The 57,411-nt window shown below is 75.5% G+C and carries 49 protein-coding genes and 1 tRNA gene (2 of these 50 cut by a window edge); 30 read left to right on the top strand and 20 right to left on the bottom strand.

All coding sequences use genetic code 11. The features are described from left to right. A protein-coding gene (locus ACI793_RS05140; RefSeq protein WP_456605295.1) for an FhaA domain-containing protein crosses the window boundary here: on the bottom strand, positions 1–735 show its 5' portion. Its footprint begins 78 nt before the window's first position; only the first 735 of its 813 coding nucleotides appear in the window; its start codon is at positions 733–735; its stop codon lies off the left edge, out of view. Positions 736–908: 173 nt separating this feature from the next. Between ACI793_RS05140 and ACI793_RS05135 the strand changes: the two genes are divergently transcribed. Then, positions 909–991, top strand: a tRNA-Leu gene (locus ACI793_RS05135). An 81-nt stretch (positions 992–1,072) separates the two neighbouring features. On the opposite strand, the gene ACI793_RS05130 is transcribed toward ACI793_RS05135, so the two are convergent. The 3 genes from ACI793_RS05130 to ACI793_RS05120 all read right to left on the bottom strand — a co-directional run bounded on the left by ACI793_RS05130 (position 1,073) and on the right by ACI793_RS05120 (position 4,902). Beyond that, positions 1,073–3,067 (bottom strand): acetoacetate--CoA ligase, encoded by a 1,995-nt coding sequence (locus tag ACI793_RS05130; protein ID WP_456605294.1) that lies wholly within the window; start codon positions 3,065–3,067, stop codon positions 1,073–1,075. A 96-nt stretch (positions 3,068–3,163) separates the two neighbouring features. Then, the gene (locus ACI793_RS05125; protein ID WP_456605293.1) at positions 3,164–3,646 is read right to left on the bottom strand and encodes a DUF1707 SHOCT-like domain-containing protein; all 483 of its coding nucleotides are present in this window, start codon (positions 3,644–3,646) and stop codon (positions 3,164–3,166) included. Between the two features lie 92 nt (positions 3,647–3,738). Beyond that, a complete protein-coding gene (locus ACI793_RS05120) occupies positions 3,739–4,902 on the bottom strand; it encodes an acyl-CoA dehydrogenase family protein (protein ID WP_456605292.1) in 1,164 nt (387 codons plus the stop codon). Between the two features lie 75 nt (positions 4,903–4,977). Between ACI793_RS05120 and ACI793_RS05115 the strand changes: the two genes are divergently transcribed. Beyond that, positions 4,978–5,436, top strand: coding sequence for a GNAT family N-acetyltransferase (locus ACI793_RS05115; protein ID WP_456605291.1), 459 nt, complete (start codon positions 4,978–4,980; stop codon positions 5,434–5,436). Positions 5,437–5,512: 76 nt separating this feature from the next. Here ACI793_RS05115 and ACI793_RS05110 read toward each other — a convergent pair whose 3' ends face one another. Together ACI793_RS05110 and ACI793_RS05105 are read right to left on the bottom strand one after the other, a co-directional pair. Beyond that, positions 5,513–6,715 (bottom strand): cytochrome P450, encoded by a 1,203-nt coding sequence (locus ACI793_RS05110; protein WP_456605290.1) that lies wholly within the window; start codon positions 6,713–6,715, stop codon positions 5,513–5,515. Further along, the gene (locus tag ACI793_RS05105) at positions 6,712–8,541 is read right to left on the bottom strand and encodes a flavin-containing monooxygenase (RefSeq protein ID WP_456605289.1); all 1,830 of its coding nucleotides are present in this window, start codon (positions 8,539–8,541) and stop codon (positions 6,712–6,714) included. Before ACI793_RS05105 ends, ACI793_RS05110 begins: the two co-directional genes overlap by 4 nt. A gap of 564 nt (positions 8,542–9,105) precedes the next feature. Between ACI793_RS05105 and ACI793_RS05100 the strand changes: the two genes are divergently transcribed. From ACI793_RS05100 to nhaA, 9 genes are all read left to right on the top strand, one after another. Further along, entirely contained in the window at positions 9,106–9,486 is a 381-nt protein-coding gene (locus tag ACI793_RS05100; RefSeq protein ID WP_456605288.1) for an RNA polymerase sigma factor, read from the top strand. Further along, positions 9,483–10,565 carry a hypothetical protein gene (locus tag ACI793_RS05095; protein ID WP_456605287.1) on the top strand — a complete coding sequence of 361 codons (1,083 nt, stop codon included), beginning with the start codon at positions 9,483–9,485 and terminating at the stop codon, positions 10,563–10,565. The genes ACI793_RS05100 and ACI793_RS05095 overlap by 4 nt, the downstream gene beginning before the upstream one ends. A gap of 28 nt (positions 10,566–10,593) precedes the next feature. Further along, positions 10,594–11,508, top strand: coding sequence for an aldose 1-epimerase family protein (locus tag ACI793_RS05090; protein WP_456605286.1), 915 nt, complete (start codon positions 10,594–10,596; stop codon positions 11,506–11,508). A 1-nt stretch (position 11,509) separates the two neighbouring features. Beyond that, positions 11,510–12,235 carry an MOSC domain-containing protein gene (locus ACI793_RS05085; protein WP_456605285.1) on the top strand — a complete coding sequence of 242 codons (726 nt, stop codon included), beginning with the start codon at positions 11,510–11,512 and terminating at the stop codon, positions 12,233–12,235. 5 nt (positions 12,236–12,240) lie between these two features. After that, entirely contained in the window at positions 12,241–12,456 is a 216-nt protein-coding gene (locus ACI793_RS05080) for an RNA-binding S4 domain-containing protein (RefSeq protein WP_456605284.1), read from the top strand. Positions 12,457–12,539: 83 nt separating this feature from the next. After that, on the top strand, positions 12,540–13,970 hold the full coding sequence (locus tag ACI793_RS05075; protein WP_456605283.1) for an RNB domain-containing ribonuclease: 1,431 nt from the start codon (positions 12,540–12,542) through the stop codon (positions 13,968–13,970). Then, on the top strand, positions 13,967–15,175 hold the full coding sequence (locus tag ACI793_RS05070; protein WP_456605282.1) for a pyridoxal phosphate-dependent aminotransferase: 1,209 nt from the start codon (positions 13,967–13,969) through the stop codon (positions 15,173–15,175). Before ACI793_RS05075 ends, ACI793_RS05070 begins: the two co-directional genes overlap by 4 nt. After that, entirely contained in the window at positions 15,172–15,951 is a 780-nt protein-coding gene (locus tag ACI793_RS05065; protein ID WP_456605281.1) for a nitrilase-related carbon-nitrogen hydrolase, read from the top strand. Before ACI793_RS05070 ends, ACI793_RS05065 begins: the two co-directional genes overlap by 4 nt. Before the next feature lie 69 nt (positions 15,952–16,020). Further along, positions 16,021–18,657 carry a Na+/H+ antiporter NhaA gene (gene nhaA, locus ACI793_RS05060; protein WP_456605280.1) on the top strand — a complete coding sequence of 879 codons (2,637 nt, stop codon included), beginning with the start codon at positions 16,021–16,023 and terminating at the stop codon, positions 18,655–18,657. A gap of 13 nt (positions 18,658–18,670) precedes the next feature. On the opposite strand, the gene ACI793_RS05055 is transcribed toward nhaA, so the two are convergent. Next, on the bottom strand, positions 18,671–19,480 hold the full coding sequence (locus tag ACI793_RS05055) for a DUF2382 domain-containing protein (protein ID WP_456605279.1): 810 nt from the start codon (positions 19,478–19,480) through the stop codon (positions 18,671–18,673). A 145-nt stretch (positions 19,481–19,625) separates the two neighbouring features. Here ACI793_RS05055 and ACI793_RS05050 point away from each other — a divergent pair, with 145 nt between their 5' ends. Further along, positions 19,626–21,170 (top strand): CYTH and CHAD domain-containing protein, encoded by a 1,545-nt coding sequence (locus ACI793_RS05050; protein ID WP_456605278.1) that lies wholly within the window; start codon positions 19,626–19,628, stop codon positions 21,168–21,170. 37 nt (positions 21,171–21,207) lie between these two features. Here ACI793_RS05050 and ACI793_RS05045 read toward each other — a convergent pair whose 3' ends face one another. Continuing rightward, positions 21,208–21,783: a TetR/AcrR family transcriptional regulator gene (locus ACI793_RS05045; RefSeq protein ID WP_456605277.1), complete on the bottom strand. Its 576-nt coding sequence runs from the start codon at positions 21,781–21,783 to the stop codon at positions 21,208–21,210. Between the two features lie 80 nt (positions 21,784–21,863). Between ACI793_RS05045 and ACI793_RS05040 the strand changes: the two genes are divergently transcribed. The 3 genes from ACI793_RS05040 (at position 21,864) to ACI793_RS05030 (ending at position 23,131) form a co-directional block, all read left to right on the top strand. Further along, the gene (locus ACI793_RS05040) at positions 21,864–22,319 is read left to right on the top strand and encodes an SRPBCC family protein (protein ID WP_456605276.1); all 456 of its coding nucleotides are present in this window, start codon (positions 21,864–21,866) and stop codon (positions 22,317–22,319) included. A 137-nt stretch (positions 22,320–22,456) separates the two neighbouring features. After that, on the top strand, positions 22,457–22,729 hold the full coding sequence (locus tag ACI793_RS05035; protein ID WP_456605275.1) for a GlsB/YeaQ/YmgE family stress response membrane protein: 273 nt from the start codon (positions 22,457–22,459) through the stop codon (positions 22,727–22,729). 135 nt (positions 22,730–22,864) lie between these two features. Next, positions 22,865–23,131, top strand: coding sequence for a GlsB/YeaQ/YmgE family stress response membrane protein (locus tag ACI793_RS05030; RefSeq protein WP_456605274.1), 267 nt, complete (start codon positions 22,865–22,867; stop codon positions 23,129–23,131). Between the two features lie 27 nt (positions 23,132–23,158). Here ACI793_RS05030 and ACI793_RS05025 read toward each other — a convergent pair whose 3' ends face one another. Next, entirely contained in the window at positions 23,159–23,797 is a 639-nt protein-coding gene (locus ACI793_RS05025) for an MBL fold metallo-hydrolase (protein WP_311343205.1), read from the bottom strand. Between ACI793_RS05025 and ACI793_RS05020 the strand changes: the two genes are divergently transcribed. Continuing rightward, complete coding sequence (locus ACI793_RS05020; RefSeq protein ID WP_456605273.1) at positions 23,796–24,131, top strand: hypothetical protein; 336 nt, start codon at positions 23,796–23,798, stop codon at positions 24,129–24,131. The two genes, ACI793_RS05025 and ACI793_RS05020, sit on opposite strands and share 2 nt — an antisense overlap. A 9-nt stretch (positions 24,132–24,140) precedes the next feature. On the opposite strand, the gene ACI793_RS05015 is transcribed toward ACI793_RS05020, so the two are convergent. Continuing rightward, the gene (locus ACI793_RS05015; RefSeq protein ID WP_456605272.1) at positions 24,141–26,708 is read right to left on the bottom strand and encodes a LuxR C-terminal-related transcriptional regulator; all 2,568 of its coding nucleotides are present in this window, start codon (positions 26,706–26,708) and stop codon (positions 24,141–24,143) included. Beyond that, a complete protein-coding gene (locus tag ACI793_RS05010) occupies positions 26,705–28,774 on the bottom strand; it encodes an Hsp70 family protein (RefSeq protein ID WP_456605271.1) in 2,070 nt (689 codons plus the stop codon). Before ACI793_RS05010 ends, ACI793_RS05015 begins: the two co-directional genes overlap by 4 nt. Before the next feature lie 280 nt (positions 28,775–29,054). Here ACI793_RS05010 and ACI793_RS05005 point away from each other — a divergent pair, with 280 nt between their 5' ends. The 3 genes from ACI793_RS05005 (at position 29,055) to ACI793_RS04995 (ending at position 33,994) form a co-directional block, all read left to right on the top strand. Then, complete coding sequence (locus ACI793_RS05005) at positions 29,055–30,497, top strand: IniB N-terminal domain-containing protein (protein ID WP_456605270.1); 1,443 nt, start codon at positions 29,055–29,057, stop codon at positions 30,495–30,497. Between the two features lie 108 nt (positions 30,498–30,605). After that, positions 30,606–32,495, top strand: a complete 1,890-nt coding sequence (locus tag ACI793_RS05000) for a dynamin family protein (RefSeq protein ID WP_456605269.1) — start codon at positions 30,606–30,608, stop codon at positions 32,493–32,495. Further along, positions 32,492–33,994: a dynamin family protein gene (locus tag ACI793_RS04995; RefSeq protein ID WP_456605268.1), complete on the top strand. Its 1,503-nt coding sequence runs from the start codon at positions 32,492–32,494 to the stop codon at positions 33,992–33,994. The genes ACI793_RS05000 and ACI793_RS04995 overlap by 4 nt, the downstream gene beginning before the upstream one ends. Here the strand turns inward: ACI793_RS04995 and ACI793_RS04990 are convergent. Beyond that, positions 33,959–34,456: a hypothetical protein gene (locus ACI793_RS04990; protein WP_456605267.1), complete on the bottom strand. Its 498-nt coding sequence runs from the start codon at positions 34,454–34,456 to the stop codon at positions 33,959–33,961. The genes ACI793_RS04995 and ACI793_RS04990 overlap by 36 nt on opposite strands. Positions 34,457–34,701: 245 nt before the next feature. Further along, positions 34,702–35,496, bottom strand: coding sequence for an enoyl-CoA hydratase-related protein (locus ACI793_RS04985; RefSeq protein ID WP_456605266.1), 795 nt, complete (start codon positions 35,494–35,496; stop codon positions 34,702–34,704). A gap of 322 nt (positions 35,497–35,818) precedes the next feature. On the opposite strand from ACI793_RS04985, the gene ACI793_RS04980 reads away from it, so the two are divergent. Both ACI793_RS04980 and ACI793_RS04975 read left to right on the top strand, forming a co-directional pair. After that, on the top strand, positions 35,819–37,537 hold the full coding sequence (locus ACI793_RS04980) for a protein kinase domain-containing protein (RefSeq protein WP_456605265.1): 1,719 nt from the start codon (positions 35,819–35,821) through the stop codon (positions 37,535–37,537). A 67-nt stretch (positions 37,538–37,604) separates the two neighbouring features. Next, entirely contained in the window at positions 37,605–39,170 is a 1,566-nt protein-coding gene (locus tag ACI793_RS04975; protein ID WP_456605264.1) for a protein kinase domain-containing protein, read from the top strand. A gap of 33 nt (positions 39,171–39,203) precedes the next feature. Here ACI793_RS04975 and ACI793_RS04970 read toward each other — a convergent pair whose 3' ends face one another. Continuing rightward, a complete protein-coding gene (locus ACI793_RS04970; protein WP_456605263.1) occupies positions 39,204–39,917 on the bottom strand; it encodes a hypothetical protein in 714 nt (237 codons plus the stop codon). A 117-nt stretch (positions 39,918–40,034) separates the two neighbouring features. Between ACI793_RS04970 and ACI793_RS04965 the strand changes: the two genes are divergently transcribed. The 6 genes from ACI793_RS04965 to ACI793_RS04940 all read left to right on the top strand — a co-directional run bounded on the left by ACI793_RS04965 (position 40,035) and on the right by ACI793_RS04940 (position 47,248). Next, positions 40,035–41,318, top strand: a complete 1,284-nt coding sequence (locus ACI793_RS04965) for a competence/damage-inducible protein A (protein ID WP_456605262.1) — start codon at positions 40,035–40,037, stop codon at positions 41,316–41,318. Positions 41,319–41,361: 43 nt separating this feature from the next. Further along, positions 41,362–41,751 (top strand): SRPBCC family protein, encoded by a 390-nt coding sequence (locus ACI793_RS04960; RefSeq protein ID WP_456605261.1) that lies wholly within the window; start codon positions 41,362–41,364, stop codon positions 41,749–41,751. 63 nt (positions 41,752–41,814) lie between these two features. Continuing rightward, the gene (locus ACI793_RS04955) at positions 41,815–43,446 is read left to right on the top strand and encodes an acyl-CoA dehydrogenase family protein (RefSeq protein WP_456605260.1); all 1,632 of its coding nucleotides are present in this window, start codon (positions 41,815–41,817) and stop codon (positions 43,444–43,446) included. Between the two features lie 125 nt (positions 43,447–43,571). Then, positions 43,572–45,680, top strand: a complete 2,109-nt coding sequence (locus ACI793_RS04950) for a putative bifunctional diguanylate cyclase/phosphodiesterase (protein ID WP_456605259.1) — start codon at positions 43,572–43,574, stop codon at positions 45,678–45,680. 113 nt (positions 45,681–45,793) lie between these two features. Further along, a complete protein-coding gene (locus tag ACI793_RS04945; RefSeq protein ID WP_456605258.1) occupies positions 45,794–46,525 on the top strand; it encodes an NYN domain-containing protein in 732 nt (243 codons plus the stop codon). A gap of 84 nt (positions 46,526–46,609) precedes the next feature. Further along, the gene (locus ACI793_RS04940; protein ID WP_456605257.1) at positions 46,610–47,248 is read left to right on the top strand and encodes a PilZ domain-containing protein; all 639 of its coding nucleotides are present in this window, start codon (positions 46,610–46,612) and stop codon (positions 47,246–47,248) included. 4 nt (positions 47,249–47,252) lie between these two features. On the opposite strand, the gene ACI793_RS04935 is transcribed toward ACI793_RS04940, so the two are convergent. Then, entirely contained in the window at positions 47,253–47,768 is a 516-nt protein-coding gene (locus ACI793_RS04935) for an ATP-binding protein (protein ID WP_456605256.1), read from the bottom strand. Positions 47,769–47,890: 122 nt separating this feature from the next. Here ACI793_RS04935 and ACI793_RS04930 point away from each other — a divergent pair, with 122 nt between their 5' ends. Then, positions 47,891–48,598 carry a GAF and ANTAR domain-containing protein gene (locus tag ACI793_RS04930; protein WP_456605255.1) on the top strand — a complete coding sequence of 236 codons (708 nt, stop codon included), beginning with the start codon at positions 47,891–47,893 and terminating at the stop codon, positions 48,596–48,598. On the opposite strand, the gene ACI793_RS04925 is transcribed toward ACI793_RS04930, so the two are convergent. Both ACI793_RS04925 and ACI793_RS04920 read right to left on the bottom strand, forming a co-directional pair. Continuing rightward, complete coding sequence (locus ACI793_RS04925; protein ID WP_456605254.1) at positions 48,595–49,554, bottom strand: nucleoside hydrolase; 960 nt, start codon at positions 49,552–49,554, stop codon at positions 48,595–48,597. The genes ACI793_RS04930 and ACI793_RS04925 overlap by 4 nt on opposite strands. Before the next feature lie 30 nt (positions 49,555–49,584). Next, positions 49,585–50,976, bottom strand: a complete 1,392-nt coding sequence (locus ACI793_RS04920) for an APC family permease (RefSeq protein ID WP_456605253.1) — start codon at positions 50,974–50,976, stop codon at positions 49,585–49,587. Positions 50,977–51,313: 337 nt separating this feature from the next. Here ACI793_RS04920 and ACI793_RS04915 point away from each other — a divergent pair, with 337 nt between their 5' ends. Both ACI793_RS04915 and ACI793_RS04910 read left to right on the top strand, forming a co-directional pair. After that, complete coding sequence (locus tag ACI793_RS04915) at positions 51,314–52,282, top strand: hypothetical protein (RefSeq protein WP_456605252.1); 969 nt, start codon at positions 51,314–51,316, stop codon at positions 52,280–52,282. Positions 52,283–52,926: 644 nt separating this feature from the next. Further along, the gene (locus ACI793_RS04910) at positions 52,927–55,500 is read left to right on the top strand and encodes a SpoIIE family protein phosphatase (RefSeq protein WP_456605251.1); all 2,574 of its coding nucleotides are present in this window, start codon (positions 52,927–52,929) and stop codon (positions 55,498–55,500) included. A 4-nt stretch (positions 55,501–55,504) separates the two neighbouring features. Here ACI793_RS04910 and ACI793_RS04905 read toward each other — a convergent pair whose 3' ends face one another. From ACI793_RS04905 to ACI793_RS04895, 3 genes are all read right to left on the bottom strand, one after another. Continuing rightward, entirely contained in the window at positions 55,505–55,933 is a 429-nt protein-coding gene (locus ACI793_RS04905) for an ATP-binding protein (protein ID WP_456605250.1), read from the bottom strand. A gap of 101 nt (positions 55,934–56,034) precedes the next feature. Then, a complete protein-coding gene (locus ACI793_RS04900) occupies positions 56,035–56,625 on the bottom strand; it encodes a thiamine phosphate synthase (protein WP_456605249.1) in 591 nt (196 codons plus the stop codon). Further along, positions 56,622–57,411: the 3' portion of a thiazole synthase gene (locus tag ACI793_RS04895; RefSeq protein ID WP_456605248.1), read on the bottom strand. It continues 38 nt past the right edge of the window; only the last 790 of its 828 coding nucleotides appear in the window; the start codon falls outside the window, past its right edge — the gene reads right to left on this strand; its stop codon occupies positions 56,622–56,624. The genes ACI793_RS04900 and ACI793_RS04895 overlap by 4 nt, the downstream gene beginning before the upstream one ends.

Raw genomic sequence — 57,411 nt, 5'->3', positions numbered from 1 at the left:
GATCCGCCGGCCGTTGACCAGGGTGCCGTTGGTCGATCCGAGATCCTCCGCGGTGGCGACGCCGCCGTCGAGGACGACGTCGACGTGCTTGCGGCTCACGCCGGTGTCGGGGAGCCGGATGTCGGCCTCGGTGCCGCGGCCGATCACGTTGCGCCCGGCGGACAGCTCGTGCCGGGTACCGGGGCCGTCGACGACCAGGGCGTGCGTGACCGTCGAGCGGCCGCCCGGGCGCAGCGGCGGGGGCCCGACCTTGCCGGTGTCGCCGGCGTGCCCGCGCAGGGGCGGCAGCGGGGGCAGCGGCGGGTGACCGTTGACCGGCGCGGCACCGGCGGAGGCGAGGTCGGCCCGGGAACCCGGCGCCGCCGGGTCGGCGACCTCGGAGGACACCTCGAACACCCCGGTGGGGAGGTCGCTGTCGAGCTCGAGGTGCACGCGGACGGCGTCGAAGATCGAATAGCCCTCGTCGTCGATGTGCTCGGACACCATGTCGGCGAGCTCACCGGCGAGCTGGTCGGACCACTGGCCCAGGTGCTCGTAGTCGGTGTCCCCGAGGCGGACCACGTAGACGTTGGGGGCGAGGATGCGGCCCTCGCCCATGACGGAGCGCTGCTCGTCGGCCTCGCGGGTCAGGGCCTTGGCGATCTCGGCCGGGTGGACCTTGCCCTTGAAGAGGCGGGCGAACGCCAGGCCGACCATGCCCTCGAGGCGCCGCTCGAAGCGCTGGAGCACACCCACGGTCGCTCCCTCGCGCTCGGCCGGACATTCCTGTGCTTCTCGCGATCGTAGCCGGGCGGCGCAGCGTGGTCCGGCCAACGCGCGCCGCCGGGCACGTTTGTGCCGGTGGCGGGAGGGCGATCGCACCCCTGGCCCGGTCCGCGGCCCCGGGCTGCTAGTGTCGTCGCTCGCCAGGGCAAGTGGCGGAATGGCAGACGCGCACGGTTCAGGTCCGTGTGTCCGAAAGGACGTGGGGGTTCAACTCCCCCCTTGCCCACCCAGCACGCGAAGGGCTCCCCGATCCGGGGAGCCCTTCGTCGTTCCCGGCAGCGGTGACCGGCGCGGGGACCGGTCGGGCTCAGCGGTCGGCGCGCTGCCGGCGTTCGGCGAGGTCGGCGAACCAGGTGACCGCGGCCGGGTCGTCGACGGCGCCCAGGTTGCACGCCCGCTCCACCGCGACGCCCTGGAAGATCCGCTTGATCGGGACCTCGAGCTTCTTGCCGGTGGTGGTGTGCGGGATCGCCGGCACCTCGAGCACCTCGTCGGGGACGTGCCGGGGTGAGGCCTGGGTCCGCACGGCCGCGCGGATGCGGTCCACGAGCTCCTCGTCCAGCACGGCGCCGTCGGCGAGGCGCAGGAACAGCGGCAGCCAGTAGCCACCGTCGGGCTGCTCGACGCCGAGCACCAGCGCCTCGGCCACCTCCGGCAGCGCCTCCACCGCCTGGTAGATGTCCGAGCTGCCCATCCGCACGCCGTGCCGGTTGAGCGTGGAGTCCGAGCGGCCGTGGATGACGCAGCTGCCGCGGCTGGTGACGGTCAGCCAGTCGCCGTGCCGCCACACGCCGGGATAGGTGTCGAAGTAGGCGTCGTGGTACCGCCGGCCGTCCTCGTCGCCCCAGATCCGCAGCGGCATGGAGGGCATCGGCGACAGGATGACCAGCTCGCCGACCTCGTCGACCAGGGGGCGGCCCTCGGCGTCCCAGGACTCGACGTGGCAGCCGAGCTGGCGGCCGGACATCTCGCCCAGGTACACCGGCAGCCAGGACGAGCCGCCCACCAGCGTCGCGGCGAAGTCGGTGCCTCCGCTGAACACCCGCAGCACGAAGTCGGGCCCCAGCTCGTCGTAGACCCAGCGGAACGAGCCCGCCGGCAGGGGGGAGCCGGTGACGCCCAGGCTGCGCAGCGCGGACAGGTCGTGGTCGCGCGCCGGGTGCAGGCCGGCCTTCTCGCACGCCTGCAGGTAGCCGGGGCTGACCCCCAGGCTGGTCAGCCGGTGCTCCTCGGCCAGCTGCCACAGCCGGTCCACCGACGGGTACATCGGGTTGCCGTCGTACAGCACCGCCGTGCCCCCGCCCAGCAGGCCGCTGACCATCCCGTTCCACATGATCCAGGTGGTGGACGTGTAGGACATGCCGCGGTCACCGGGCTGCGGATCGCTCTGCAGCCGCTGCGACGACGCCATGAGCAGGATCCCGCCGTGCCCGTGCACCAGGCCCTTGGGCAGGCCGGTCGTGCCGGAGGAGTAGACGACCCAGAGGGGGTGGTCGAACGGCAGCTGGACCGGCGCGGCCTCGCCCGGCTCGGCCAGCAGGTCCGCCCAGGGGGTGCCCGTGCCGCTCTGCTCCACGCCGGGCACCGGCACGTGCACGACGTCGCGCAGGGTGGGGAGCGCGGCGGCCAGCTCGCCCACCAGCTCGCGGCGGTCGTGGGTGCGGCCACCGAAGCGGTAGCCGTCGACGGCGATCAGCAGCACCGGCTCGAGCTGGGCGAACCGGTCGATAGCGCTCTGCAGGCCGATCTCCGGCCCGCAGGCCGACCACACCGCGCCGATGCTGGCCGCGGCGAGGAAGGCCACGACGGCCTGCGGCACGTTGGGCAGGTAGCCGACCACCCGCTCCCCCTCGCGGACGCCCATCCGCCGCATCGCGGTCGCCACCGCGCCGACCTGCCGCGTGAGCTCGTCCCAGGTCACCTCGGAGGTGGTGCCGTCCTCGGCCACCGCCACCAGCGCGGTCTCCCCGCCGCGGCCCTCGCCGCGCCGGAGGATGTGCTCGGCGTAGTTCAGCCGGGCACCCGGGAACCAGACGGCGCCGGGCATGCTGCGGTCGGCCAGCACCGCGTCGTAGGACGTCCCCGGCGCGATGTCGAAGAAGTCCCACACCTCGGCCCAGAACTGCTCGAGGTGGTCGACCGACCAGCGCCACAGCGACTCGTGGTCCGGGACCTGCACGCCGTACCGGGACTCGACCCGGCGCGCGAAGGTCGTGAGCTGCGAGTTCTCCCGCCGCTCCGCCGACGGTTCCCACAGCACCTGGCCGGGTTCCGCTGTCCCGAGGTCGATGTCGCCGGTCACGCGGGCCTCCCGGAGTGGGGTGCGAAACGGTGCAGGCCCGGGTTCCGGGGCCGCCGGCGAAGCATCGCACGGGCGGCGCCGCGGTTCCCGCCGCCGTCAGCGACCGGGCAGCGACCGCGGCCCCGGCTCGTCGTCGTCCTCGTCCTCGTCCTCGTCGTCGCCCCAGAAGATCTGGACGAGCAGCACCGCGCCCCAGGGGACGATGACCCAGATCGGCCAGAAGTACAGCAACTCCCAGCTGGCCAGCGAGGTGGTCGCCCAGATGGCGGTGACGATCGCCGCGGTGCCCGCCCAGGACCGCCATTCCTCGGCGCCCGCCCCGGACCAGTCGGGGCTCCACCGCGCCGGGCGGGTCTCCCTGTCGGCGGCCGTGGCCCCGCTCGCGACTGCGGGTGCCCCACCGCCCGGCAGATCGGTGGTCAGCTCGGCTAGCTCGCCGTAGGTCTTCGCGGCGTAGGCGCGGGTGAGCCGCTCCTCGTACTCGGCGACGGTCAGCCGCCCCGCGGCCATGTGCTCGCCCAGGACGGAGGCGACGGTGGCGCGGTCGGCGTCGGAGGCGCGCAGGTGCGGTTCGGGCATCGAGCTCTCCTGGGACGGTGGCTCCCAGTATCGGCCCCCGGTCGTCCGCCGTCGTCCACCCATCGGTGGGTTCCACGTGGAACCCCGCCCGATCAGCCGGCCGGCGGCACGCTCGCGGCGGTGAGGGAGCGGCCGATGACCATCCGCTGGATCTGGTTGGTGCCCTCGAAGATCTGCATGACCTTGGCCTCGCGCATGTAGCGCTCCGCCGGGTGGTCGCGGGTGTAGCCGGCGCCGCCCAGCACCTGGACGGCGTCGGTGGTCACCTTCATGGCCGCATCGGTGGACACCAGCTTGGCGATGCTGGCCTGCCGCGAGTACGGCTTGCCGGCGTCCTTGCGCCGGGCGGCGACCAGGTAGGTCGCCCGCGCGGACTCCACGGCCGCCGCCATGTCCGCGAGCAGGAAGGAGACGCCCTGGTGCTGGGCGATCGGGCGGCCGAACGCCTCCCGCTCCATCGCGTAGCCGACGGCCAGGTCCAGCGCGGACTGCGCCAGCCCGACGGCGACGGCGCTGATGCCCAGCCGCCCGGAGTCCAGCGCCGCGAGCGCGATCCCCATGCCGCGGCCCCGCTCACCGACGAGCCGGTCGGCACCGACCGGGACGTCGTCCAGCCGGATGGCGGCGGTCGTGGAGCCGGTCAGGCCCATCTTCTGCTCGGGCGGGGCGGCGCTGAGACCGGCCAGATCGGGCGTGAGGTGGAAGCAGGAGATGGCCCGCTCGCCGTCGTCCGGGGTGCGCAGGAACGTCGAGTAGAAGTCGGCGTGGCCACCGTGGGTGACCCAGGCCTTCTCGCCGGCGGCGCGCCACCCGTCGCCGTCGGTCCGGGCGGCGGCCCGCATGGCGGCGGGGTCGGAGCCGGCGTGCGCCTCGGACAGGCAGTAGGCGCCGAGCAGCTGCCCGCCCACCATGCCGGGCAGCAGTTCGCGCCGCTGCGCCTCGCTGCCGAACCGGTCGATCGGGAAGCAGGACAGCGTGTGCACGCTGACGCCCAGCGCGACGCTGGCCCAGCGCGCGGCGAGCTCCTCGACCACCTGCAGGTAGACCTCGTAGGGCTGCCCCCCGCCGCCGACGTCCTCGCCGAACGGCAGGCCCATCAGCCCGGCGTCGCCGAGCAGGCGGAACACCTCGCGCGGGAACCGCTCCTCGCGCTCGTGCGCGGCCGCCTTGGGGGCCAGCTCCGCGTCGGCGATCTCGCGGGTGAGGGCGAGCAGGTCCTCGGCCTCGGGGGTGGGCAGTTCGCGGTCGACGGGCACGGTTCTCCTCGGGTGCGGCTTCCCGCGGACGGTACCTCCGCAGCCGGGCCCGGGGCGGTCGCGGAGGATGGGCGGGTGATCATCGAGTCGGCGGTCTGGGACGACCCGGACGTGCAGCGGCTGACCACCGACCAGCAGACCGAGGTCCGGGCGCGCTACGGCGGGAAGCTCGAGCCCGGGCACGCACCGACCGCCGCCGACGTGGCCGTCGTCCTCCTCGCCCGGGACGACGACGGGACGCCGCTGGGCTGCGGTGCCCTCCGGCCGCTCGGCGGCGCCGCGGCCGAGGTGAAGCGGATGTACGTCGTCCCGGCCGCGCGGGGACGCGGCGTGGCCCGCGCGGTGCTGGCGGGTCTGGAGGAGGCCGCCCGCGGGCGCGGATGGACGACCCTGCGGCTGGAGACCGGCCCGCTGCAACCCGAGGCGGTGGCGCTGTACCGCGGGGCCGGCTACGCGCCGATCGGCCCGTTCGGGGACTACGCCGGCGACCCGGACGCCGAGCACTCGCTGTTCTTCGAGCGCACCCTTCCCTGACGAATCCGCACACCCCGGCGCCGGGAATCCGCACACCTCGGCGCCGGCAGCCCCGGGTGCGCGGATCCGCGAGGGGTCAGGAGAGCAGGACCTCGAGCCGCGCCGGGCCGCGCAGGATGCGGTTGGGCTTGTAGGTCAGCTCGCCGAGCCGCGCGCCGGCCGTCCGCCGGGCGAGCGCCTGCAGCGCGACCCGGCCCTCGAGCCGGGCCAGCGGAGCCCCCAGGCAGTAGTGGTGGCCGATGCCGAACGCCAGGTGCGGGCTGGTCCGGGTCGGGTCCAGCCGCAGCGGGTCCGGGTGCTGCTCCGGGTCCCGGCCGGCCGCGGCGATCAGGAGGACCACCCGGCCGCCGGCGCGGACCATCCCACCCGGCACCTCCAGGTCCTCGCGGGCGATGCGCCCGGTCATCTGCACCGGCGGGTCCAGCCGCAGCACCTCCTCGACGACGCCGGCGGCGCAGACCGGGTCGGTCGCCACCCGGGCGCGCAGGTCGTCGTCCCGGAGCAGGGCCAGCGTGCCGTTCGCGATCAGGTTCACCGTCGTCTCGTGGCCGGCGACGAGCAGGAGCTGCGCGGTGCTCAGCAGTTCGTCGTTGCTGAGCCGGTCGCCCTCGTGCTCGATCTGCACCAGCGCGCTCAGCAGGTCGTCCCGCGGCTCGGCGCGGCGTTGCGCGCAGAGCCCGGTGAAGTACGCGCGGAACTCGTCGGCGGCGTGCCGCCGCTGCCGCGACTCCGGGGTCTCCTCCGCGGTCGGGCCGTCGTCGAGGCTCTTGGCCAGCACGTCCGACCAGGCGGAGAACCGCACGTGGTCCTCCTGGGGGACGCCGAGCATCCGGCTGATCACCGTGACCGGGAGGGGGTAGGCGAGGTCGCCGACCACCTCGAGGCCCCCGCGCGCGACGGCGTCGTCCAGCAGGTCCTCGGTGAGCTGCTCCACGAACGGCGCCAGCTCCGCGACCACGCGCGGCGTGAAGGCCTTGCTCACCAGCCGCCGGAGGCGGGTGTGGTCCGGCGGGTCGAGGAACAGGAAGCTGCGCTGCCGGTCCTGGCGTTCGCGCTCCTCGGGTGACAGCGTCGCGGCGACCTCCTGCCACTGGGTGGAGTTGCTCCGGTCCACGCTGACCAGCGGCGAGCGCAGTACCGCGTCGCAGTGCGCGTGCGAGGTCAGCAGCGCGAAGGAGCTGTCGGGGGCGACCATCGGCCCGCTCTCGAGCAGCGACTGCCACACCGGGTACGGATCGGCGACGTCGATGTTCCGGACGAGGTCCTCCAGGTTCGTCACCGGAACATCAGCCCCTCGAACTCGCCGGACGAGCGCCAGCCGTCCAGGTAGGTGAAGTACGCGGCCGCCCCGGCCGGGTACCCGACGTTGAGCTTCGCCCGCAGGCCGGCGTCCTGGCCCTCGTTGTTGTAGTAGCCGGGGGTGCAGTCCGGCGAGCCGATCACCCCCCTGCCGGGGTGGGTGAGCAGCAGGTCGACCCACGCCTGCTCCGCCTCGGCGCTGACCTCGACCTCGCACGAGCCCGTGTCCAGGGCGTGCCGCACGATCGCGGCGATGGTGCGGCCGCTCTCGGTGAGGTTGTGCGGGACGTTGCTGATCAGGTTCGCGCCCTGGGTCGGCTGGACCACGAACAGGTTCGGGAAGCCGTGCACGTGGGTGCCGTGCAGGGTGCGCATGCCGTCGGCCCAGCGCCCGGACAGCGTCACGCCGTCCCGGCCGGTCACGTCGTAGCCGGCCCGCCGGGTGTACTCGGTGCCCACCTCGAAGCCCGAGGCGTAGATGATGCAGTCGACCTCGTACTCGTGGCCGTTGGCGACGACGCCGTTCTCGGTGATCCGCTCGACGCCCTTGCCGTCGGTGTGCACCAGGTGCGTCCCCGGCCGGTTGAAGGCGTCGAGGTACTCGTCGTGGAAGCAGGGCCGCTTGCACAGCTGCCGGTACCAAGCCTTGAGCCCCTCCGCGGTCGCCGGATCGGCGACGACGGCGTCGACCCGGGCGCGGATCTCCTCCATCTTCTCGACGTCCGCGTCCTCCATCGCCGCCTGCATGCCGGCGAGGGTCTGCTGGTCCGGCGGCAGCGACAGCACGCGCTCGCGCATCCGCCGGGCCAGGTCGGTCCAGCCGTCCATGACCAGGTCCTCGCCCGTGCCGGCGCCGGTCTGGGTGGCGGTGAAGTTCTCCAGCCAGCGCTGCTGCCAGCCCGGGGTGGCAGCGACGGAGGCGAACCACTCCGGGTCCAGCGGCGCGTTGTTCCGGACGTCGACCGAGGACGGCGTGCGCTGGAAGACGTAGAGCTCGGCGCAGGCGCCGGCCAGGTGGGGCACCGCCTGCACGGAGGTGGCCCCGGTGCCGATCAGGGCCACGCGCTTGTCGGCCAGGTTCTCCAGCGGTGCGCCCGAGGGGTCACCACCGGTGTAGGCGTAGTCCCACCGGCTGGTGTGGAAGCTGTGCCCCTGGAACGAGGAGATGCCGGGGATGCCGGGGAGCTTGGGCACGTGCAGCGGCCCGGTGCCCATGGCCAGGAACGTGGCGGTGAAGACGTCGCCACGGTCGGTGCGCACGACCCAGCGCGAGCCCTCGGGGTCCCACCGGATGTCCTCGACCTCGGTGTGGAAGAGCGCGTCGTCGTACAGGTCGTAGTGCTTCCCGATGCGCTGGCAGTGCTCGAGGATCTCCGGCGCGTGCGCGTACTTCTCGGTCGGCATGTGGCCGGTCTCCTCGAGCAGCGGCATGTAGATCATCGACGCCGTGTCGCACTGGGCGCCGGGGTAGCGGTTCCAGTACCAGGTGCCGCCGAAGTCACCGCCCTTCTCGACGATGCGGACGTCGGTGATGCCCGCCTCCTTGAGGCGGGCGCCGGTGACCAGGCCGGCGAAGCCGCCGCCGATGAACGCGACGGTGACGTGGTCGGTCTTCGGCTCCCGCTCGACGCGGGGCGTGTAGGGGTCGGCGAGGTAGCCGGCCAGCTCGCCGGTCAGGCGCAGATACTGGTCGTTGCCGTCCGCGCGCAGGCGCTTGTCGCGCTCCTCGAGGTACTTGCGGCGGACCGCTTCCTTGTCGATCGGCGTCCCGTCCGGGCGGACCGGCCCTCGGGTGGTCGTCGTCATCGCGCTGCTCCCCTCGTCGCCCGGGCGCCACCGCACCGGCGCGATGCATCCGGGCACCGGCACCCCGACGCCGGCGGTTCCCGGATTGTGCCGTGGACCACAGTCCGGCAGAGACTCCCACAGCGGTCGGCCGTCCGGCCTGTGGTTGTTCTCACCCCTGAACCATTGGCCGGGTTGCAGTTCCCTCCCCCGTGCCGGCGGCCCTGGCTCGCGGGGCGGCCGTGAACCGGTTCGCGTCCTCCGGACATGAAGGGGTGTGACGACTTCACCCCTCGCCACCGGATCATCACCAGTCGTGACGTTCGCGGCGGTGCACCGGTCGGCCGACCCGCCCCCCGACCCCCTCCGGCTGCGCGCCCTCCCGGACGCCGCCCCGACCGATGCCGAGCTGGTCGCCCGCTCCGTGGACGAGTCGGCCGAGTTCGCCGCGCTGTTCGACCGGCACGCCGGCGCGGTCCACCGCTACCTGGGCCGCCGGGTCGGTGAGCTGGCCGACGACCTGCTCAGCGAGACCTTCCTGGTGGCGTTCCGCCGGCGGCGGCCTACCGCCCCGAGCACCTCGAGGTGCGGCCCTGGCTGCTGGGCATCGCCACCAACGTGCTGCGCGGCCACGAGCGCAGCGAGCGGCGGCGCTACCGGGCACTCGCCCGCGAGGCGGGCCGGCCGGAGGAGCACGCGGACGACCCGGCGGACGCCGGCGACCGGCTCGCCGCCCAGGCGCTGCGCGGACCGCTGGCCGCGGCGCTGGCCGGGCTGAAGCCGCGCGACCGCGACGCGCTGCTGCTCCTGGCCTGGGGGCAGCTGGGCTACGGCGAGATCGCCGCCGTCCTGGACGTGCCCGTCGGCACCGTCCGCTCCCGCCTCAACCGGGCGCGCCGGCAGACCCGTGCCGCGCTCGGCGACGTCTCCCCGTTCGACCCCACCTCCGAGGAGGACGACCGATGAACGACCTCACGCTGCTCCGCGAGGCCGGCCCCGACGCCGCGCCGCTGTCCACCGCTGCCCGCTCGGCCGCTCGTGCCGCGCTGCTCGCCGAGATCGAGGGCGCCTCGATGCGCACCCCGGGGCGCCCGACGATCCGGATCGGACGGACCGCCGCCCTGCGCACCGGCGCCGCGGTGCTCACCGCGGCGGCCGCCTGGGCCGGCGCCGTGGCGATCACCGGGACCGACGCCGCCGAGCCCGCGGGGAGCGGGTCGGACGGCCTGACGCTGGTGGCCGTCGAGGAGATCACCTTCCCGCTCTCCCTGGAGCCCGTGCCGGCCGGGATGACCCCGAGCTTCACCGGGGCGAGCGGCGATCCGGAGGCGGTGGCCGGCTACACCGCCCCGGACGGGACGGGGTTCTCGATCTCCCTCTCGCCCACCGAGCCCGCCTGGGGGGACGATCCCTACCTCACCGAGCAGGGCGCCACGACGGTCGCCGGCGTCCCGGCGCGGTACGCCACCGGCACCATGCCCGACCACACGTGCACGGTGGCCAACGTCTGCTTCGACGACCTCCCCGTGGCGGCGCTCGCCTGGGAGCGGGCGCCCGGTCAGTGGGTGAGCCTGCGCGGCGACGACGCCTTCGGTGACCGGGACGCGCTGGTCGCGGTGGGCGAGTCGCTCGTCGACCGCCCGCAGCCGATCAACCTGCAGGTGGGGCTGGCCCCGGCCGGCTGGTCGGTCGTCGACTGGCACGAGAGCAGCGGTGCCATCGGCGTCGCCGACGACGCGGACCCGACCCGGCTCCTCAGCGTGCAATGCATGCCGGAGGCGCCGGCCGGCGACCACGAGATGGACAACGGTTCGGTGGAGCAGCGCATCGCCTCGGTCACCGCGATCGACCCCGTGGTGACGACGACGGTGGACGGGCGGCCGGCCCAGCTGGTGCACGCGTCGGATTACATGGATCCGGAGCAGCGCTTCTGGCTGGTCGCCTGGGAGCTGGCCGATGGCACGCTCTGCACGGTCCACGCGCCGGAGGACCTCACCCGGGACGACGTCCTGGCCATCGCCGCGGGAGTCGCCTACACGCCCTGACGTGGACGGATGTGGTGAGCTGGCTCCCATGCCCGACATCTGGCCGACCGGACCGCGCGAGGTGCAGCTCACCGCCGGCGCGGCCGAGCTCGCCATCGACCTCCGCGGCGGGGCGCTGCGCCGGCTGGCGGTGGGCGGCTGGGAGGTGCTCGACGGCTATCCGGCGGGCGGCACCCTCCCCGGCCGGCGCGGCGGGGTGCTGCTGCCCTGGCCCAACCGGCTGCGCGGTGGCCGGTGGACGTGGGAGGGCGAGCAGCTCCAGCTGGAGGTCGCCTCGCCCGCGTCGCCGAACGCCACCCACGGCCTGGTGTCCTGGCAGCCGTGGTCGGTGCTGGCGGCCAGCGGGGACACCGCCACGGTGGGGACGACGCTCCTGCCCCGCCCGGGGTACCCGTTCCGGCTGGCCGCCGCTGTCGACCACGCGCTGACCGCCGACCGCCTGACCACGACGATGCGGGTGCGCAACGACGGCGACCGCCGCGCACCCCTCGGCGCCGGTTTCCACCCGTACCTCTCGGTCGGCGCCACCGAGGACGGCGGTATCGGCGACGCCGAGGTGCACCTGCCGGCCCGGACCGAGCTGCTGCTCGACGGCGGCCTGCCCAGCGGGGGGCGGCGGCCCTTCGACGGCGCGGTCGGCCGGATCGGCGACCGCGCCTTCGACACCGCGCTCACGGACCTGGTCCGGGACGACGACGGGTGGGCACGGGTCCGCCTGGCCGGCGCCGCGGGCGGGCTGGAGCTCGCCGTCGACGAGTCCTGGCCCTGGCTGCAGGTCTACACCGGTGACACGCTCCCGGAGGGACAGCGGCGGCGCAGCCTCGCGGTGGAGCCGATGAGCTGCCCGGCGAACGCCCTGGCCGACGGCGTGGACCTCGTCGCCCTGGAGCCGGGGGAGACGTGGACGGGCACCTGGACGCTGTCCTGGACCCCGGAGGGTTGAGATGCGCGTCCTGGAGCTGTGGCGCTACCCGGTCAAGTCGCTGCAGGGCGAGCGGCTGACCGAGGCCTGGATCGGGCCGCTCGGCATCCCGCGGGACCGCGGCTGGGCGCTGTTCGACCGGGACACCGGGATGGGGCTCACCGCCCGCCGGGTGCCCGAGCTGCTGTTCGGCGCCGCCCGCGTGCGCGCGGACGGGGGCGTCGAGATCGTGCTGCCCGACGGCACCGTGACCGCCGAGGACGACGTGCTGTCCGACTGGCTCGGCCGGCGGGTGGAGCTGCGCACCGCGGCCGAGCAGGGCGACCGGGCGCCGGTCTACGAGGACCCGGGGGAGGAGGAGGCGGACGGCCCCACGGAGTGGATGCAGTGGGAGGGCGCGACCGGCCCCTTCCACGACAGTCCCCGCATCCGGCTCTCGGTGGTCTCCACGGGCACGGTGGGCACCTGGGACCGCCGGCGCTTCCGGGCCAACGTGCTGCTGGACGGCGCGGGCGAGGACGCCCTCCGTGGCCGGGACGCCGTTCTGGGTGCCGCCTCGGTCCGGTTCGGGGCGCCCATCGCCCGCTGCGTCATGACCACGCGGCCGCAGCCCGGTGGCCTCGGTCGCGACACGTCGGTGCTCAAGACGATCCATCGCGAGCGGGACGGGTTCCTGGCCGTGCGCGCCGCCGTCGTGGAGCCCGGGACGGTCCGGGTCGGCGACGTCCTGGCGCCGGCGGCAGACTGAGCGGCATGCGCACCGTCGACCTGCGGCCCGGGGAGGACACCATCCGGCTGGGCCAGCTGCTCAAGCTGGTCGACGCCGTGCCGACCGGCGCGCAGGTGAAGGACGTCCTGGCCACCACCGACATCCGCGTCAACGGCGAGCCCGAGGACCGGCGCGGCCGGCAGCTCCGGTCCGGCGACGTGGTCTCCGTCGAGGGCTTTGGGGACGTACGGATCGGCTGACCGGCCCGACGAGCTCGCGGACCGGCTCCGGGCCGGTTCCACGTGGAACCGCGGGCAGCCCGCGGCTCTGCGAGGCTGGCGGCATGGCGCACGCCTCGCTCCGCATCCCCCGCTGGCCGGCCGCGGCGCCGGAGGGGCCGGACTTCGCGGCGATCCGCGCCGAGTTCGCCGTCCCGGAGGAGTTCCCGGACGCGGTGCTCGCGCCAGCCCAGCGGCGGGCGGCGCAGCCGCGGCTGCCCGAGCTGGACGCGACGGACGTGCCGCTGGTGACCCTCGACCCCGTCGGGAGTCAGGACCTCGACCAGGCCGTCCACCTCGCCCGGCGCGGCGAGGGCTACCGGGTCAGCTACGCGATCGCCGACGTCGGCGCGGTGGTCGGCCTGGGCGGGCCGCTGGACACCGAGGCCCGGCGCCGCGGGCAGACGCTGTACAGCCCCGACCGGCGGATCCCGCTGCACCCGCCGGTGCTGAGCGAGGGTGCGGCCAGCCTCCTGCCCGGAGAGCTCCGCGCGGCGGCGCTGTGGACGATCGACCTGGACGCCGACGGCGAGCCGGTGCGCGTGGAGCTGCGCCGGGCCCGGGTCCGCAGCCGCGCGCAGCTGGACTACCCCGCCGTCCAGGCACAGGCGGACTCCGGCACCCTGCCCGAGCCGCTCGCCCTGCTGCCCACCGTCGGCAGGCTGCTCCAGCAGCGGGCCGCGGAGCGGGGCGCGATCGAGCTCGGCACGCCCGATCAGGAGGTGACCGCGTCGCCGGGCGGCGGCTGGACCCTCGCCTTCCGCGGCGACCTGCCGGTCGAGGGCTGGAACGCCGAGATCTCGCTGCTCACCGGGCGGTGCGCGGCCACGCTCATGCTGGACGGCGGGGTCGGCCTGCTCCGGACCCTGCCGCCCGCCCGCCCCGACGACGTCGCGCGGCTGCGCCTGCTGGCGCCGGCCCTGAGCGTGGACTGGCCGGCCGACGCCTCGCCGGGTGACGTCATCCGGGACCTCGATCCCGCGCGTCCCGGGCACGTGGCCTTCCTCGAGGAGGCGGTCGCCCTGCTCCGGGGTGCCGCCTACACGGCGTTCGACGGCGCCCCGCCCGAGCAGCCCGGCCACGGCGGCGTCGGCGCGCCGTACGCGCACGTCACCGCTCCGCTGCGGCGGCTGGTCGACCGGTTCGGCACCGAGGTCTGCCTGGCGCTGGCCGCCGGGGCGGAGCCGCCGCCCGGGCTGCGGGCCGTGCTGCCCGAGCTCCCGGCCCTGATGGCCGCCTCGGACCGGCGCACCCGGGAGGTCGAGCGCGCGGTGCTCGACGCGATGGAGGCGTGGCTGCTGCGGGGTCAGGAGGGCCGCACCTTCCGGGCCGTCGTCGTCGACGCCGGGCCCGGGTCGGCGACGGTCGTCCTCGACATGCTCGCCGTCCGGGCCCGGTGCACCGGCCAGGGGCTCGAGCCCGGTACGCGCACCGAGGTGCGGCTGACCGAGGCCGACGTCGCCGCCCGGCGGGTGCGGTTCGAGGCCGTGCCGTGAGCCGCGGCCCCGCACTCGCGTCCCGCTTGCAGGGCTTCGGGACGACGGTGTTCGCGGAGATGAGCGCCCTGGCCGTCGCCACCGGCTCCATCAACCTGGGCCAGGGCTTCCCGGACTACCCCGGCCCGCCCGAGGTGCTCGACGTCGCGCGAGCCGCCATCGGCACCGCCGCCGACCAGTACCCGCCCGGGCCGGGTGTCCCGGAGCTGCGCTCCGCGATCGCCGAGCACCAGCAGCGGTTCTCCGGGCTCGCGTACGACCCCGACACGGAAATCCTGGTCACCGCCGGGGCCACGGAGGCGCTCGCCGCCGTGATGCTGGCGCTGCTCGAGCCCGGCGACGAGGTGGTGCTGCTCGAGCCGATCTACGACAGCTACTCGGCGTCGGTCGCGATGGCCGGCGGCGTCGTCCGCCCGGTCCCCCTGCATCCCCCCGCCGGCGGCGCCGGCCGGTGGACGTTCGACCCGGCCGATCTGCGGGCGGCGGTGACCCCGCGCACCCGCCTGCTGCTGCTCAACACCCCGCACAACCCCACCGGCACGGTGCTCACCGCGGACGAGCTCGCCGTCCTGGGCGAGCTGGCGGTGGCGCACGACCTGCTGGTCGTCACCGACGAGGTGTACGAGCACCTGGTGTTCGACGGGGCCGGGCACGTCTCGCCGGCCACGGTCCCGGGCCTGCGCGAGCGCACCCTCGTGGTGAGCAGCGCCGGGAAGACGTTCAACGTGACCGGCTGGAAGGTCGGCTGGATCTGCGGTCCGGCGGCGCTGGTCGCGGCGGTGCGGACGGCGAAGCAGTTCCTCACCTACGTCAACGCCGGGCCGTTCCAGCCCGCGGTGGCCGCCGGTCTGCGGCTGCCCGACGGGTACTTCACCGCGCTGGCCCGCGACCTGCAGTTCCGTCGCGACGTGCTCGTGCGGGGATTGCGGGACGCCGGCCTGCCGGTGATCAACCCGGAGGCGACGTACTTCGCCACCGTCGACGTCCGGCCGGTCCAGCCCGACGGCGACGGCCTGGCCTTCTGCCGCGCGCTGCCGGCACGGGCGGGCGTGGTGGCCGTGCCGTCGGGGGTCTTCTACACACCGGAGCACGCGCACCTGGGCCGCCACCTGGTCCGGTTCGCGTTCAGCAAGGGTGACGGCGTGCTCGCCGAGGCCGTTCGCCGACTGGTGGCCATGGGTCGGGCGGGAGCGGGGTCGGCATGAGGATCGCCGCGGTGCAGCACGACATCGTCTGGGAGGACCGCGCGGCGAACTTCGGGCGGCTGGCGCCGCAGATCGCCCGGGCAGCGGCCGCCGGCGCGGACCTGGTGCTGCTCAGCGAGACGTTCTCCACCGGCTTCTCGATGACGGCGGGCATCGGGGAACCCGAGGGCGGGCCGTCGGCGCGCTTCCTCGGGCGGCAGGCCGCCGAGCACGGCGTGTGGGTGGCGGGCAGCTGCCCGGAGATCGCCGACGACGGCCCGCTTCCCTACAACTCCTTCGTCCTGGCCGGCCCGGACGGCACGGTGCACCGCTACCGCAAGCTCCACCCGTTCACCCACGGCGGCGAGCACGAGCGCTTCCGGGCCGGCGAGGGGCCGGTCACGGTGACCGTCGGCGGCCTGCGGATCACCCCGTTCGTCTGCTACGACCTGCGCTTCGCCGACGTCTTCTGGCGTGCGGCTCCGCAGACCGACGTCTACCTGGTCACCGCCAACTGGCCCGCGGCCCGGCGGCTGCACTGGACGGCGCTGCTGCAGGCCCGGGCCATCGAGAACCAGGCGTTCGTCGTCGGGTGCAACCGGGTCGGGGTGGCCGGCGACGGCACCGAGCACGCCGGTGACAGCCGCATCGTCGACCCGATGGGCGAGGTGCTGGCGTCCGCGGCCGGGATCGAGACCGTCGTCATGGCCGACGTCGACCCCGGAGCGGTCACCGTCACGCGGGACCGGCTGCGCTTCCTCGCCGACCGCCGCGCGGAGGGGGTGGGGCCGCGGTGACCAGGCCGTGATCGGGTGGCCGGCCGGCACACGGGAAGAATTCCGGGCACCGAGATCGCTGGGCGCGAGGTGAGCATCGTCGGCGGAGCCAGCCGCCCCCGGTCCAGCCACCTCAGCGGTCAGCTGTCCGCGCCCGTCCGCCGGCTGATCCGGTCCGGTCTGGCCGGGGCGGCGCTGCTGGTCGCCGCGACGGTGCTGGCCCTGATCTGGGCCAACTCCCCGTGGGGCGGGTCCTACGAGCGGCTGTGGCACACCGAGTTCGCGGTCCGGCTGGGCGACAGGACCATCGGCCAGGACCTGCAGCACTGGGTGAACGACGGCCTGATGGTGTTCTTCTTCTTCCTCATCGGCATGGAGGTGCGCCGCGAGCTCTCGATGGGGGAGCTGGCCCAGCGCAGCCGGCTCACCGTTCCGGCCATGGCCGCGGTCGGCGGGCTGGTCGTGCCCGCGCTCATCTACTACGCGTTCAACGCCGGGACCCCCGCCGCGCACGCCTGGGGCATCCCGATCGCCACCGACACCGCGTTCGTGCTCGGCGCGCTCGCCGTCTTCGGCCGGCGCTGCCCGATCCAGCTGCGGGTCTTCCTGCTCTCCCTGTCGGTGGTCGACGACATCGGCGCGCTCAGCGTGATCGCGATCTTCTACACCGACGACATCGACCTCGGGGCCCTGGCCGTGGCCGGCCTGTGCGTGCTGGCGTTCATCGTGCTGTCCAAGCTGCAGGTGTGGCGCGGCCCGGCCTACTTCGCTGTCGGCGTCGTCATGTGGTTCGCGATGTACCAGTCCGGCGTGCACGCAACCATCGGCGGCGTGGTCCTGGGGCTGCTGGTCAGCGCCTATCCGCCGCGCCGGGACGCGGTCGAGCTGGCGGGGTCGCTCACCCGGGCCTTCCGCCAGTCCCCCGACGTCGACCTCGCCCGGCAGGCCAAGCTCTCGGTGGAGCGGGCCGTGTCCCCGAACGAACGGATCGGCGCGGTCCTCGTGCCGTGGACCACCTACCTCGTCGTCCCGGTGTTCGCGCTGGCCAACGCCGGCGTGCGGATCGACGGGGAGCTGCTGGACCGAGCGCTCGGGTCCCCGGTCACCCACGGCGTCTTCGTCGGCCTGGTCGTCGGCAAGCTGCTCGGCGTCGCGCTGGGGGCGATGCTGGCGGTCAAACTGCGCCTGGGTTCGCTGCCGCCGGGGGTGACCCTCGGCAGCGTCTGGGCCGGTGCGGCGCTCACCGGGCTGGGTTTCACGGTCTCCTTGTTCGTCACCGACCTGGCCTTCGACGAGGAGGGCCTGCGCGACGAGGCGACGGTCGGCATCCTCGCCGCAGCAGTCGCCTCCACGCTGCTGGGTGCGCTGGCCTTCCGGCTGCTCACCCGCCGCACGACCGCCGCCTCCGCACCCCGGCCGGTGCGCCTCGACCCCCCTGTCGACCCGGCCGTCGACCACGTGCGCGGGCCGGTGGACGCGCCCCTCACGCTCGTGGAGTTCGGCGACGTCGAGTGCCCGTTCTGCGGCCGGGCCACCGGCGTGGTCGCCGAACTGCGCCGGCGCTTCGGCGACGAGCTGCGCTACGTCTTCCGGCACCTGCCCCTGGTCGACGTGCACCCGCACGCCGAGCTGGCCGCCGAGGCGACCGAGGCCGCCGGCGCCCAGGGAGCCTTCTGGGCCATGCACGACCGGTTGTTCAGCCACCAGGCCGAGCTCGACGCCCCCGACCTGCTCAACCACGCGGCCGCGCTGGGCCTGGACCTCGAGCGGTTCGCCCGCGAGCTCGGCCGGGAGACGCACGCCGCCCGCGTACGGGACGACGTCGCCAGCGCGGAGGCCAGCGGGGTGCACGGCACGCCGACCTTCTTCGTCAACGGCATCCGGCACGGCGGGCCCACCACGACCGACGCGCTGGCCGCCGCGCTGCTGCGCACCGATCCGCGCGGTACTCCTGGCGCACGGCTACCGGAACCGGACGAGGAGATGGGGGGACCGGCGGTCGTGCCGCCGGTCTCACCCCGCGTGCGGCTGGAGGCGGTCGCGGAGCTGGCGGCCCTCCAGGGCGCAGCCGAGACACCGGACACCGACGGCTCCTCGCCACGGCTCACCGACCGGCAGCTGGGCGTCCTGCACCGGTTCGGGCAGCGCCGCTCCACCGTGACCGGCGACCTGCTGGTGCAGGGCGGCCACGCCCAGTGGGACTTCGTGGTCGTGCTGACCGGCACCGTCGCGGTCGTCGAGGACGCCGACGGACCGGACGACGAGCCGCGGGTGATCTCCGTCGTGGGCCCGAAGCGCTTCCTGGGTGGGCTGAACATGCTGGCCGGCCAGCGCGCCGTCCGTTCGGTCGTCGCGGCGGCCCCCGGTGAGGTGCTCACCCTGGCGGTCGACCGGCTGCGCGCGGCTCTCGCCGCCGACCGCGAGCTGTCGAACGTCATCACCCGCGCGCTGCTCATCCGGCGGGCCATGCTGATCGGCCGGGCCAGCGGGATCCGCGTGCTGGGTGACCGCCGGTGGCCGGCCAGCGACCGGCTCCGCCAGACCCTTGCCGACCACGCGCTGGGCCACACCTGGCTCGACCCGTCGGAGGATCCGGCGGCGCGCACGATGCTCGAGGAGCTGGAGGCCCCCGAGGGCGTCCCGGTGGTGCTGGCGGCGGACGGTCGGGTGCTGTTCGACCCGAGCGGCGACGACCTCGCGCGACTCGGGTCCGAGCACGTGCGCTGAGCCTGCCCGGCGGTCAGCCCCGGTGGGGGGCGGGGTGCTCGTCGACGGTGACCTGCTCGCGCTCGACCGTCTCGGTAACCGAGGTCTGCCCGGCCACGACCTCGGTGTGCAGCCGGATCCGCTCGACCGGCACCACCTCGACGGTCACCACCGGCCGCTCCGCGTGCAGCACGATCTCCTCGGGCAGCCCGCCCGGGATCGAGCCGGCCGCGGACCCGTCGTGCAGCGCGTCGCCCTCGGTCACGAGCCCGCCGTCGGAGCCGTCCCCGGGGACCTCCTCGATGCGGATCTCCTCGCGCCGGACCGGCACGGTCACCTGCACCTCCTCGGTGACCACGTACTTCACGACCCGCATGCGCCGGTCGGCGACCCGCTCGGTGGCCACCCGCAGCTGCTCCTCGCTGCGCACCATGGTGCCGTCGCCGGGCCCCGCGACGTCGTGGGCCGGGGCGGCCGGTTCGCCCGCCGCGCCGTCGATGCTGGACAGCCGCTCGGCGTCGTCGCCCGCGGGGGTCACGCCGCGCGCGTAGTGCTGCCGCAGCGCCTCCTCCTCCGCGGGCGAGAGGTGCTCGCCGCCCATCCGGGGAGCGCTGGACACCGCGTCGGCGGGCACCGACAGCTGCAGCCGGCCGTCGACGAACGTGGCGTCCCCGGCCGGTGCGATCACCTGCTTCCGGCCGAGCAGACCGCTGGAGACCGACACCCACGTCGTGGCACCGGTGCGGTCGTCGGTGTAGAAGGTCTCGACGGTGCCGACGGACTCGCCGTCACTGCCGTAGGCCGTGCTGCCGATCGCCGCTGACACGTCTCGTTCGCTGACCATGGACCGACCTCTCCGAGTGCGCGGCGCCTCCGTCCGGGGCGCCAGCTCCCCGAGGCGTGCCCATCACGGGCCCTTCGTGAACATGGCGATGGGTGGCCGGGAGAGCGGTTCACTCCTTCTTGGGGCCCCGCCGTACGGTGCTCCGGTGCCCGCCGACCACCTCGAGATCGAGACGAAGTTCGACGTCCCGCCGTCCTACGGCCTGCCGGAGCTCGCCGCGGTGGACGGGGTGGCGTCGGTCGACGCCCCGGTCGAGCACCGGCTCGAGGCGCAGTACTTCGACACCCCCGATCTGCGGCTGGCCCGGGCGCGGATCACCCTGCGGCGGCGCACCGGCGGCCCCGACGACGGCTGGCACGTCAAGCTGCCGGCGTCGGGTGACGCCCGCAGGGAGCTGCACCAGCCGCTGGGGCGGGCGGTCCGGCGACCTCCCAAGGCCGTCGTCGCCCCGGTCGCGGGCGTGCTCCGCGGCGCGGCGCCGGTACCGGTGGTCCAGCTGCGGACCCGCCGGGTGGTCACCGTGCTGCGCGGCGCCGACGGACGGCCGCTCGCCGAGGTCGCAGACGACGCGGTGAGCGCCACCCGGCTGTCCGGCCCGGACGGAGCGGTCGAGGTGCGTACCTGGCGGGAGGTCGAGGTCGAGCTCCTGGAGGGCGACCGGGACCTTCTCGCGGGCGTGGGGGAGCAGCTGGTCGCGGCGGGCGCCGAGCGCACCGCCCGCGCTTCCAAGCTCGCCCGTGCCCTCGGGCTCGAGCCCGAGGAGAGCCGCCCACCGGAGGCGCCCCGCCGGAAGAAGGGCGGCAAGCGGCGCACGGGCGCCGGACCGTCCGCGGGCGAGGTGGTGCTGGCCGCCCTCCGGCAGGAGGTGGCCGCCCTGGAGCTCGCGGACGTCGGGCTGCGCACGGGCGCGGAGGACGGCCTGCGCCGGATGCGGATCGCCTGCCGCCACCTGCGCGGACTGCTGGCCGCCTTCCGGCCGGTGCTCGACCGGGCCGCGACCGAGCCCCTGCGCGACGAGCTCCGCCGGCTGGCCGGCCGGCTGTCGGCGTTCCGGGACGACGAGGTCGCCTACGCCGGCCTGCGCGCGGCCGTCGCGGAGCTGCCGGAGGAGCTCGTCCTCGGACCGGTGGTCGCGCGGCTGCAGTCGGGGGAGGTAGCGGCGCAGGAGCGCGGCCGCACCCAGGCGGCGGCCGTCGTCGCCGAGCGCTCCCACCTGGATCTGCTCGAGGCGCTGCACGCCCTGCTCGCCGACCCTCCGCTGACCGGGCGGGCCGCCCGGCCGGCGGACGCGGTGCTGGCCGAGGTGCTGCGCCGGGAGACGCGGCGGGTGCGGCGCTCGGCATCGGCCGCCGGGCCGCTGACCGGCGCGGAGCGGACCGAGGCGCTGCACGCGCTGCGCCGCGCCGCCCGGCGGGCCCGGTACACCGCCGAGGTCGTCGCGCCGGTCGTCGGCGAGCCGGCCCGGGACGTGGCCCGAGCCGCCAAGAGGACGCAGCGGCTGCTGGGCGCCCTCCAGGACCTGGTGGTGGTGGGGGAGCGGTGCCGGCACCTCGCCGTGAGCGCGCACGCCGCGGGGGAGCCGGGCTTCACCTACGGGCTGCTGCTCGGCCGCGCCGAGGCGCGCGCGCAGGACGCCGAGCGGGCCTTCACCGAGCGCTGGCCGGCACTGGCCCAGCGGCTCGGCGGCTGACCGTGGTCGCGGAGCCGAGGCCGCGCTGAGCGGCCGGTCAGGCGGAGAGGGCGCGGAGGGCCTCGTCGAGCGTCTCCTCGAGCTTGCGCTCGCCGTTGCTGTCGGCCCAGGCGAGCAGCGCCGTGGTGTAGGCGACGAGGGCGGCGCCCGCCTGGACGACCTCGGTGGGGCCCGGTGTTCGGCCGGTGGACCTCGCCAGGCTCCGCACGAACATGCCGGCGGTCTCGCGCTCGAACTCGGCGGCCCGGGTCCGGAGGTACGGGGTGGCGGCGATGATCCGCCAGCGGGTGAACGTCTCCTCCGTCGCCTCGGGCGGCAGCTGGGCGAGGTACAGGGGCAGCGCCCGTCGGATGCGCTCGCCCAGCGGCAGGTCCTCCGGCTGGGTGGCGAGCAGCGCGTCGACCTGGTCATCGGTCGGCAGCGCCATGATCAGGTGCTCCTTGCTCGGGTAGTGCGCGTAGAAGGTGGGCACCGAGACCTCGGCGCGCTGCGCGATGCGGCCGACGCTGACCTGCTCGTACCCGAAGTCCTCGAACAGGGCGAGGGCGGTCGTGAAGATCCGCCGGTGCGTTGCCTCCCATCGTCGGTTCCGCCAGTCCGAGGTGTCTGCCACGCCGAGATGGTGCGGCCACGGTCCCGATTCGGCCACTCGCCGCTCCGACGGCGGTCGGCCGGCACCGGTACGGTCGGCCCGTGAGCTCGGCGACCGGCACCCTCGTGGTGCCCGAGCAGCGCGCCGACGTGTGGCGCGCCCTGGCGGTGCTCGCGCCCTACTGCCCGGTCTGCGACGTCTCCTACGTCGTCACCGGGTCGGGCCGTCGCACGACGTTCGTGGCGGTCCCGGGCCGGCTCGACGGCGAGCCGCCCGCGGGCGCTCCGCAGGGCCGCATCCTCGAGTGGGCGCCGGGCCGGGTCGTCGTCACGCAGGTCGAGCTGACCCCGGAGACCTGGACGACGCGCATCGAGCTCGAGGACGCCCCGGCCGGTGGCACGAGCGTGACCCTGACCGTGAGCCACGAGGCGCGCGGCCGGGGACGGCTGGCCGGCCGGCTGCTGGGCCGGGCGGCCCGGCCGATGGTCCAGCGGACGGTGGAGTCCGAGTTGGCGAAGGTGCCCGCGCACGTCGCGCGGGTCGTCGGCACCGCCTGAACATCACGGTGTGCGCACGATCGGGCGAACGGCGCATCGGTGATCGACTCCCGGGTAAGGCCTTCTCTCGTGCCCCGGCGGCACCCGGCACCGTGCCGGGAGTGCATGCCGGTCGGGCCAACTGAGGAGAGATGGCTATGGAGATCATCGGTCTGATCATCGCGGGCATCATCATCGGCCTGCTGGGCAAGTTCGTCGCCCCCGGCGACAAGGACAACATCCCGATCTGGCTGACGCTGCTGTGCGGTATCGGCGGTGTGCTCATCGGCTACTTCGTGGCCGGCGCGCTCGGCGTCGACGACACCGACGGCATCGACTGGCTGCGCTGGATCATCTCGATCATCGTCGCCGCTGCGCTGGTGATCGCGGCCTCCACGATCACCGGCCGGAACAACCGCGCCGTCCGCTGACCTCGCGTCCCGGGGGCGCGGCCGAGCACGTGGCCGCGCCCCCGGGGCCGCGTCGTCGCGAATCCCGGACCCGCTCGTCGAGCGGGCCGGAGACGACGCCCCCCGTGGGCGTCACCGAACTGAAGGAGAACAACAGTGATCGGCTTCCTCGTCGCCGGACTCATCATCGGGGCCCTGGCCCGCCTGATCGTCCCGGGCAAGCAGAACCTCGGGATCCTGGCGACCCTCGCCCTGGGCCTGGTGGGCTCGCTGATCGGTGGCCTGATCGCTCAGGCCTTCGGCACCGGGAGCATCTGGGAGCTCAACGTCATCGGCTTCGTCCTGGCCGTCATCGCGGCCGTGCTGCTCATCGGCGTCGCCGAGGGCATCTCCGGCAAGTCCAGGCGCGGCGCCGTCCGCTGACGCTGCGCCCCGGGGACGCGATCGGGCTCAGAGCTCGACCGTGTCCCCCGGGGCCAGCCGGCTGAACGGCGTGGGGGTCCCCGGGCCGCGCTCGCCGAGCAGCCCCGAGACGACACCCAGGCCGGTGTCGTTGAGCAATCCGTCGTGGACGGCGTACGCCTGGTCGGCGTCCACGGCCCGCACGTAGTCGATCACCTCGGCCGTCCTGGACCACGGGGCGTGCAGGGGGAGCAGCAGCGTCGCCACCGGCTGATCGGGCACGGTGAAGGCATCGCCCGGGTGGAAGACCACCCCGCCGACCAGGAAACCCACGTTGGCGATCCGCGGGATGTCCGGATGGATCTCCGCGTGCAGCTCGCCGTGCACCTGCACCTCGACGCCGGCCACCGTCACGGCGTCCCCGTGACCCACGACGTGCACCCGCCCGGCGGGCGCGTCCAGCTTCTCGGCCACCGACCGGTTCGTCCAGATCTCCAGCGCCGGGTCGGCGTCCAGCGCCGCCCGCAGCCGCTGCGGCTCGAAGTGGTCGGGGTGCTCGTGCGTGACGAGCACGGCCGACGCGCCGTCGAGCGCCGCCGGATCGGTGAAGGCCCCAGGATCGATCACCAGCCGGTGCTCGCCCTGGCCGAGGACGACGCACGCGTGGCCGTGCTTGGTCAGCTCCATGACCGCATCCTGCACCGGCGGCTCCCACACCGCTCCCGGGGCCGGCGTCACTCGTCCGGGTGGGATCGGCGGCCCGGCCATCACGCCGGCCCTCCGTGCTGCCGACGTGGTCCTCATGATGCTGCAGACGATCGTGCACGCCGCGGCGCGGAGCCGCGCCCACGGCCCGACCGCCGCGCTGTGGCACGCCGTCGAGCTGCACCGCCCGATGGCCGAGATCGACGGCGCCTGCGAGCTCACCGTCTGCGGCTCGCTGGCCCGGGTGGTCCCCGACGGCCCGTGGCCGCGCACCGGTGACGACGTCTGCCCGGAGTGCTCCTCGCTCGTGCGCTGAGCGCCCGCGTCAGCCGCTCTGCGCGATCTCCAGCCGGAGCCGCGCGAGCAGGTCCGAGCGGTTGCTCGCGCCCAGCCGCTGCCGGATCCGCGAGACGTGGTGCTCGACGGTCTTGGCCGAGATGAACAGCGTTCCGCCGATCTCCCGGTAGGTCTGCCCGGCCACCACCAGCCGGGCCACCTCCCGCTCCCGCTCGCTGAGCCGGCCGGCCGGGGAAGGCGGGGAGCTCGCACCGTCCGGCCTGCCCATCGGTCTGGCCGTGTCCAGGTCGTGGGTCTCGGCGAGCACCCGGGCGCACGACAGCAGGGCCGTGCGGGCCCGCGGGTCGCGGGTGCGCGCTGCCGCCTGGCCCGCCAGGCGTGACCCGTCCCAGGTGAGCCCCACGGCGGCCAGGTCCTGCGCGGTCGACTCCACGATCTCGGCGTCGATGTCGCCGGTGAGCACCCGCAGCCAGCAGCGGCCCGCCCGGGCGAGGTTCGCCGCGTAGGGGCTCGTCCGTGCCGCCGCCACCAGCGCGGCGGCGTGCGGCCGCAAACCGGCGGGGTCGTCGACCAGGATGGCCGCCTGGGCGCCGCTCCAGTGGAGCGGCGCCGCCCACAGGTCGGGGGAGCCCAGCCGGTCCAGCAGCGCCTGCGCGGCGGCGACGTTCGGTGCGATCCGGTCGCTCTCCCCCAGCCGCGCACCGGCGATCATCAGCTCGCCGAGGGGGAGCAGGCTGAACAGGTCGATCGGGTACCGCAGCAGCGCCTCGCGCGCGCGGGCCCACGCCGCCGCCAGGCCGGGTGCGTCGCCGCTGCGGCGGGCGAGGCCGACGTCGAGCGCCTGCAGGTAGAGGTCGTCGCGCGGCTCCAGGCCGTGCTCGGGGTCCTGCGCGCGGACCAGGTACTCACGGGCGCGGTTCATCCGCCCCCGCAGCATGGCCGCCCAGGCGAGCAGCAGGAGGTGCCGGGCGCGGCTCGGGGCGCCTCCGGTGTCCGCCGCGACGGCGCGGTCGAGGACGGACTCGGTCACGCCGAGCTCTCCGCAGTGCAGCGCGACCAGCGCCGCCAGGGCGGCCGGGGTCTCCTGGAGGAGAGCGCTCCGGCCCACCGGTTCCAGCAGGGAGGCCGCGCGCGACAGGGTGGAGAGGGCCGCCGCGATGTCGGCGCCGGCGTTCTCCCCCGTCCGCAGCGACTGCAGCACGCCGCGGGCCATCAGCTCCTCGCAGCCGGACAACAGGGTGGGGGGCTCCGCGGTGGCCGCCTCCCGGCGTCCGTCCAGGGCGGCGCACGCCTCGCTCGCGGCCCCCGTGCTGAGCAGCGCCAGCGCCACGGCGCCGGTCCGCTGCGCGCCGGCCAGCCGGTAGAGCTCCGCGCTGTGCCCCGGCAGTCCCCGGTGGGCCAGCACGGTGGCCGCGACCCCGGCCGCACGGGATCGGTCGGGGGCGTCGTCGTCGGTCAGCACGGTGTCGGCCCATCGCAGGGCGGCGTCGAAGTCGCCCGCGAGCGCGGCGGCCTGCGCCCGGCGGGCCGCGATCCCGTGGACGGAGGCGCCGCAGGCCATCGCGGCGTCCAGCAGCTCCGGTGCCGTGGCCGGATCCGACCGGAGCGCGGCGTCGCCCTGGCGTTCCAGCAGCCGGGCCGCCCGCAGGTCGCGCACCCGGTCCGCAGCCAGCATGCGCGCCAGCTCCAGCGGCTGGTCGCCCCGCTCCACGAGCAGGCCCAGCAACCGGCGGCGGGTGTCCCGGGTGAGTTCGGGTGCGGCCAGGTCGCCCAGCCCCCGGGCCGCCAGGGGTACCAGGTCGCCGTTCCCGAGCAGGAGGCCGCTGGACCGGGCCGCGCCGAGCAGCTCGGCGATCCGCGACGGCGGGACGGCCAGCAGGTCGGCGAGCACCTCGGTCTCCAGGGGCGCACCGGCCGCCACGGCGTGCATCAGCGACCGGGTGTCCTCGTCGAGCGTGCCGAGCTGGGCGCGCACCACGTCCAGGACCTCGTCGGGCACGAGCAGGCGCCCGGTCGACCGGGAGACGGCGTGCGGGGAGGCCAGGCAGCGCAGCAGCGGCCGGACCAGGGCCGGCAGCCCGCCGGTCTGGTGCACGACGGCGTCGACGAGCCCGGGTGGCAGCGGCCCCCCGATCTCGTCCCGGGCCCAGTCCTGGACCGTCCCGCGGTCGACGTGACCGAGGACGACGGCCCGCCCGTCGGTGCCGAGGGCGCGGACGAGCTCGGCCAGTGCGGGCGAGCTCGGCCACGGCCGGAACGCCAGGGCCACCCGGCAGCCCCCGTCGTCCACCAGCCGGCGTACCCGCAGGATCGCCTCGTCGGGGAGCCGGTGGGCGTCGTCCACCACCACGGCCACCGAGCCGGCGGCGACGTTGGGCTGGTCGTCGACAGCAAGCCCCACCACGGTGAGGCCGGCCGCCCGGTAGCCGGCGACCACCTCGGCCAGCAGCAGCGACTTCCCCGTGCCCCCCGGGCCCTCGACGACGACGTGGCCGGGTGCCGCGGGAGCGGCCGGGGACCGCCGGCGGGAGGACCCGGCCCGGTCCGGCGCGCCCTCGTTGCGCCACCCGCCGGTGCCGTGCAGGTCGGTGATCACGGGGCCTCCGCCGGCTCGGGCGTCGCCGGGGGCTCGGTGCTCGCGCCGGGAGGCTCGGTGGCGGCCGGAGCCGGTGCCTCCGTCGCGGGTGGGGGTTCGGTGGCCGCGGGGGGACGCTCGGTGGTGGCCGGAGCCGGTGCGGGGACCTCCGTCGCGGGTGGGGGTTCGGTGGCCGCGGGGGGAGGCTCGGTCGGCGTCGGCGTCGGCGTCGGCGTCGGCGTGGGGGTCGGTGTCGGCGTAGGAGCCGGGGCAGGAGCCGGCGCCGGGGTCTGCGTCGCGGGCGGGGCTTCGCCCGGGGTCGGCGTCGCCGCTGCCGGCGTGGGCCCGGCCGTGGGCGTGGCGGCCTGCGACGTGGGCGACGCAGGCCCCCCGGCGGCCGCCGGGGACGAGGCCGCCGTGGTGGGCGTCGCCGGAGTGGAGGCCGCCGGGGTCGACGCGGTGGTGGGGGCACCGCTCGGCAGGGCGGGGGCCTCGGCGGAACCAGGGGACGCCGTCCCGGGAGCAGGGGACGTCGTCGCGCCGGACATCAGCCGCTGGAGGGCGGCTCCGGCGGACTGGGTCGCGCGGGACACCGCCGAGGAGCCCGACGTCCCCGGGACCCGGCCCGCGCCGGCCGCCCGGTGGTCCGCGGCCTCGCGCACCCGGACGCCCGAGGTGGTCGGCCGGTCGCCTCCCGGGGCCGGCCCCGGAGCGGTGGCCTGCCGGTCCGGGCTCCCCTCGTCACCCCCGGCCTCGGCGGCCGGTGCGCCGGGAACGGTCTCGGCGCCGGACAGGAGCGCCGCGGACAGCGTCGGGACGACGAGGACCAGACCCAGGAACAGCCCGGCGACGACCAGGATCCGGGCGGCGCGCCGTGGCCGCGAACGACCGGCCGGGCGCCGGGATGCCCCCGTCCGCGCGGCCGTGGGGGGACGCGCCACCAGCCGGGGCCGGTCCTCGCGCCGCGGGGGGAGGGAGGGGGCCCGGTCCGACGCCGGCGCGGCGTCGGGGGAGTTCCCGGTGTCCGCGGGCGTCTCTGCTGCTGCCACCTCCTCCTGCTCGGCCGGGGCGGCGTCCGGCTCCGGCCGGCGCTCGGCGATCCCGAGCGCCAGCCCGGCCGCACCTCCCGCCGCGGTGAGCTCCGGCGCCGGGTCGACGACCAGCGGCCGCCCCAGCGCCGCGGAGAGGCACTCGCCCACCAGGGGCACGTGGACCGATCCGCCGATGAGGACGACGGCATCGAGGTCCTCGACCTCGACGCCCGCGTTCCCGACGCCGCGGGCCAGCTCGTCGACCGACTCCAGGACGCCGGGGCGGATGAGCTCGTCCAGCTCCTCCCGGGTCAGCCGCAGCTCCTCGCCGGGGAGGGGGGCACCCGGCACCGCGGTCAGCCTGGTCACGGTGTCCGAGGACAGGGCCTCCTTGGCGGCGACGACCGCGGCACGGAGCGCCCGGGCCGCGTCCCGGTCGATGCCACCCGTCCGCCCGGCGTCCGGGAGCGCCTGCAGCACGTGGCCGAGCAGTGCGTCGTCGACGTCCTGCCCGCCCCACCGGAGGGGCGGGAGCGGGGTGCCGACGTGCTGCAGCTCGCCTTCGGGCGTGGCGCGGACGACCGCGGTGTCCAGCGTGCCGGCGCCCAGGTCGTAGACGGCGACCGTGTCGGTCGTGCGCAGCCGGCCGGCGTCGATGTGGGCGTAGGTGGCGGCCAGGGCCCCGGACACCAGCGACGTGCCCGGCCCCAGGGCGGTGCGGATCGCCTCGCCCAGCAGCTCGCTGCGGTACGCGCCCCAGGACGGGGGCACGGTCAGCACCGTCCAGCCGGGCGCCCGGCCCTCCTGCTGCTCCGCCACGGCCCGGACCTCGGCCACGACCTCGGCGGCGACGTCGGCGGCGGACCGGCCCCGGCCGTCCTCGTAGAGCGGGGCGGATGTCCCGATGCGGGCCACCACGCGCGCCGTCCGGGCGGTCATGGCGGGCAGTGGCAACGGGTCGAGCGCGGGGGCTGCTCCCGTCCCCATCCGGCAGATCACCGCGGTGACACCGCCGGCCCCGATGTCCACGCCCAGCCCGTACTCGTCCACGCGCATCGATCCCCCAACGCAGTCCAAGAGCCGGCCGCCGCAGCGGCACCCAGCGGAAATTAACGGCCGGATCGAACTTTCAGGGCGTTACCGGGCCGTAACTTCGTCCCCAGGGGCAAGCGGGGGGCGACACCCCGGGTCCCCCTAACGATGGGTGACCGCGAATCCCCCAACATCGGGTAACACGCACCGGACCTCGCCCCGATGAGCCCCGACCCGCCCCGGCCCTTGACTGCGTCTGCCAGCCGGCCGACGGCGGACGGCTCGACCTCTCGGGAGACATCTCATGACCACCATGGCGAGCACCCTGCTCGACTTCATCCTCGGCCTGCTCCGTGACGACGAGGCCGCCGAGGCGTTCGCGGAGAACCCGGAGGCCGCGCTGGCCGCCGCCGGCTTCCCCGACGTCGACCCGGCCACCGTCCACGCGCTGATGCCCGTGATGGCCGACTCCTCGCCGGCCTCGTACGGCCGGTACAGCGGCCGGGACGAGCACGACGACGACGACAAGGGCTCCGGCCACAAGCCGGTGCGCGACGAGGACTGCGACGACGACCGCGGGCACAAGCCGGTGCGCGACGAGGACTGCGACAAGGACGACGGCCACTGGCACAAGGTCTGGCACGACGGCGACGACGACGACTGCGACAGCGGCAAGGACCTCGACGGTCACGGCAAGCACGAGTCCGCCGGGCACGGCCGGCACGACTACGCCGGGCACGGCCAGGAGGCCGCGGTCATCCACAACGTCCGGTACGTCGAGAACAACTACTCGCACACCGACGTCGACATCACCTACACCGACATCGACGTCGACATCGAGAACGCGATCTGGGCGGCTCCCGGCTCGACGGCCGTCCTCGTCGACGGCGACGTCGAGGGCGACGTCAACGTCGGCAACGAGGACAACGACACGCTCACCGTCGTCCACGAGGACAACGACACGCTGAACGTCAACAGCGGCAACGTGATCACCACGGTCAACGAGGACAACGACACGCTGAACGTGAACAGCGGGAACACGGTCAACAGCGGGAACACGGTCAACAGCGGCAACACGAACAGCGGGAACGTCCTCACCAACGAGGACAACGACACGCTGAACCTCAACAGCGGCAACACGAACAGCGGCAACGTCAACAGCGGCAACGTCAACAGCGGCAACGTCATCGACGCCTCGGACGACGACGTCATCACCAACGAGGACAACGACACGGTCCTCGTCAAGGTGGACAACGACACCTACGTCAACGAGGACAACGACACCTACATCTACGAGGACAACGACACGTACGAGGACAACGACGGCATCGACCAGGACGGCGTGGTCAACGTCATCGACGCCTCGGACGACGACGTCACGACGACCTACAACGACAACGACGGGGTCGACCAGGACGGTCTGGTCAACACCAACGGCGACGGCAACTTCGACGCCTCGGACGACGACGGCGTGGACGGCAACGTCGCCATCGGCGACGGCGCCGTCGGTGGCGACGACAAGTCCGACGACGACGTGGTCATCGACGCCTCGGACGACGACGTGGTGATCGACGCCTCGGACGACGACTTCGTGGCGATCGACGCCTCCGACGACGACGTGGTGACCAAGATCGAGGACAACGACTTCATCGACCAGGACAGCGGCGACGACAGCGTCATCGACCCCGACCTGGTCGACGTGGACGTCCCGGTGACCGTGGACGCTGACCCGGCCATGGGGGGCTGATCCGCTGCGTCGCACCGACCCCGATCCCGGCTCCGGCCGGGGTCGGGGTCGGCCCCTGTCCCGACGTCGCGACCGGTGGTAGACCGGAACACCTCCCGAGGAGGACCGATGGGCGTGCCCGACGTGAGCCTGATCGACCGAGCGGCCGCGCTGGCCGACGAGTGCCGGCGGCCGGACCTGCAGGCCCGCCTGGCCACGGCGCGCCGGCGGGTGCAGAGCCCGAGCGTCCGGGTCCTCCTGGTCGGCGAGCCCAAGAAGGGCAAGAGCTCGCTGCTCAACGGGCTCGTCGGGGCACCGGTGTGCCCGGTCGGCGACGACGTGACCACGGTCGTGCCCACGGTGGTGGCCGGCGGCGCCGAGCCGCGGGCGGTCCTGGTGCATCCCCCGGCCGCGGAGGCCGGAGCCGCGGCCGGATCGCAGGAGCAGGCCGGCGTACGCGAACGCGTGCCGCTCTCCTCGCTGGCCACGCGGACGGTGCGCGCCGACGACGAGCGTCGTCCCCTGCGCATCGAGGTGACGCTCCCCCGGCGGATCCTCGAGGGAGGGCTCGAGCTGGTGGACACCCCCGGCCTGGGCGGCGTCGGCGCGGTGGCCTCGCTCGCGGCCCTGGACCTGGTGCCCGGCGCCGACGCCGTCATCGTCGTCACCGACGCCACCCAGGAGTTCACCGCCCCGGAGATGGCGTTCCTGGAGCAGGCCGCCGCCCTGTGCCCGAACGTGCTCTGCGCGGTGACCAAGACCGACGTGGCCACCGAGTGGCGCGCGATCGTCGAGCTGGACCGGCGCCATCTGGCCGACCGGGGCGTCGACGCGCCGATCTTCCCGGTCTCCTCGGCGCTGGCCCTGCTGGCGGCGCAGCACCGGGACGCCGAGCTGCACGAGGAGTCCGGGCTCGAGACCCTCGCGCGGTACCTGCGCGACCAGGTCGTCGCCCGGGCCGAGACGCTGGCGCAGCGATCGCTGGCGCACGACGTCTCCACGGTCACCCAGCACCTGCGGCTGTCGACCCGGAGCGAGCTGTCCGGCCTGGAGGGCCCCGCGGCCCAGGAGGCGGTGGTCCGCGAGCTGGAGGACGCCCGTGCCTCCGTGGACCAGCTGCGCCGGCGGTCCTCCCGCTGGCAGCAGCTGCTCAACGACGGCGTGACCGACCTGATGGCCGACATCGACTACGACCTGCGCGACCGGTCCCGGGTCGTCACCCGCGAGGCCGAGGAGGCCATCGACGCCGACGACCCCGGGGCCCTCTGGGCGGAGTTCGGCCGCTGGCTGGAGCAGCGGATCGAGATCGCCGTCGCCGACAGCTTCGTCTGGGCCGAGCAGCGGTCGGAGTACCTCGCCGAGCAGGTCATCGAGCAGTTCGCCCGCGACGGGGGGGCGGTGCTCCCGGAGCTGGCGATCGGCGACGCGGCCGACGTGCTCTCGAGCGTGGTCGCGCTGCCGGAGATCGACGACGGCTACCTGCACCTGCGCGAGCGGGTCCTCATCGGGGTCCGCGGCTCCTACACCGGCGTCCTCATGACCGGCCTGGCCACCAGCCTGGCCGGGATGGCGCTGATCAACCCCATCTCCCTCGCCGCCGGCGTGCTGCTGGGCCGCAAGGCCTACAACGACGACAAGGCGCAGCGGCTCCAGCGGCGCCAGTCGGAGGCGAAGACGGTGGTGCGCAGGCACGTGGACGAGGTGGTCTTCCAGGTGAGCAAGCACCTGAAGGACCGCCTGCGCCTGGTGCAGCGCACCCTGCGGGACCTCGTCACTGACACCGTGGACGAGATGACCGAGTCGCTCAACGACGCGGTCCGCGCCGCCCAGCGGTCGACCAAGGAGGCCGCCGGCGAGCGCACGGCCCGGGTGCGGGCCCTGAAGCAGCGGCTCGAGCGCCTCGACGCGCTCGCCGCGGAGGCGCGTCGCCTCGCCCCGCCGTCCCCGCCGCGTGGACGGCACGCGCCGGCGGCACCGGCGGCCCGTGGACCGCTGGCACCCGCCGGCGGGACCTCGTGAACGAGGGCTCCGGCGTCCGGGAGCTCCTCGACGCCGCTCTCGAGGTGTACCGGGAGCACCCGGACGTGGCCGCACGGCTGGCCGAGCACCGGGCCCGGCTGGACGAACCGGTCCGCATCGCCCTGGTCGGCCGGGTGAAAGCGGGCAAGTCCACCCTGCTCAACGCGCTCGTCGGGGCGCGGATCGCTCCCACCGACGCCGGCGAGTGCACCCGGCTGGTCACGGTGTACCGCCACGGCCAGGTACCCCGCGTGGCCGCGCGGACGGGGCAGGGGGACCGGAACCTGCCGGTGCGCCGCGTGGACGGCGGGCTGGTGCTGGACCTGGCGGGGACCGACGCCGAGGACGTGGACCACCTGCGGGTGGACTGGCCGACGCCCGGGCTGGCCGAGGCCACCCTCGTCGACACCCCGGGCATCGCCTCGCTGTCCACCGGCCTGAGCGCCCGCACCCGCGCCTTCCTCGAACCGCCGGACGGCCTCCCCGGTGCCGACGCCGTCCTGTTCCTCACCCGCCAGCTGCAGGCCGACGACGTCGAGGTGCTGCGCACCTTCCAGGCACGGACCGCCCGGGCCGGGCACGAGACCACCACGATCACGGTCCTGTCGCGGGCCGACGAGATCGGCTCGGCGAGCCTGGACGCCCTGGCGCAGGCCGGCGCGGTCGCCGAACGGATGGCGGCCGACCCGGCCGTGGCCGAGGTCAGCTCCACCGTCCTGCCGGTGGCAGGGCTGCTCGGGATGGCGGGACGGTCCCTGCGGCACGCCGACTTCGTCGCGCTGCGCAGCCTGTCCCGCACGCCGCCGGGCGACCTGCAGCCGGTCCTGCTGACGGCGGACCGGTTCTCCCGGCCGGAGGTCCCCGGAGAGGTGGCCCAGGGCATCCGGCGCTCCCTCCTGGAGCGCCTCGGGCTCTTCGGCGTCCGGCTCTCGATCGCCCTCCTGCGTGCCGGCATCGACTCCGCGGACGGGCTGGCGGACGAGCTCGTCCGGCGCAGCGGTCTCGAGGAGCTGCGCCGCCGGATGGCGGCCGAGTTCACCGCGCACGGGGCGCTGCTGCAGCAGGGCTCCGCGCTGGCGGTCGTCGAGTGGGCGCTGCGCTCGGCGCCGGCCGAGGGGGACGAGCGGCTGCGGTCGGACCTGGAACGGCTGCGGCTGGCCGAGCGCGACGTCGTGGAGCTCGCCGAGCTGCGCCGGCCAGGTGGCGGCATGGATGCGCTGCCCGAGGACCTCCGGGCGGAGGGTGCGCGACTGCTCGACACGCACGGCGGTTCGCCGGCCGACCGCCTGGGGCTCCCGGGGAGCAACACCCCGCCGGAGGCGCTGCGGGCCGCGGCCGCGGCCGCCCTCGACCGCTGGCAGGCGCAGGCGGAGGATCCCCTGGTCACCCGAGCGGTCCGGGATGCGGCGAGCGCCGTGGTGCGGTCCCTGGAGGCGGTGCTGGCCGAGCTCGAGGAGGAGGCCTCACTCGTCCCGGGCGCGCAACCAGCGGCCGGTTGACCGCCAGAACAGTGCCACCAGGGCCACCACGACCAGCGCGGCCTGCGCGACGAACGCGATGCGGTCCACGTCGGACCCGCCCGCCACGACGCTCTGCGCGATGTCGTCGGCGACGAGGACGAGCACGCCGGTCACGAGCAGCAGCCACCGGGCCCACGCGCGCCGACGGAGCACCACAGCGGTCCAGACGACGAGACCCAGGCTGAGGAACGCGACCGAGCCGAGCACGAGCCACGTCGTCGCCGTCACCCCGTCGGCGATCGTGTCCGCCGCGAGACCCGGGTCCGCCTCCGTGGCCTCCGCCGTGAGCTTCTCCCGGAGCGCGTCCCCGTCGGCGAGCGCGGCCAGCACGCCCACCCCGCCGGCGGCGGCGGCCAGGAACGACGAGGTGGCGGAGAGCCGGAGCGACCAGGGGCGTGGGGGAGGCGCGGATCGTCCGGGAGGCGTCAGCTGGGAGGTCACCCCCGGACGCGGGGGCGGGCCGGCCGCAGCCCGCGGCCGGGGCGGCGGGACCGCCGGTCGGAGGCCCGGCTGGTGCCGTGCCGGCGCCGGGTCCGGTTCGCTCTCCGGTGCGACCACGAACACCCTCCGTCGGACTCGACCAGACCGCAGCGTCGCACCAGCCTCCGGCGAGGGACACCCTCTCCGCTCGGCCTGCGAGCCTGCCGAGCACGTGTCGATGGCGGAGAGGCCGTGATCGCCTCCGCTCAGTGACCGGTGAACACCGGCGGCCGCTTGGCCAGGAACGCCTCGACCGCCTCGCGGTGGTCCGCCGCCTGTCCGGCGCGCGTCTGCAGCCGCGCCTCCAGTGCGAGCGTCTCCTCCAGCGAGTCGGTCGCCGCGGTCGCCAACACCGTCTTGATCGCCCGGTAGGCGACCGTCGGGCCGGCCGCCAGCCGTGCGGCCAGCGCCCACGCCTCGGACAGCACCTGCTCGGGCGGGACGACGCGGTGCACGAGGCCCCACTGCAGGGCGGTCTCGGACAGGAACGGCTCGGGCAGCAGGAGCAGTTCGGCGGCCCGGGCACCGCCGACGCAGTGCACCAGCCGCGACGCCACCCCGGAGTCGCTGGACAGCGCCACCCCGGCGAACGCCGTGGTGATCTTCGCGCCGGCTGCGGCCACCCGGAGGTCGCCGGTCAGCGCCAGGCCCAGGCCGGCGCCCGCGCAGGCGCCGTTCATGCCCACGACCAGCGGCACCCGCAGCCCGGAGAGCGCCAGGACCAGCGGGTTGTACTCCTCGACGAGCACCGGCAGCGGCTGGTCCGGGTCCTCCGCCGGCTCCGCCGCGGCTTCCCGCCGCGCGCGGGACTCGTTGAGGTCCTGCCCGACGCAGAACGCCCGGCCGGTGCCGGTGAGCAGCACCGCCCGCACGGAGTCGTCGACGGCGACGTCCTGGACGAGGCCGAGCAGTTCCCGTCGCGAGGCGGAGGACAGCCCGGGCCGCAGCATGGTCAGCGTGGCGACCCCGGCGGAGTCCTCCCGGGTCACGGTCTCGGGCATCGGCGTCCGCCTCTCTGGTGGTCGGGGCCGGCCGCCCCTCGGCGCCACCCTGCCACGGGCTGTGGGTCTCCCCGGGGCGCCGGGTCCCGAGCAGCCGCACGTGGTGGTCTCGCCGCGGACACGCACCGCAGTCGCCGCGCCGGGCGCGCGGAGGAGCGGGGGGCGTCACGCCCGTCGGCCGACAGCGGCACCCGGCCGCGGGACGACCATGGACCCCGCCTCCGATGTGTAGACCCGGCCGGGTCTGGACACCTCCGGGGGCGGGGAACGCCCAGACCTCCCCTGTGCACAGCCGGCGTGACGTTGACGAGGAGTGGCCCCCGTGGTCGAACCAGGACGACGGTGCCTGGGCGACCGCTACGAACTGCACCGGATGATCGCCGCCGGCGGGATGGGTCAGGTCTGGCGGGGTCTCGACCTCGCCCTGCACCGTCCGGTCGCGGTGAAGGTACTGCGCAGCGAGTACACCGGCGACCCCAGCTTCCTGGCCCGCTTCCGGGCCGAGGCCCAGCACGCGGCCTCCCTCAGCCATCCGCACGTGGCCGCGGTCTTCGACTACGGCGAGCAGACCGCGCAGGACGGGACCGGCGAGACGCTGGCCTACCTCGTGATGGAGCTGGTCGAGGGCGAGCCGCTCTCGGCCCTGCTGGCCCGCGAGGGCGCCCTGGGTACCGAGACCACGCTGCACCTGCTGCAGCAGACGGCCTTCGCCCTCGCCGAGGCGCACCGCTCGGGCCTCGTCCACCGGGACGTCAAGCCCGGCAACATCCTCGTGCGGGACGACGGCAGCGTGAAGATCACCGACTTCGGCATCGCCTGGTCGGCCCGCAGCGTCGCGCTCACCCGCACCGGCCAGGTCATCGGCACCCCCCAGTACCTCTCGCCCGAGCAGGCCGAGGGAAAGCTGGCGACCCCGGCCAGCGACGTCTACGCGCTGGGCCTGATCGGCTACGAGTGCCTCACCGGCCACCCGGCCTTCGACGGCGACAACGCGGTGACCATCGCGCTGAAGCAGGTGCAGCAGGAGCCGGAGCCGTTGCCCGGCCGGCTGCCTCCCGGCGTCCGGACGCTCATCACCCGGGCGCTGGTCAAGGACCCGGCCGCGCGCATCCCGGACGGCGCGGCCTTCGGTGCCGCCGTCGACGACCTCCTCGCCGGCCGCGAACCGGCCGCGGTGCCGGCACCGCCCACCCAGGACGTCACCGCCGTGGCGCTCCCGCCCGGCGGTGCCGCATCGCCGTCCCCCGGGTCCACGGTGCTCGGCCCGCCGGCGCCGCGCCGCGGGCGCCGGCTGGCGATGGTCCTGCTGCCGCTGCTGGCCCTGCTCGCCGGGGCCGGCATCGCGGCCGGTGTCCTGCAGGCCTTCTCCGCCGGGCCCCCCGCGTCCACGGCGGTGGCTGCCGAGGAGCGGGACAGCCGGAGCCTGGTGCTCTCCGAGGCCGATCACGTCGGCCGCCCGGTGGACGAGGTCGCCGACGAGCTGTCCGCGCTCGGGCTGGTGGTCGAGCTCAAGGCGGAGCCCACCGCCGCGGTCCCGCGGGACCGCGTCACCGGCCTGTCCCCCACCGGTCGGCAGCTGCGCGCCGGCGCCGTGGTCGTCGTCCGCTACGCCGTGCCGCTGCCGCGCCCCCGGCAGACCGCCGGCAGCGGATCCGGTCCGACGGGCGCTCCCGTGACGGACGCCGTCCCCCCGCCGGTCGCCCCGGCCGAGGAGGGCCCGGTCGTCGTCGCACCCGAGCCGCCCCCCCAGGCGGGCACGCCCTCCCCGTCGGCCCCGGCGCCCACGACGGAGCCCGTGACCCCGGCCGACCCCGCGCCGACGGAGAACGAGCCCGAGCCCGAGCCGGAGCCCGAGCCCGAGCCGGAGCCGGAGCCCGAGCCGGAGCCGGAGCCGGAGCCCGAACCCGAGCCGGAGCCCACGCCCCCCGCCTCGACGTCTCCCAAGGCCACGCCGACGACCACCGCCACGAGGTCCCCCAAGGCCACGCCGACGACCACCGCCACGAGCACCTCCCCGTCGTCGACTGTCCCTCGTCAGTAGGACCGCGGTCGCGGCCCCGGCGCGGGCCGGGTACGACGGAGGGACGACGGAACGGATGGTGAGGTCGGTGGCAGAGCCCGGACGGCGGCTCCTCGGTGGCCGCTACGAGCTGGGCACCCTGCTCGCCACCGGCGGCCAGGGGCAGGTGTGGCGCGCCCGCGACACGGTGCTGTCGCGGCCGGTCGCGGTGAAGGTGCTCCGCAGCGAGTTCACCGGCGACCCCACCTTCCTGGCCCGCTTCCGGGCCGAGGCCCAGCACGCCGCCCTGGTCACGCACCGGCACATCGCCGCCCTCTACGACTACGGGGAGCTCGAGGAGCCGGTCACCGGCGAGCGGCTGGCCTTCCTGGTCATGGAACTGGTCGACGGCGAGTCGCTGGCCGATCTGCTCGCGCGCGAGCAGCGGCTGGACGCGCCGCGCACCCTCGGCATCCTCCGGCAGGCCGCCGACGCCCTGGCCGCGGCGCACGCGGCCGGTCTGGTGCACCGCGACGTCAAGCCGGGCAACGTCCTCGTGGCCGCCGACGGCTCGGTGAAGCTCACCGACTTCGGCATCGCCGTGTCGGCCACGAGCGCGCCGCTGACCCAGACGGGCCAGGTCGTGGGCACCGCGCACTACCTGTCCCCCGAGCAGGCCGCCGGGGGCCGCGCCGGTCCGGGCAGCGACGTCTACGCCCTCGGCCTGGTCGGCTACGAGTGCCTGACCGGACGACGCGCCTTCGACGGCGAGAACTCGGTGCAGATCGCCCTGAGCCACTTGCGGGAGACCCCCGAGCCGCTGCCCGACGACGTCCCGGAGCAGGTGCGGGTGCTCGTCGGGCACGCCATCGCCCAGGACCCGGCCCGCCGGCTACCCGACGGCGCGGCGTTCCGGGACGCCATCGACGACGTGCTCGCGGGACGCCGGCTTCCGCCGCTGCCGCCCGACACCAGCCCGCTGCCGACCGGTCCGCTGACCGGTCGGGTCCGGCGGCGGGCGCGCGTGCTGGCACCGCTGGCCGCGCTCGTCGTCGGCGCCGGCATCGGCGTCGGGGCGCTCAGCCTGGCACTCGACCCCGCCGTGCCCCCGGCAGCGGGAGCGGGCGCGACCGACGCCGCGGACACCGTGCTGCTGGTCGCCGCCGAGTACCTGGGCCGGCCGGCCGCCGAGGTGGAGGCCGAGCTCGGTCGGCTGGGCCTGGGCGTGGAGCAGGTCGCCGACCCGACCGCCGACGACGTGGCCGGTGCCGTCACCGCGATCGGCCCCACCGGTGCGGTCGAGCGCGGAACCCTCGTCACGCTCGCCGTCGCCGTCGGCCGGCCGGACGTCCCCGCCGACGACGATCCCGTCCTCACGGACCTGGCCACGCCCGACCTCGCGACCGTCAGCGAACCGCCGGCACCGGCACCCGCACCCGGTTGGTCGCCCGACCCGGTCGTGGTGCCGCCTCCGGCCGCCGTCGGCGGGCCGGTGGACGAGGCGCCGGCCACGGAGCCGGCCCGGGCGCCGACGAGCACCGGCGGCAACGGCAATGGGAACGGGAAGGGGAACGGTCAGGGGCCCGGCGGACCACCCACGGGCGCGGGCAACAACAACGGCAACGGAGGCGGCAACGGAGCAGCCCGGGGGAACGCGGGCCGCGGCAACGGCTGACCGCTGCCCCGGGTCCGCCGGGCCGTCCGGGGGTCAGCCCTTCCGGGCCGGGCCCGTCCAGAGGGCAGCGCCCAGGCAGGCCAGCGCTGCGGTCAGCAGGAACCCACGGTCGCTGGCGACGACGGGCAGCACGACGAGCACCCAGAACGCGGCGAGCCCCACCAGCCCACCCGCGGCGATCCGCCAGGCGGTGCCCGCCCCGGGCCGCCGGCCGGCCGGGAGCAGCGAGGCGGAGCCCGCCAGACCCAGCGCCGTGCAGGCCGTGGCGAAGGCCGACCACAGCGGGATGTCCGACCAGAACGACTCGCCACCGAACCGCAGGCTCAGACCGAGCTCCAGCAGGGCCAGCGCCGCCACGACCAGTCCCAGCGCGAGCAGGGACGAGCGGTCGGCCGGCACCCGTTCGCTCGGCGCCTCGTCCGCGTTCCCGGGCATGGGCACCGGCCCGGTCGCGAGCGAGTCGGGCCAGGCCGCCGGGGCGCCGGGTGCGGACGACGTCGGCTCCGCCGCGGACGCCCCTGACCGCTCCGCCGTCGGCGCCGGTGGGTGGGGTCCCGGCCGGCCCGGGACGAAGGCCACCGGGCCGGTCGCCTGGCCGGTCGCCTGGACCGGCGCGGGGGTGGTCGCCCCGGGATGCGGCGGCAGCTGCGGCGCGGGAGCGGCCGGTGGCGCGACCGGGATCTCCTGCGTGCCCGGCGCCGACTGGCCCGAGGGCTCGGTGGGCCGAGGGTCGCTCGGGGACGTCACGGGACCCTCCTCCGCGTGGATCGGCCGGCCGCTCGGGCCTCGTCCCGGCACCGTATCCGGGTGGGAGCGGCGCGGGAGCCCGGGCACGCCGGGAGCCGCCGTCCTAGGGTCGGTCGGGTGAGCATCCGCGCCGGCATCGTCGTCACCGGGACCGAAGTCCTCACCGGCCGGGTCGCCGACGCCAACGGGCCCTGGCTGGCGGAGCGGCTGCGCGAGCTGGGCGTCGACGTCGGCCACGTGGTGGTCGTCGGCGACCGTCCCGCCGACCTGCGCGCCGCTCTCGGGTTCCTGACCGGCACCGGCGTCCCGCTGGTCGTCACCACCGGCGGCCTCGGCCCCACGGCCGACGACCTCACCGCCGACGTGGTGGCGGAGTTCCAGGGGCGCCCGCCGTCGGTCGACCCGGCGCTCGAGCAGCGCATCGCCGCCGTCGTGGAGCGGCTCATGGCGATGCGCGGCTGGCAGGCCGACCCCGCGTCCACCGCCGCCGGCGTCCGCAAGCAGGCGCGGGTCCCCGAGGGCGCGACCGTCCTGGAGCCGGTCGGCACCGCCCCGGGGCTCGTCGTCCCGCCGGGGCAGGAGGGTGCGGGGCCGGTCGTACTCGTCCTGCCGGGTCCACCGGGGGAGTTGCGCGGCATGTGGCCGGCCGCGGTGGCCAGCGCTCCCGTGGCCGCGCTGCTGACCGGCGCCCCCGAGCTGCGCCAGGAGACCGTCCGGATGTGGGGCACGCTCGAGGCGCAGCTGGCCGCCACCCTGCGGGACGCCGGGGACGACCTCGCCGGTCTGGAGATCACCACCTGCCTGCGCGAGGGGGAGCTGGAGATCGTCACCCGGTTCGCCCCGGACGCGCAGCAGGCCTACGACCGGCTGGTGGAGGTGCTCACCGAGCGGCACGGGAGCACCGTGTTCTCCACCGGGCCCGACCTGGACGCAGTGGTCGCCGATGCCCTGTCCGGCCGGGGTCTCACGGTCGCGACGGCCGAGTCCTGCACCGGTGGGCTGCTCGCCGGCCGGCTCAGCGCGCGCGCCGGGGCCTCGGGCTACCTGCTCGGCGGGGTGACGGCCTATGCGAACGGGGCCAAGCAGGCGCTGCTCGGCGTGCCGGCAGAACTGCTCGACCGGCACGGTGCGGTGAGCGCCGAGGTCGCCGCCGCCATGGCCGACGGCGCGCGGACCCGGTTCGGCGCGGACGTGGGGGTCGGCATCACCGGCGTCGCCGGTCCCGGCGGAGGAACCCCCGAGAAGCCGGTCGGCACGGTGCACGTGTGCGTCGCCGGGCCCGACGCCCGGCTGAGCCGGGCCCTGCGGCTGCGGGGCTCGCGGACGGCCGTGCGGGAACGCTCCGTCACGATGGCGCTGCACCTGATGCGCGAGCTGCTGCTCGGGGGCCCGCCGGCCTGAGGGCGCAGGTGTCCGGCGCGGCCGGCCGGGGCACCTCCCGGCGGTGACGACCCTGACCCTGCACGCGACCGGCACCGCCCTCCCCGCCGAGGTCTGGGAGCGGTACGCCGTCCCGGCCCGCTGGCCGGGGTGGTCGCCGCAGATCACCGGCGTGGAGCTCCCGGTGGACCGGCTGGCCCCCGGCGTCTCCGGTCGTGTCCTCGGCCCTCTGGGGCTGGCCGTGGACTTCACCGTGGAGGACGTCGACGAGGCCGCCCGGCGGTGGTCGTGGCGGGTGGCGCTCGGGCCGCTGCGCGTGCGGCTGCTGCACTGGGTCGCCGAGGGACCGGGCGGTGGGACGACGACCGGGCTGCGGCTCTCCGGGCCGGCTCCGCTCGTCCTGGCCTACGCCCCTGCCGCCCGCCTGGCCCTGGCCCGCCTCGTACGCGGCTGACCCGCTACCGGCGGGCGGATCGGGAGGCCGCGACCGCGTGCCCGGCTGGATTACCGTGCCGTCATGCCCGCCACCCACGAGGTCACCAACCAGGTCCCGCCGCTGATCGGGCACGATCCGATCGCGGGGGACGCGGCCCTCGCCGAGGCGTGCCTCCGGCACGCTGACCGGGCGACGCTGGACTCCCTCGCCGGCCTCGGCCGGCTGGCCGGCAGCGAGCAGGCGCAGGAGTGGGGCCGGCTGGCCAACGAGAACCCGCCCCGCCTCCGGACCCACGACCGCTACGGCCACCGGATCGACGAGGTCGAGTTCCACCCGGCCTGGCACGAGCTCATGCGGACGGCGGTGGGGAACGGCCTGGCCGGGACGCCCTGGCGGGCAGCCGCCGAGGGCGACGGGCACGCCCACGTGCGGCGGGCCGTCGGCTACGTCGGGTGGACGCAGGTCGAGATGGGCCACGGCTGCCCCACGACCATGACCTATGCCGTCGTCCCCGCCCTGCGCCGCACGCCGGCGCTGGCGGCCCGCTTCGAGCCGGGGCTGACGGCCACCGCGTACGAGTTCGGGCTCACCGAGCCGGCGGGCAAGCGCGGGCTGATCGCCGGCATGGGCATGACCGAGAAGCAGGGCGGGTCGGACGTCCGGGCCAACACCACGCGCGCCGTCCCGCAGCCCGACGGCACCTACCTGCTGACCGGGCACAAGTGGTTCACCTCCGCGCCGATGAGCGACCTGTTCCTCGTGCTCGCCCAGCTCGACGAGGGGGTGTCCTGCTTCCTGGTGCCGCGGGTGCTCCCCGACGGCACGCGCAACGTGTTCCACGTGCAACGTCTCAAGGACAAGCTCGGCGACCGGTCCAACGCCTCGAGCGAGGTCGAGTTCGACGGCACGACCGGCTGGCTGGTGGGCGATCCGGGCCGCGGGGTGCCCGCGATCATCGAGATGGTCAACATGACGCGGCTGGACTGCGTCCTGGGCTCGGCGGCCACGGTGCGGGCCGCTCTGACGCAGGCCGGCCATCACGCCCGGCACCGCGCGGCGTTCGGGGCGCTGCTCGCCGACCAGCCGCTCATGCAGAACGTGCTCGCCGACCTCGCGGTGGAGAGCGAGGCCGCGACGGCGCTGGGCATCCGGCTGGCCGCGGCCGTGGACGCCGGCGAGTCGGCATTCCTGCGGCTGGCGGGGGCCGCGGCCAAGTTCTGGGTCTGCAAGCGGACGCCGGGGGTGGTCGCCGAGGCCATGGAGGTGCTGGGCGGCAACGGCTACGTCGAGGACTCCGGCCTGCCGAGGCTCTACCGGCAGTCGCCGCTGAACTCGATCTGGGAGGGGTCGGGCAACGTCATCGCGCTGGACGTCCTGCGAGCCATGGGGCGCTCCTCGGAGTCGCTGGCCGCCGTCACCGCCGAGATCGAGCTCGCCCGCGGCGTGGATCCGCGGTTCGACGACGCGGTGAAGCGTCTCGCCGCCGAGCTCGGGAACCCGGACCAGCTGCCGCTGCGGGCCCGCCGGATCGCCGGTCTCCTCGCCCTGTGCCTGCAGGGCTCGCTGCTCCTCCGGCACGCGCCGGCGCCGGTCGCCGACGCCTTCTGCGCCTCCCGGCTGGGAGGCGACTGGGGAGCCGTGCTGGGCACTCTCCCGGCGTCCGTCGACGTGGCTTCGCTGGTCAGACGCTCGGCGGTCGGAACGCCCGACTGAGGGCCCCGGGGCAGTAGTCTCGGGGGGCCGGTGGACGTGCTTTCCTCAGCAAGGCGGAGACGATCCGGTGGAACGATCTCCGCGCACGCGGACGACCGAGGGCCAGCGGACGGGGAGCGGGGAGCGTGGCTGAAGACGACGGGTCGCGACCGGTCCGGCCGGACCTGGCCGCGGTCCCCGACGCCGTCTTCCGGCTGGACGGCGAGGGTCGCTTCACGTACGTGAACGCCGCCGCCGAACGGCTCCTGGAGCATCGCGCCGACGAGCTGCTCGGTCGCCGGGCGCGGGACGTGTTCCCGGCCGCGGTCAACACCTCCGCGGAGAAGCGCTACCAGCAGGTCCTGGCGGACGGCCGGACGCGCGAGTTCGACTACTTCTACGAGCCGCGGGGGCGCTGGTTCGAGATCCGGATCTTCGCCGACCCACCCGGCATCTCCGTGTTCTTCCGGGACGTGGACTCCCGCCACCGCGCGGACGCCGAGCGTGACGCGGAGCTGCGGCGGCTCACCTCCGTCCTCGAGGCGCTGCCGTCGGCGACGGTGCTGCTGGACCAGGACCAGCGCATCCTCACGGCGAACCGGGCGTGGACGGACATCCGGGCCGAGCCCGTGCTGTGGACCGATGTGGTGGGGAGCGACTACCTGGCCGCGATCCGGCCCGGGCTCGCTCCCGCCGACGTCGAGACGATCGCGGCCGGGATCCGCCGGGTGCTCGAGGCGCCGTCCGGGACCGTGCCGGCCACCTTCGAGCACGAGTACTCCCGGTCGACGCCGACCACGACCGGCTGGTTCCGGGTGCAGGCGGCCCGGGTGGAGCGGTCCCCCCGGCTCGTGGTCACCCACACCGACATCACCGAGCGGGTGCGCGGCGAGCAGGCCCTCGCCTGGCGGGCCCGGCACGACGACCTGACCGGACTGCCCAACCGCGGCACGCTGCTCGACCTGACGGCGGAGGCGCTCGCCGACGGACCGGGGGCCGACGGCGCAGGTGCCGCGCTGATCGTGCTCGACCTGGACGGTTTCAAGACCATCAACGACTCGCTGGGCCATGGGATCGGTGACCAGCTCCTGCGGCAGGTGGGTCATCGGCTGGCCGGTGCCCTGCGCCCCGGGGACGCGGTCGGCCGGCTGGGCAGCGACCAGTTCGTCGTCCTGGCCCACGGCTGCCACGCCTCGGACGCCGCCGACCTCGCCTTCCGGCTGCAGGGCACCTTCACCCGGCCCTTCCCTGCCTCCGGGATCTCCGTGCCCCTCTCGGCGAGCGTCGGCGTGGCGGTCGCCCAGCCCGAGGCGCGGGATCCCCACCAGCTGCTCAGCGATGCCGACGCGGCGATGTTCGCGGCCAAGAGCATGGGACGGGACCGCGTACGGCTGTTCTCGCCCGGGTTGCGGGAGGCGGCCCGCTGGCGGCTGGAGGTCGCCACCCGGCTCCGGGACGAGGCGATCGACCAGCTGGTCGTGTACTACCAACCCGTCGTCCGGCTGGACACCGGCGCGGTGGAGGGGGTGGAGGCCCTCGTCCGGTGGCAGCACCCCGAGCGCGGGCTCCTGGGTCCGGACACCTTCCTGGCCGTCGCCGAGGAGACCGGCCAGATCATCCCGATCACCCGGTGGCTGCTGCGGGAGACCACCCGGCGGGCCGCCGCGTGGGCGGCCGAGGGGCTGCCGCTGCGCATGTCGGTCAACATCAGCGCCCGGCACTTCTCGGCCGAGACCCTGGTCCGCGACGTCCGGCTGGCGCTGCGCGAGTCCGGGCTGGCGCCCGACCAGCTCGTCCTCGAGCTGACCGAGACGAGCATCGCGGAGGACCCGACCCGCGCCGAGGACCAGCTCTCCGTGCTGCGCCGCGCCGGCGTCCGCGTCGCCATCGACGACTTCGGCACCGGCTGGTCCTCGCTGGCCCAGCTGTTCTCCCTGCCCATCGGCACCCTGAAGATCGACCGCTCGCTGCTGATCGCCGCCGAGCAGGTCACCGGTGGCGAGGGTGGCGCCGTCCTCGCCGCGATCGTCGCGCTCACGCGGACGCTGGGCATCCGCTCGGTGGCCGAGGGCGTCGAGACCGTCGAGCACCTGCGGATGGTGCGCGAGGCGGGCTGCGACATGGTGCAGGGGTGGCTGCTCGGACACCCCATGCCGGGCGACGACCTGCCGGACTGGGTCCGCCGGGTGCACGAGGCGGGGGGCGACGCCTGCGCGATCGCGGCCGCGCGCACGCCGGTGCCCAGCGCTCCGTGAGCGTCCGCCGGATCACCCGCCGGGCGACGTCACCCGCCGGGCCACCGGCCGTCCGGACGTCCCCACCCCCACCGCCGACGACGGACCGGGCCCGGTCGGGGCAGACTGCTCCCGTGCTGGACAGCCCTGCCGCCCCCGCCCCCTCCGACGCCGTCCGGGAGTCGTCGCCCGCCGACGGCGCCGGCTCCGACGGGGGCCGCCCGCGGCCACCCCTGGACCTGCTCATCTGGGATGCCCCGAACATCGACATGACGCTGTCGACGGTCATCGGTGCCCGGCCCACGGCGGCGTCCCGCCCCCGCTTCGACGCCATCGCCGCCTGGTTCGTGGCCGCCGCCGGTGAGCCGGGTGGGAGCGGTCGGCCGGGCGATGACGCGCCGGAGGTGGAGGCGTGCGTCTTCGCCAACATCCCGCCGGTGCCGGGCACGCTGCAGCGCTGGGTGGAGGCGCTGCGCGGCTTCGGATACGCCGTCTTCGCCCGGCCCAAGACTTCTCCCGACGACGACATCGACCAGGACATGCTCGACCACATCGCGGTGCGCGCGCACAGCCACACGCTGCGCCGGCTGGTGGTCTTCTCCGGCGACGGCCGGAACTTCGCCGAGCCGCTGGAGGACCTGGTCCGCGCCGGCACCCGGGTGGTCGTCGTCGCGTTCAGCGAGGTGGCCGGCTATGCCATCAGCTCCGACCTGCTCGAGTTCATCGACATCGAGGACGTCCCCGGAGCCTTCGTCGAACCGCTGGACCGGGTGCGGCTGGACGCGCTGCCCGCCGACGGTGCGTGGCTGCGCCCGACGCGCAGCCTGCGCGACTTCGTCAGCTCCTACACGGCACGCCGCACCTGAGGCCTCGCGCCTGCGCATCGGCGGTTACCGTTCCCCACCGCGGGACCGGTCCGTGGGTTCTGCGGTGAGGAAACGGAGATTCGGATGACCAGCGTTCCCGGCGTCGACCACCCCGAGGAGCAGAGCGACGCCGACGTCACGCTGGCGGCGCAGGGGATCTCGGTCAACAGCCGGGTGGAGTTCGTCGGTGACGGCGTCATCGTCGTCCGCCCCTCGGCCGGCGAGTACGTGGACCAGTCCGTCGTCGTGCCCGGCGACTCGGTGGAGGTCTACTGGAAGGCGCCCGACACCCGGCGGGCGTTGCCGGCCGACGTCCTCGAGGTCGAGTCCGGCGCCGTCGTCCGCTGGCGGCTGCGGATCGCGGGTCCCTCCGAGGAGAGCCAGCGCCGCACGGCCGTCCGCGGCCGTGTCGTCCTTCCGGTGACGGCCGGTCACGGCGCGGTGGATCTCACCGGGGAGAGCGTCGACCTGAGCGAGAACGGCGTCAGGGCACAGTTCGAGGGCTTCGGCGTGCTGCCGGAGTCCGGCGCGTCCCTGGACCTGTGCGTCCTGCTCGAGGACGGCGAGCTGCGCACCAAGGCCGAGGTCGTCCGCGCCCAGGCCCGGGGCGCCCGGTGGATGATGTCCATCCGGTTCGTCGGCATCCAGGAGAAGGACCAGGACCGGGTGCGCCGGCGGGTGTTCCAGGCCCTGCGCGAGGAGCGCGCCAAGAGCATGGAGTGACGGTCTAGTCGCGCCGGAGTTCGCCGGAGCGGGGCTCGGGCAGGCGGTCGCGCTGCTGCTGGTCCGGCCCACCGGCGCGGCCGGAGGGCAGCCGGGCCCACACGTGCTTGCGGCCGGGTCGCCGCTCCCAGCCGTAGCTGGTGGACAGCTGGGTCACCAGGTGCAGCCCCATGCCCCCGAGCGCCGGGTCGCGGTCGAGGGCCGGCACGGGTGGCCGATCGGGGGCCTCGTCGCTGAGGTCGAGCAGCCAGCCCTCCGGACCGGCCACCACGAGGGCGCGGACGTCGCCGCCGCCGTGCCGCAGCGCGTTGGAGGCCAGCTCCTCGAAGACCAGGAGCAACCCGTCCCGGGCGTCCTCGGTGGACGCCGACGCCACGGAGGGGTGGGCGATCCGGGCACGCAGGTCCGACCGCACGCGGGAGACGACGTGCATCGCCTCCAGCTGCCAGTGCCAGACGTCGCCGGGGACGGAGGGGACGTGGGCACAGGGCCACGCGTCCCGGGCCGGCTCGTCGGCCATCGATTCTCCCTCGCGGTCTGCTTCGCAGGGTGGGCCGGGGTGGTCCACGGCCGCGCCCCATCCTGACCGATCGGGCCGCGGTACGCGAAGGGGGGCGTCGGTACGGGCGTCGGCCGGGCACAATGCACGACGTGGACGACCTCCTGCGGGACCTCAGCCGGGTGGTGCTGGCCGACCGCGCGCTCGACGAGGTCCTCACCGACATCACGGCGATCGCGGCGCGGGGGGTTCCGGGCGCCGAGTCGGTGTCCACGACGCTGCTGCGCGACGACAAGGCCTTCACCGCCGCGTACTCCGGCGACATGGCCCTGGGGGCCGACGAGCTGCAGTACGCCGAGGGCTACGGCCCCTGCATGGACGCCGGCCGCGGCGGTGTCGTGCTGCGGATCGACGACACGCACACCGAGGAGCGCTGGCCCACGTACGTCCGGCGGGTGAGCGAGCAGGGGGTGCGCAGCTCGCTGTCGGTGCCGCTGCCCTACCAGGGCGCTTTCATCGGGGCCCTCAACATGTACTCCTCGCGGCCCGAGGCCTTCGTCTCGGCGGAGTCGTTGAGCGCGGGGCGCGACGTCGCCGAGGCGATCGCGGTGGCAGTGGTCAACGCGACCGCCCACTACCGGGTGACCGAGCAGGCACGCAACCTGCAGCTCGCCATGGAGTCCCGAGCGGTCATCGAGCAGGCCAAGGGCGTCCTGATGGCACAGCGCCGGGTGGACGCGGACGCGGCGTTCGAGATCCTCCGCGACGCCTCGCAGCGCTACAACCGCAAGCTGCGCGACATCGCGGTCGGCATCGTGGAGTCCACGCAGGAGTCCACGCAGGAGGACTAGTCCGGCGGCGACATGCCGTCCAGGCGGGCCAGCCGGGACACCAGGAACTCCAGCGCCGCGTCGCTGTCGACGTCCTCCGCCACCTCCACCGCCGTCGGCGCCGCCGAGACCGTCCGGCGGTCGACCAGCGTCTGGCCGCGGCCGGCACCGAGGCTCGTGTCGACGACGACGTCCCGGCGCACCGTCTCCAGCGAGCCCGGGGCGATCGCCTCGGTGAGCGCCAGTGCGTCGTGCACGACGACCCCGGGGACGCCGTAGGCGTCGCGGGCGTGGTCCAGGTACTGCTGCAGGATCGCCGCGGCGGTCGCGCCGATCGGGCCCGCGGCGGCGAACCGCGTGATGCCCTTCTCGGACAGCACCGTGGGCAGCGTGACGTCCAGCCCGACCATGACCGTCGGGATCGACGAGCCGAACACCGCGGCGGCTGCCTCCGGGTCGGACCAGATGTTGAACTCCGCCGCGGCGGTGACGTTGCCGCCGCGCGTCGCCGAGCCCCCCATGACGACCAGCCGGTCGATGCGGGCGGCCGCCTCGGGGTAGACGGCGAGCAGCAGCGCGATGTTGGTCAGCGGACCGATCGGCGCGACGGTGACCGGGTCGGGCGAGCTCATGAGCAGCTCGGCCAGGGCGACGACCGCCGGGCGCGGGTCCAGCCGGGCGGGCGACGGCGGGAGCTGCACGCCCCCCAGCCCCTCGGCGCCGTGCACGTGACCGGCCCGCCGAGGCTGCGGGTGGATCAGCGAGGCCTGGGCCCCGGCGGCGACCGGGACGTCCGAGCGGCCGGCCAGGTGCAGCACCCGGAGCGCGTTCTCCGTGGTCAGGGCGAGGTCGACGTTCCCGTGCACGGTGGTGACCAGCCGCAGGTCCACCTCGGGGCTGGCCAGCGCCAGCAGGATCGCCAGTGCGTCGTCGATGCCGGGGTCGGTGTCGATCACCAGGGGGATGCGCGGAGCCACCGCTGCATCCTCGCAGCGGGCGCGCGCCGCTCAGGACGCGGTCGGGGTCCGGTCGTCGTCGGCGGCAGCCGGGACGGCCGTGCTCCGCCACCACGGCGCCTGGGCCAGCAGGTACAGCACCGCGCCGACGGCGAGGAGGATGCCGGCGCGGAACCAGATGCCGGCCTCCTGCTGCCAGAGCAGCAGCAGGCAGGACCCGATGGCCAGCAACGGGACGACGGGCCACACGCGGAAGTGGTCGGCCTCGATGCGGTCGTTCCGCAGCACCAGGACGGCGATGTTGGTGCTCAGGAAGACGACGAGCAGGAGCAGGACGACGGTGTTGGCGAGATCGCCCAGGTCGCCGGTGAGCGTCAGGGCGATCGCCACGAGGGTGGTGACGACGATCGCCACCCACGGCGTGCGGCGCTGGGGCAGCACCCGGGCCAGCGGGCGGGGGAGGAGGCCCTGCTCGGCCATGCCGAACACCAGCCGGCTGGCCATGATCATGGTCAGCAGGGCTCCGTTGGCCACGGCGATGAGCGCGACGGCGCTGAAGAGCCGATCCGGTACGCCGACGTCGGCGGCCCGGACGACCTCGAGCAGCGGTCCCGTGGAGCCGGCGAGATCGTCGGGCGCCAGGACGGTCGTGGCGGCCAGCCCCACCAGCAGGTAGACCACGCCCGCGACCAGCAGCGCGCCGAAGAGCGCGCGGGGATAGACCCGGCGGACGTCGCGGACCTCCTCGGCCACGTTCGCGGAGACCTCGAAGCCCACGAAGGAGTAGTAGGCGAGCAGCGCGGCGGCCAGCACGCCGGAGGTGACCGACACGCCCTCGGGGAACTCGGTCACCCGGCCGATCTCGCCGTCCCCGCGGCCGAGCACCAGTGCCCCCAGGACGACCACGAGGACGAGCCCGGAGACCTCGATGACGGTCATCACCACGTTGGCCTGCACCGACTCCTTGATGCCGCGGGCGTTCAGCAGCGCCACGAGCACCAGGAAGGCGATCGCGGCGGGCACGGCCGGCACGTCGAGGAAGACGCCGAGGTAGTCGCCACCGAAGGCCAGCGACAGGCCGGCGGCGCTGGTGACGCCGGCGGCGAGCATGCAGTAGCCGACCAGGAACGAGATCAGCGGGCTGCGGAACGCGCGCTGCGCGAACACGGCGGAGCCGCCGGCCCGGGGGTACTTGGTCACCAGCTCCGCGTAGGACGCCGCGGTGAGCATGGCGAGGACGAGGGCGACCAGCATCGGCAGCCACACGGCCCCCCCGACCTCGCCGGCGATCTCACCGACCAGCGCGTACACCCCGGCGCCCAGGACGTCGCCCAGGATGAAGAGGAAGAGCAGCCGGCCGGTGACCGACCGCTTGAGGCGCGTGTCCCCGCCGCTGTCGTCCCGGGACCCGGTGGCTGTCGCGCCCTGCTCGTGATCTCGCACCCGCAGAGTCTCGGAGCGGGTCGCCCCCCTGGCAATTCGACGGAGGCCCGACCGGGTGATCCGGCCGCCGCCGGGCCCGCGACACGCGGGCGCACCGCCCGCGGGGAGGGGACGACCGACCGGGGAGTGCCGCATTTCCACGCTCGTCCGACGCCTTTTGTCGACAAGGAAATGGGCTGGAGAAGGGGTCGCCGGCCGCTCCGGAATGGTCGGGCAACGGTTCGGTCACGCGCGCCGGAGAAGGTGTCCGGAATGGCCGTCGCAACCGCCCCGACTACCTACCTTTCTCCTTGTCCGCGACACCTTCCCCGGTCGCGGACGACGACCTGGAGGCGAGATGAGCAGCAGCGAGGCGACCGTGATCACGCCCGCACGCAGGAGCGTCTCCGCAGCCGCGCCGGGCGTCGGCCTCGCCGGCCTGATCGACGTGCTGGACCGGGCCGACGGCGCAGCCGTCCCGCAGCGCAGCCGCCCGGTCCACACCGGCGCGCTCCGCTCCTCGGCGCGGGCCGTACCGCTCCGGTCGGTGCCGATGGCGCCGCCGGCCCGCACCCCGGCCGTCGCCGGAACGCGGGGACCGACCGTCACCGTCGTGGCGGACCGCGAGCGCCGCCCGCTCACCGGCCTGCGCGACCTCACGCGCCGCGTCGCCCTCTGGGGCGCCGGCGCGCAGGGCGAGTACCTCGCCTGGCGCACGCCGGAGCCCGCACCGGGGCTGCCGCTGCGCCCGCGCCTGCGGGCGCTCACCCGGCGCATCGCCCTGTGGGGAGCCGGTCCCCGCGGGGAGTACCTCGCCTGGGGTGGTCCCGCCCCGGCCCTGACGCCGACCCCGGGCCCGCAGCAGGTCGATCCACCCGTCGTCCTGCGCGAGCTGCCCAGCACCCCCACGATCCGGCCCGCGGCGTCTTCCCCCGCCGTGGCGCTGATTCCCGCACCGACGGTGCCGGCCCCCCGCCCGGGGCCGACCGTCCTGCGGGAGGCCGCGACCGCCCCGGTCGCGGCAGCACGGCCTCCGAGGCCGGCGCGGTCCGTGCCGGCGGCAGGGCCCGACCCGGCAGGGCCCGTCCGTGCCGTCTGGACGCCGCCGCCTCCCGGCTGGCCGCAGCCCCCGGCGTGGCACACCCGGCGGCGGGGAACCGCCCCGGTGGCCCGCACGACGGTGATCCCTCCGCTGCCGGCGGGCCCCCGCCGGACCGTGCCCACGGCCCGGGCGGCCTCCGCCGGAGCGCGCGCCGGCCCGGCCCGGGCGCGGGGGGACCCGGCGTCCTCGGCCTCCCCGCCCGCGGCGTTCGCCGCGTCCGGCTGATCCTCCCGCGCGACCACGGCGATCCAGCCGTGAGCGCCGTCCGCTCCACCCGAGCACGCCGCGACGGTCCCCCTCATGGCGGGGACGCCGAACCGCGCCTCGGTCGTCCGAGTGCGACCCTCCGGGCCGACCTCGGCACCCACCTGGCCCACCCCGACGGTGCCCCTCCGGGCGCCGGCAGGCAGCTCCGCTCGACGACACCCGCCTCGCCCTCCCGCCGACTGCAGCACGCAGCGTGCGGCCCCTCCCGAGAGGCGTGGTCCGCGAGCGGCGCCGACTGCCGGGAACCCGGACCCGCCGGAGTGAGAACAACAGGCCTGCCGGTACCCGGTGCGACACGACGCCCCTCGTGACCACCACCGGGTCTCTGACCGACAGCACCTGGCCGGCTGGACGCCGATGCAGCCCGCGACGGCGGACGCACCACGACCGGCGCGATCCCGGAAGCGGCCCACCCCGGGCGTTGCGAGCGCCGGACGGTGGTCCACGGCCCCCGGGCCCGTGGCCGCGCGATGGGCGAGCATCCCTCGCCCGCACCACCCCGCCGCGCCCGGTGCCCGCTCCCCGCCCCGACCGGCCACCAGGGAGAATGACCGGGCGGACCGCTCCGGTTCCGCGGGGGACCGGCCGGAAGGGGGCGACGCGTGACCTCCGACGAACGCTCCTCCGTGGATCCCGTCACCGACGACCGGGTGGCGGCCGTGGCCCGCCTCGAGGCGACGGCGGTGGGTGCACCGGCTCTGCAGCGGCTCACCGCGGTGGCCGTGCAGCTGCTGGGCGCCGACGCGGCCCAGGTCTCCCTGTTCGGCGTCGACGAGCTGGTGCTCGGCGGCACGGGGCTCCCGCAGGGCACCGTCGGCATCCGGGTGCCCCTCGAGGAGTCACTGTGCGCCGTCACCGCCGCGGCCGCACCGCACCCGGTCGTGGCCCCCGACGCGCGCCTGGACCACCGCCTGGCCGGCCTGCCACCGGTGGTCGGTGGCGACGTCGCCAGCTACCTGGGCCTCCCGCTCGCGGTGTTCGACGGGCAGGTGGTCGGGGCGCTGTCGGCCTTCGGCCGCGAGCCGCGGGCCTGGTCCGACGCCGACGTCGCCCTGCTCCGCCAGCTCGGGGACTCGGTCGCGGTCGAGCTGCAGCTGGCTGCCCAGGTGCGCGAGCTGGAGTCCAGCCGGCTGGCCTTCGAGCTGGCCATCGACGCGGCGGGGATCGGCAGCTTCGACTGGGACCTCGCCACCGGCCGCCTCGTGTGGGACGACCGCCTCACGGAGCTGATGGGCTTCGAGCGCGGTGGCTTCGACGAGACGATCGAATCCTTCGCCGCCCGCTGCCACCCCGATGACCGGGCGCGCACGATCGAGGCGTTGCAGCACGCGATCGACACGGTGGGGGAGTACGACGCCGAGTTCCGCGTGGTCCTGCCGTCGGGCGACACACGCTGGATCCAGGGGCGGGGCCGGGCCCTGGCCGACGACACCGGCGTCGCCGTCCGCCTGGTCGGCGCCGGGTACGACACGACCGCCCAGCGGCAGGCCGACGCGCGCGTCGCCCGCGTCATGGAGTCGGTCAAGTCCGCCTTCTTCACCCTGGACCGGGAGTGGCGGTTCACCTACCTGAACGCCGAGGGCGAGCGGGTGCTGCAGACCGCCCGGGACGACGTCCTCGGCCGGGTGGTCTGGGACGCCTTCCCGGACGCCGCGGAGGCCGAGTTCGGCATCCGCTACCGCGCGGCGATGGCGACCGGTCGCGAGCAGATCTTCGAGGCCTACTACCCGGCGCCCCTGGACTCCTGGTTCGAGGTCCGTGCGTGGCCCGGACCCGACGGGCTCTCGGTGTCCTTCATCGACGTGACCGAGCGCCGCGCGGCGGAGGAACGGGCACAGCGGAGCGCGGCACGACTGCGGCTGGTCGCGGACACCACGGCTGCGATGGCCGAGCGGCTGGCCGGCGGAGCCGGTGAGGCGGAGGCGCTGCAGCAGGTCGCCGAGGCGCTCGTCCCGGAGAGCGGCGACTGGGTGATCGCCAGTCTGGTGGACGAGGACGGGCGGATGCGTGACGTCGCCACCACGCACCGCGACCCCGGGTCGGTCGCCCTGGTGGAGCAGTACGCGGCGCTGCGCCTGGCCGCCCTCCCCCCGGAGGCCCCGATCCTGCGGGCGCTGGCCTCCGGGCTGCTGCGGGAGGTGCCGGACGTCATGGACGCCGTCGGCCGTCTGCTCCCGCCCGGAGAGGCCCGGGACACCCTGCGGGCGCTGGCCCCGCAGTCGGCCGTCACGCTGCCCATGGTGGCCCGGGGGCGCACCCTCGGCGCGCTCAGCATCTACCGGTCGGCCGACCGGGAGCGGGCCGACGCGCAGGACGTCGCCACGCTGCTCGACGTCGCCGACCGCGTCGCCCTGGCGCTGGACAACTCGCGCCTCTACGAGCAGCAGCGCCGGCTGGCCGAGGGGCTCCAGCGGAGCATGCTCACCGAGCCGCCGGAGCCCGACCACGCCGAGATCGTGGTGCGCTACCTCCCGGCCGTCGAGGCCGCCGAGGTGGGCGGGGACTGGTACGACGCCTTCCTCCAGCCGAACGGCGCCACGATGCTGGTCATCGGCGACGTCGTCGGCCACGACACCGCGGCCGCGGCCGCCATGGGTCAGCTGCGCGGCATGCTGCGTGGCATCGGCTACCGCGACGGCATCGGCCCGGCCGCCGTCCTGGCCGACCTCGACGCCGCCATCGAGGGCCTCGGCATGGGGACGATGGCCACCGCCGCGATCGCCCGGGTGGAGCAGACCCCCGAGGAGCGGGCGCAGGGGCTCAGCCGGCTGCGTTGGTCCAACGCGGGACACCCACCGCCGCTGCTCCTCCACGTGGACGGCCGGATCGAGGAGCTCGCCACCGAGCGGGCCGAGCTGATGCTCGGGGTCGACACGACCGCCCGGCGCACGGAAACGGTGGTCACCGTCCGGCGCGGGGCCACCCTGCTGCTCTACACCGACGGTCTGGTCGAGGGGCGGGACCTGCCGCTGGACGAGGGCATCGCCCGGCTGCGCGAGGCGCTCGCCGAGCTGGCCGCCCGCCCGCTCGGCGAGCTGTGCGACGAGGTGATCGAGCGCCTGCGGCCCGAGGGACTGCAGGACGACGTCGCGCTCGTCGCGCTCCGGTTGCACCCGGAGGACCGGCCACGCCCGCGCGAGGCGGGCCCGGAGAAGCTGCCGCCGCGTCGCGCCTGACCGCTCAGGACCGGGGGAGCAGCGCCCAGACGTGCTTGGCCCGCGCGCTGGCGTACCAGCCGTGGCGCAGCGCCATCCGCGCGATCAGGTAGAGGCCGAGGCCGCCCTCACTGGGGTCGCGGTTGATCGCGGGCCGCGGTGGCCGCGCCGCCGCGGCGTCGGACACCTCGATCAGGTAGCCGGTGTCGGTGGAGCGGACGGATGCCTCCACCCGGCCGCCACCGCCGTGCCGCAGCGCGTTGGACGCCATCTCGTCGAGGGCCAGGATCAGCTGGTCAAGGGCGTCGGGATCGACCGAGGGGCCCATCGCCCCCCGCACGTGGGCGCGCATCGCCGGCAGTTCGGCGACGCCGCCGAGCTGCCAGTCGAGGAGCCGCTCCGCGGGCGGAGGAGCCGCGGACGGCCACACGCCGTCCGCCGCCTGCCCTGTCACGTGCCGAACCCCGAATCCTCGACCGCCGCCTCGTGGGCGGACCAAACTCTGTCTATCGGTTCGGCAGGCACTCGCCAAACCTGGATGCGACGCAGATCACGTCACGTCCGGGCCGGAGATCCCAGCGCGGCGAGGTGAGCCCCCACCACGGCGGGATCGCGCATGACCGCCCCCATGACGGCGACCCCGTGCGCCCCGGCGGCCAGGCAACCCGGCACGTCCTCCGGTCGCACGCCGCCCAGCGCGAGCACCGGCGGCGCTCCCGGGACGAGCGCGGCCAGCCCGGCGAGCCCGAGCGCCGGGCCGTACCCGGGCTTGGACGCCGTGGGGAAGACCGGCGACAGGAAGACCCAGTCACAGCCCTCGGCCGCTGCCTGCGCCAGCTCCGCTGCCGAGTGGCAGGAGCGGCCCACCAGCGGAGGCCGCTCCGGAGGGAACGCGTCGTCGGCCGAGAGGTGCACCGCAGTGCCGTCCGGAGCCCCGGCCGCGCCACCCCAGATCAGCACGCCGCCCACCGGGTCGAGCAGCGTGCGCAGCTCCCCGGCGAGCGCGCGCCGCTCGGGCAGGGGCAGGTCCTTGTCCCGCAGCAGCACCGCCCGGGCGCCGGCCGTCACGGCCGCCGCCACCACGTCCGGCAGCGGCCGGGACGTCTGGGTGCGATCGGTGACGACGACCAGCCGCGGAACGCTCACAGCTCCGGCATGCCGTCGAACGACGTCGAGGCCTCGGCGTGCCAGCGACGCGGGATCCGGCCCGCCAGCAACGCCTGCCGGCCGCCCTCGACCGCCTGGCGCATCGCCAGCGCCATGCGCTCGGGGTCGCGGGCGCGGGTGACGGCCGAGGCCAGCAGCACCGCGTCGCAGCCGAGCTCCATGGCCAGCGCGGCGTCGGACGCGGTACCGATGCCGGCGTCGAGGACGACCGGCACCGCGACCGCCTCGCGCAGCAGGGCGATGTTGTGCGGGTTCCGGATACCCAGACCGCTGCCGATGGGGGAGCCCAGGGGCATGACCGCCGCGCAGCCGACGTCGGCCAGCCGGCGACCGAGCACGGGGTCGTCGGTGGTGTAGGCGAGCACGGTGAAGCCGTCGGCGACCAGCTGCTCGGCGGCGTCGAGCAGCTCGACGGCATCGGGCAGCAGCGTGCGTTCGTCGCCGATGACCTCGAGCTTCACCCACGGGGTGCCGAACGCCTCGCGGGCCAGCTGGGCGGTGCGCACCGCCTCCCGGGCGGTCCGGCAGCCGGCGGTGTTCGGCAGCAGCCGGACCCCGGCGCGCTCCAGGACCTGCATCATCGAGCCGCCGGCCGAGGCCTCCACCCGCCGCAGCGCCACGGTGACCAGCTGGGTGCCCGACGCGCGCACCGCGGACTCGAGCGTGTCGAGGCTCGGGACGCCGCCGGTGCCCAGCAGCAGCCGCGAGTGGAAGGTCTCCCCACCGAGCACGAACGGGTCGGTCGCCTCCTCCCGCTCCAGCGCG

The organism is Blastococcus sp. SYSU DS0617 (assembly GCF_054051075.1).
The sequence above is the reverse complement of the archived record's forward strand: the minus strand, read 5'-3'. Positions and strand labels throughout refer to the sequence as shown.

What these genes read in the sequence shown, in the direction of transcription:
- ACI793_RS05125 (WP_456605293.1), bottom strand. Translation starts at nt 3,646, where the DNA reads ATGCCCGAACCGCACCTGCGCGCCTCCGACGCCGACCGCGCCACCGTC.
- ACI793_RS05105 (WP_456605289.1), bottom strand. Translation starts at nt 8,541, where the DNA reads ATGACGACGACCACCCGAGGGCCGGTCCGCCCGGACGGGACGCCGATC.
- ACI793_RS05095 (WP_456605287.1), top strand. Translation starts at nt 9,483, where the DNA reads ATGAACGACCTCACGCTGCTCCGCGAGGCCGGCCCCGACGCCGCGCCG.
- ACI793_RS05090 (WP_456605286.1), top strand. Translation starts at nt 10,594, where the DNA reads ATGCCCGACATCTGGCCGACCGGACCGCGCGAGGTGCAGCTCACCGCC.
- ACI793_RS05085 (WP_456605285.1), top strand. Translation starts at nt 11,510, where the DNA reads ATGCGCGTCCTGGAGCTGTGGCGCTACCCGGTCAAGTCGCTGCAGGGC.
- ACI793_RS05080 (WP_456605284.1), top strand. Translation starts at nt 12,241, where the DNA reads ATGCGCACCGTCGACCTGCGGCCCGGGGAGGACACCATCCGGCTGGGC.
- ACI793_RS05075 (WP_456605283.1), top strand. Translation starts at nt 12,540, where the DNA reads ATGGCGCACGCCTCGCTCCGCATCCCCCGCTGGCCGGCCGCGGCGCCG.
- ACI793_RS05065 (WP_456605281.1), top strand. Translation starts at nt 15,172, where the DNA reads ATGAGGATCGCCGCGGTGCAGCACGACATCGTCTGGGAGGACCGCGCG.
- ACI793_RS05055 (WP_456605279.1), bottom strand. Translation starts at nt 19,480, where the DNA reads ATGGTCAGCGAACGAGACGTGTCAGCGGCGATCGGCAGCACGGCCTAC.
- ACI793_RS05035 (WP_456605275.1), top strand. Translation starts at nt 22,457, where the DNA reads ATGGAGATCATCGGTCTGATCATCGCGGGCATCATCATCGGCCTGCTG.
- ACI793_RS05020 (WP_456605273.1), top strand. Translation starts at nt 23,796, where the DNA reads ATGACCGCATCCTGCACCGGCGGCTCCCACACCGCTCCCGGGGCCGGC.
- ACI793_RS05025 (WP_311343205.1), bottom strand. Translation starts at nt 23,797, where the DNA reads ATGGAGCTGACCAAGCACGGCCACGCGTGCGTCGTCCTCGGCCAGGGC.
- ACI793_RS05010 (WP_456605271.1), bottom strand. Translation starts at nt 28,774, where the DNA reads ATGCGCGTGGACGAGTACGGGCTGGGCGTGGACATCGGGGCCGGCGGT.
- ACI793_RS05005 (WP_456605270.1), top strand. Translation starts at nt 29,055, where the DNA reads ATGACCACCATGGCGAGCACCCTGCTCGACTTCATCCTCGGCCTGCTC.
- ACI793_RS05000 (WP_456605269.1), top strand. Translation starts at nt 30,606, where the DNA reads ATGGGCGTGCCCGACGTGAGCCTGATCGACCGAGCGGCCGCGCTGGCC.
- ACI793_RS04985 (WP_456605266.1), bottom strand. Translation starts at nt 35,496, where the DNA reads ATGCCCGAGACCGTGACCCGGGAGGACTCCGCCGGGGTCGCCACGCTG.
- ACI793_RS04955 (WP_456605260.1), top strand. Translation starts at nt 41,815, where the DNA reads ATGCCCGCCACCCACGAGGTCACCAACCAGGTCCCGCCGCTGATCGGG.
- ACI793_RS04940 (WP_456605257.1), top strand. Translation starts at nt 46,610, where the DNA reads ATGACCAGCGTTCCCGGCGTCGACCACCCCGAGGAGCAGAGCGACGCC.
- ACI793_RS04935 (WP_456605256.1), bottom strand. Translation starts at nt 47,768, where the DNA reads ATGGCCGACGAGCCGGCCCGGGACGCGTGGCCCTGTGCCCACGTCCCC.
- ACI793_RS04930 (WP_456605255.1), top strand. Translation starts at nt 47,891, where the DNA reads ATGCACGACGTGGACGACCTCCTGCGGGACCTCAGCCGGGTGGTGCTG.
- ACI793_RS04915 (WP_456605252.1), top strand. Translation starts at nt 51,314, where the DNA reads ATGAGCAGCAGCGAGGCGACCGTGATCACGCCCGCACGCAGGAGCGTC.